Genomic DNA, 41,818 nt, shown 5'->3' with positions numbered 1-41,818 from the left:
TTCGCGTTTCCAACCTTACCAGATCCGTTTCCGTCTCCGGCCCCCCGTTGGAGCGGGGTCGACCTTCCGGCTTTCGCTTTCCGGCCTTTCCGACTTTACCAGATCCGAGCCTCGCCGTTTCCGGTCGAATTTCGGTTCCGAATTCCCGTCGGAGGGGTTTGCCTTTCGGCTGATCCGACCTTAACAGATTGCTTTGGGTCGGAATTCCGCTACTTCTGAGGGAGGGCTCCGTACACGCAAGTGCGCGGTGCTTCCCGTTCAGGCGGAGCCGTAAACCTACTGGAGCGGGGCGCCCGGATGCAAATCCGGGCGCCCCGCTCCGACTTGAGGACCTTCGTACCGCTGTGGGCCTCAGACCTCGACGACCACGGGGAGGATCATCGGGCGGCGCCGGTAGTTGTCCGACACCCACTTACCGACCGAGCGGCGGATCAGCTGCTGGAGCTGGTGGGGCTCGGTGATGCCGTCCTGGGCCGACTTGTTCAGGGCCTCGTCGATCTTGGGGGCAACCCCCGAGAAGGCCGAGTCGTCGATGCCGGAACCACGGGCGTGGAAGTTGGGGCCTCCGACGATCTTGCCGGTGCTGCTGTCCACGACCACGAAGACCGAGATGATGCCTTCGTCGCCGAGGATGCGGCGGTCCTTGAGGTGGGTCTCGGTGACGTCGCCGACCGAGAGGCCGTCGACGTAGACATAGCCCGCCTGGACCTTGCCGACGATCCTTGCGACGCCCTTGACGAGGTCGACGGCCACGCCGTCCTCGGCGATGACGATGCGGTCCTTCGGGACGCCGGTCAGGGCGCCCAGTTCGGCGTTGGCCCGCAGATGGCGCCACTCGCCGTGCACCGGCATCAGGTTCTTCGGCTTGCAGATGTTGTAGAAGTACAGCAGCTCGCCGGCCGAGGCGTGGCCCGAGACATGGACCTTGGCGTTGCCCTTGTGGACGACGTGCGCGCCCCATCGGGTCAGGCCGTTGATCACGCGGTAGACCGCGTTCTCGTTGCCCGGGATGAGGGACGAGGCCAGGATCACGGTGTCGCCGGGGACGATCCGGATCTGATGGTCGCGGTTGGCCATACGGGAGAGCGCCGCCATGGGCTCGCCCTGGGAGCCGGTGCAGACCAGCACGACCTCGTCGTCGGGAAGGTCGTCGAGCGTCTTGACGTCGACGACCAGACCCGCCGGGACCCTGAGATATCCCAGGTCACGGGCGATCCCCATGTTGCGCACCATCGAGCGGCCGACGAAGGCGACCCTGCGGCCGTATTCGTGGGCGGCGTCGAGGATCTGCTGGATGCGGTGCACATGGCTGGCGAAGCTGGCGACGATGATGCGCTTCTGGGCGTTGGCGAACACCTGGCGCAGCACGTTGGAGATGTCGCGCTCGGGCGGGACGAAGCCCGGGACCTCGGCGTTCGTGGAGTCGGAGAGAAGAAGGTCGATGCCTTCCTCGCCGAGCTTGGCGAAGGCCGGGAGGTCCGTGAGGCGGCGGTCCAGCGGGAGCTGGTCCATCTTGAAGTCGCCGGTGTGGACGACCATGCCCGCGGGAGTGCGGATGGCGACTGCCAGGGCATCGGGGATGGAGTGGTTGACGGCCACGAACTGGCAGTCGAAGGGCCCCAGGCGCTCGCGGTCGCCCTCGGAGACCTCCAGCGTGTAGGGACGGATGCGGTGCTCCTGGAGCTTGGCCTCGATCAGGGCGAGGGTCAGCTTGGAGCCGATGAGGGGGATGTCCGGCTTCTCGCGCAGGAGATAGGGGACACCGCCGATGTGGTCTTCGTGGCCGTGCGTGAGCACGATGCCGTCGATGTCGTCGAGGCGGTCCCTGATGGACGAGAAGTCCGGCAGGATCAAGTCGATTCCGGGCTGCTCCTCCTCAGGGAAGAGCACTCCGCAGTCGACGATCAGCAGCCGGCCGCCGTACTCGAAGACGGTCATGTTGCGGCCGATTTCACCCAGGCCACCGAGGGGGGTGACCCGCAGGCCGCCCTTGGGAAGCTTCGGCGGGGCGCCGAGCTCGGGATGCGGATGACTCAAAAGACTCTCCTCACCACACGCGCCACGCTGCCCTCGAGGCACGTGGCGCGCATGACATTCGTGCACTTGCTATGTGGCGGTCGTTGGTCCGTGTTCAGTTGTGAAGTCTGTGTTCAGAGCTGTACCCCGCCGGCGGCAAGATCGCGCGTGAGCTGTTCGGTCTCCTCCGAGGAGAGCTCGACCAGGGGCAGACGCAGCGGGCCGGCGGGGAGGCCCTGGAGACCGAGGGCGGCCTTGGTCGTGATGACGCCCTGGGTGCGGAACATGCCGGTGAAGACGGGCAGCAGCTTCTGGTGGATCTCGGTGGCCTTGGTGACGTCGCCGTTGAGGTGAGCGTCCAGCAGGGCGCGCAGCTCGGGGGTGACGACGTGGCCGACCACGGACACGAAGCCGATGGCGCCGACCGAGAGCAGCGGGAGGTTGAGCATGTCGTCGCCGCTGTACCACGCGAGGTCCGAGCGGGCGATGGCCCAGCTGGCGCGGCCGAGGTCGCCCTTGGCGTCCTTGTTGGCCACGATCCGCGGGTGCTCGGCGAGCCGGACCAGCGTCTCGGTGTTGATCGGGACACCGCTGCGGCCGGGGATGTCGTACAGCATGACGGGGAGCTCGGTGGCGTCCGCGATGGCCGTGAAGTGCCGCAGCAGACCCTCCTGCGGCGGCTTGCTGTAGTACGGCGTCACGGCGAGCAGGCCGTGTGCGCCGGCGTCCTGCGCGGCGCGGGCGAGCTCCAGGCTGTGACGGGTGTCGTTCGTGCCGGCTCCGGCGACGACGAAGGCGCGGTCACCCACCGCATCGACCACGGCGCGTACGAGCTGGGCTTTCTCCGCGTCGCTGGTGGTCGGGGACTCTCCGGTGGTGCCGTTGACGACGAGGCCGTCGTTGCCGGCGTCCACCAGATGGGCGGCGAGCCGCTGCGCGCCATCGAGGTCGAGTGCGCCATCCGTCGTGAATGGCGTGACCATGGCGGTCAGCACCCGCCCGAAGGGGGTCTGCGGTGTGGAAGTCGGAGCCATGGGTCCCACGCTACTCGTAGCGCACCTCGGGATGTGCGTCTGGGGAGCAGGGATGTGGACTCCGGCACTGCCTGCTCGGGGGTTCAAGCAGTGCCGGGTCCGTTTGTTCAGAGTAGATGAACTTCTCAAACCGCCGCAATCCGGACACCTCGCACGTCAGTGCTGCGCGGTGCGGCGCGCGGCCCGTCGCCTGGTGCTTTACGGCGCGATGCGGCCGTTCGCATTGAATGCGCCGTACGTGAGCGGCATGAGCTCGGCCCACCGGGCCTCCATCTGCTCGCCGACCATCTCGATCTCGCGCTGCGGGAAGGAGGGAACCTTCGCCAGCTCGTGCTGGGTCCGCAGGCCGAGGAAGTGCATCAGCGAGCGGGCGTTGCAGGTGGCGTACATCGAGGAGAACAGGCCGACGGGGAGGACGGCGCGGGCCACCTCGCGGGCGACGCCCGCGGCGAGCATCTCCTGATAGGCGCCGTACGCCTGGCGGTAGGTGTCCTCCATGACGCGGGTGGTCACCTCGTGCTGCGCGGGGGTGCCCTCGACGAATTCGTACTTGCCGGGGCGGCCCTGCTGGACCAGCTTGCGGGACTGACCGGGGACGTAGAAGACCGGCTCCAGCTGGCGGTAGCGGCCGGACTCCTCGTTGTACGACCAGCCGACGCGGTGCCGCATGAACTCGCGGAAGACGAAGATCGGCGCACTGATGAAGAAGGTCATCGAGTTGTGCTCGAAGGGGCTGCCGTGCCGGTCCCGCATGAGGTAGTTGATCAGGCCCTTGGAGCGCTCGGGGTCCTTCTGGAGCTCCTCCAGGGACTGCTCACCGGCCGTGGAGACACGGGCGGCCCACAGCACGTCGCTGTCGGACGCGCTGTGCTTGACCAGCTCGACCGTCACCTCGCTCCGGAAGCTGGCGGCTGCACTGTCGGGGCTCTCAGTGCTCTCGGCGGGGGTGTGGGACACCGGCGGTTCCTTCCGTTCGATCCTCGTGCGGCGCCCAGCCTACGGCCCACCACCGACAGCCGAGGAAAGAGGGATGAACCTGACGAAAACTCAAAAAACGCACTCCGATGGGATGCGAGATGTGCAAAACGGGCCCCCGCTGACAAGGAACGCGTCGGCGCTTGATATTTTTCACAGAAGTCACTGAAAACGGGCACCAATCGGACGACAGAGACGTCTAACCCTGTGACAGTGCCCACTTCGAGGTTCCTAGGAGAGCCCGCTCATGTTCCGCCGGCGAGAGCCCGTCCCGTTCGCCTTCGTTGCCGAGGCAGACCGGTTCCGCAGCAATGTCACTCCCCCGCCCCGCCAGCGCGCGTCCCGTACGCAGCTTCTCGGCCAGTCCCTGATCACACTCACCGTCGTGGGCGGCCTGGCCGGCGCCCTGCTGTTCGGCATTCCGTCGCTGCAGCAGGACAGCTCCGGCCCGAGCCGGGTGCACCACTCCGAGGCCGCGCACCGCTGAGCGGACCGGACGGAGTGCGCCACCGAGTGGTTCCGCTCCGCCGGGCCCGATAGCCTCACCGGTCACAGTCTCCGAGTGTGACCATGAGTGAGGTTCAGCCGTGCCCCTGCCCTTCCTGACGGCCGACCGCGATCTCGACGGACCCGGCCGTGCGGCGGATGTGGCCGCACACCCGCACGACGACCCCGAACACTGGCGCCGTCCCTACCGCCCCGGACCGTGGCGAGTGGGGACGGCGGCAGTGTTTTTGCTGCTCGCCTCGTTCGTCCTGCTGTCCGCCATGATCATCGGGCTGGCCGGTTCGCTCGTCGGCGCCGCGGTCTGCGCGGTCGTGGCGGTACTGGTGATCGCCCTGTCCCTGCGCCTGGTGCGGATGGGCGTGTGGGTCAGTTCGAGCGGCCTGCGGCAGGTGGCCCTGCTGCGGACGACGACGGATCCGTGGAGCGGCGTCGGCTCGGTGCGCACGGTGCAGCAGCCGGTGCGCTGGCTGGGCATGCCACGGACGGTGCAGGGCCAGGCCCTGATCGTCCATCCCGTACGGACCGGGCAGCCGCGGATACTGCTGACCGACCGCAACGGCGACTTCCAGTCCCGTCCCGAAGCCTTCGAACGGGCGGCGGACGTGGTGGAGGCGTGGGCGTCGCAGTACCGCCGTTGACCACCGGCCTCAGGGGCACCCGACGGCGCCCCTGAGCCCCCGGGCCCGTGCGGATTCAGATCCGTACGGGCCCGCTGTCGTGGAGGGCGATCGCACGCTGCATGGCCTTGCGGGCGCGCGGGGTGTCCCGGGCGTCGTGATAGGCGACCGCGAGCCGGAACCAGGCACGCCAGTCGCCGGGCGCGTCCTCCGTCTCGGCCTGCCGCCTGGCGAAGACCTCGTCGGCCGAGTCACGGTCGATCCGGCCTCCGGGCGTGCGCCGCAGCTCGTCGACCGGCAGCCCGCCCTCGGCCTCCAGCTCGCGCGCGAGGATCCCGGCCCGGTGGGCGAACCGCGTGGTGTGCCAGAGGAACCAGAGACCGATGAACGGCAGGACCAGGACCGCGACCCCGAAGGCGACGGTGAGCAGGGTGCCCTGCTCGATGAGCAGCACCCCGCGGCTGCCGACCAGCACGAAGTAGACGACGAGGACGGCTGCGAGGACGAAATAGGTGATCTTTGCGCGCATCGGTGGGATCGCCCGTCAGCCCAGGTCGAGGAAGTGTTCCAGGCCCACGGTCAGGCCCGGGGTGGTCACCACCCGGCGCACACCGAGCAGGATGCCCGGCATGAAGCTGGAGTGGTGGAGGGAGTCGTGGCGGATGGTGAGCGTCTCGCCCTCACCGCCGAGCAGCACCTCCTGGTGCGCGAGCAGCCCGCGCAGCCGTACGGAGTGGACGGGGATGCCGTCGACGTCCGCGCCACGGGCGCCGTCCAGGGCCGTGGTCGTGGCGTCCGGCTGGTCGCCGCTGCCCGCCTTCCGGCGGGCGGCGGCGATCAGCTGGGCCGTTCGGGCCGCCGTACCGGACGGGGCGTCCGCCTTGTTCGGATGGTGCAGCTCGATGACCTCGACGGACTCGAAGAAGCGGGCCGCCTGCTGGGCGAACTGCATGGTGAGCACCGCGCCGATCGAGAAGTTCGGCGCGATGAGCACGCCCGCCTCCGGGGCGGCGGCGAGCGAGGTACGCAGCTGCGCGAGGCGCTCGTCGGTCCAGCCGGTCGTGCCGACCACGGCGTGGATGCCGTGGCGCACACAGAAGTCGAGGTTGCCCATCACGGCGCCCGGGTTGGTCAGCTCGACCACCACCTGGGCGCCGGCATCGACCAGCGTCTCCAGCTTGTCGCCCCGGCCGAGGGCCGCGACCAGCTCCATGTCCTCGGCGGCCTCGACGGCCCGTACGGCCTCGGAGCCGATGCGCCCCTTGGCGCCGAGTACGGCCACGCGCAGCTTGCTCATCGTTTCCCGCTCTCTCTAGGTGGTACTGCGGCTAGGCGACGGCGTCGTCCAGGCGGGCCGCCTGCCGGTCGGTCAGCGGGCCTATGACGGACAGCGAGGGCCGGGCGCCCAGGACGTCGTGGGCCACCTCGCGGACCTCGTCGGGGGTGACGGCCGCTATCCGGGCGAGCATCTCGTCGACCGACATCTGGTCTCCCCAGCACAGCTCACTCTTGCCGATGCGGTGCATCAGCGCGCCGGTGTCCTCCAGGCCCAGGACCGTGGAGCCGCGGAGCTGGCCGATCGCGCGGCGGACCTCGTCGTCGGTGAGGCCGTCGGCCGCCACCTGGCCGAGCTGGTCGCGGCAGATCTTGAGCACGTCGGGCACCTGGTTGGGGCGGCAGCCCGCGTAGACGCCGAACAGTCCGCAATCGGCGAAGCCCGAGGTGTAGGAGTACACGCTGTAGGCCAGACCGCGCTTCTCCCGCACCTCCTGGAAGAGGCGGGAGGACATGCCGCCGCCGAGAGCCGTGTTCAGCACGCCCATGGCCCAGCGCCGGTCATCGGTGCGGGCCATGCCGGGCACGCCGAGGATGACGTGTGCCTGCTCGGTCTTGCGGTTGAGGTGCTCGATACGACCGGTCGTGCGGATGGCGCGGGAGCCGTCGCGCGGGGCGACCGGCGTGGCGTCCGTCCGCCCGAGGGCGCCGGCCCGCTCGAAGGCACGGCGCACGAGGCGGACGACCTTGGCGTGGTCGACGTTGCCCGCGGCGGTGACGACGAGGTGCGTGGGGTCGTAGTGCTTCTTGTAGAAGCGGCGGATGCGCTCGGGGGTGAGGGCGTTGACGGTGTCGACGGTGCCCAGGACCGGGCGGCCGAGGGGGGTGTCGCCGAGCATGGTGTGCGCGAACAGGTCGTGCACACAGTCGCCCGGGTCGTCCTCGGTCATCGCGATCTCCTCGAGGATGACGCCGCGCTCGGCGTCCACGTCCTCGGGCTCGATCAGCGATCCGGTGAGCATGTCGCACACCACGTCGATGGCGAGCGGCAGATCGGCGTCCAGCACCCGCGCGTAGTAGCAGGTGTACTCCTTCGCGGTGAAGGCGTTCATCTCGCCGCCGACCGCGTCGATGGCCGACGAGATGTCCAGGGCGCTGCGCCGCTCGGTGCCCTTGAAGAGCAGGTGCTCCAGGTAGTGCGTGGCGCCGTTGAGGGACGGGGTCTCGTCGCGGGAGCCGACGTGTGCCCAGATGCCGAAGGTGACGGAGCGGACCGACGGGAGGGTCTCGGTGACGATGCGCAGGCCGCCCGGGAGGGTGGTCCGGCGGACCGTGCCGGCACCCGCGGTGCCCTTGAGAAGCGTTTGGGTACGGGCGACGGCCCGCCCCTCCGAAGAGGTGCGGGCCGTCGTCGCGTGCGTACGGGACGTCACTTGTCGGCGTCGTCCTTCTTGTCGTCGCCGTCCTCGCCCTCGATCACGGGGATCAGGGAGAGCTTGCCGCGCTGGTCGATCTCGGCGATCTCGACCTGGACCTTGGCGCCCACCGCGACCACGTCTTCGACGTTCTCCACGCGCTTGCCACCGGCGAGCTTGCGGATCTGCGAGATGTGCAGCAGGCCGTCCTTGCCCGGGAGCAGGGAGACGAACGCACCGAAGGTGGTGGTCTTGACGACCGTGCCCAGGTAGCGCTCGCCGACCTCCGGCATGGTCGGGTTGGCGATGCCGTTGATCGTGGCGCGGGCGGCCTCGGCGGCCGGGCCGTCGGCGGCACCGATGTAGATGGTGCCGTCGTCCTCGATCGTGATGTCGGCGCCGGTGTCCTCCTGGATCTGGTTGATCATCTTGCCCTTGGGGCCGATGACCTCACCGATCTTGTCCACCGGGATCTTGACGGTGATGATCCGCGGGGCGTTCGGGGACATCTCGTCCGGGACGTCGATGGCCTCGTTCATCACATCGAGGATGTGGAGGCGGGCGTCGCGGGCCTGCTTCAGCGCGGCGGCCAGGACCGAGGCGGGGATGCCGTCGAGCTTGGTGTCGAGCTGCAGCGCGGTGACGAACTGCTTGGTGCCGGCGACCTTGAAGTCCATGTCGCCGAAGGCGTCCTCCGCACCGAGGATGTCGGTGAGGGCGACGTAGTGCGTCTGACCGTCGATCTCCTGGGAGATCAGGCCCATGGCGATACCGGCGACGGGGGCCTTGAGGGGCACACCGGCGTTCAGCAGCGACATGGTGGAGGCGCAGACCGAGCCCATGGACGTCGAGCCGTTGGAGCCCAGCGCCTCGGAGACCTGGCGGATCGCGTAGGGGAACTCCTCGCGGGTCGGCAGCACCGGCACGATGGCGCGCTCGGCGAGCGCGCCGTGGCCGATCTCGCGGCGCTTGGGCGAGCCCACGCGGCCGGTCTCACCGACGGAGTACGGCGGGAAGTTGTAGTTGTGCATGTAGCGCTTGCGGGTCACCGGGGAGAGGGTGTCCAGCTGCTGCTCCATGCGGAGCATGTTGAGGGTGGTGACGCCCAGGATCTGGGTCTCGCCACGCTCGAACAGGGCGGAGCCGTGCACCCGCGGGATCGCCTCGACCTCGGCGGCGAGCGTACGGATGTCCGTGATGCCGCGGCCGTCGATGCGGACCTTGTCCTTGATGACGCGCTCGCGGACCAGCTTCTTGGTCAGCGCGCGGTAGGCACCGGAGATCTCCTTCTCGCGGCCCTCGAACTGCGGGAGCAGCTTCTCGGCGGCGATCTCCTTGATGCGGTCCAGCTCGGTCTCGCGGTCCTGCTTGCCGGCGATGGTCAGCGCCTGGGACAGCTCGTCCTTGACTGCGGCGGTCAGCGCCTCCAGGACGTCGTCCTGGTAGTCGAGGAAGACCGGGAAGTCGCCGGTCGGCTTCGCGGCCTTGGCGGCGAGGTCCGACTGGGCCTTGCACAGGGCCTTGATGAAGGGCTTGGCGGCCTCCAGGCCGGCGGCGACGACCTCCTCGGTGGGGGCCTCGGCGCCGTCCTTGACCAGCTGGACGGTCTTCTCGGTGGCCTCGGCCTCGACCATCATGATCGCGACGTCGCCGTCCGGGAGGACGCGGCCGGCGACCACCATGTCGAAGACGGCGTCCTCGAGCTCGGTGTGGGTCGGGAACGCCACCCACTGGCCGTTGATCAGTGCGACACGGGTGCCGCCGATCGGGCCGGAGAAGGGCAGGCCGGCCAGCTGCGTGGAGCAGGAGGCGGCGTTGATGGCGACCACGTCGTAGAGGTGGTCGGGGTTGAGCGCCATGATCGTCTCGACGATCTGGATCTCGTTGCGCAGGCCCTTCTTGAAGGAGGGGCGCAGCGGCCGGTCGATCAGGCGGCAGGTGAGGATCGCGTCCTCGGAGGGCCGGCCCTCACGACGGAAGAAGGAGCCGGGGATCTTTCCGGCTGCGTACATCCGCTCCTCGACGTCCACCGTCAGGGGGAAGAAGTCGAGCTGGTCCTTGGGCTTCTTCGAAGCGGTGGTGGCCGACAGCACCATGGTGTCGTCGTCCAGGTACGCCACGGCGGAGCCGGCGGCCTGCTTGGCCAGGCGGCCCGTCTCGAAGCGGATGGTGCGGGTGCCGAAGGAACCGTTGTCGATAACGGCCTCGGCGTAGTGGGTCTCGTTCTCCACCAGGGATATCTCCTCGTCTGCGTCCGCTGCCCGTGTGGCAGCGGACCTTCTGCGGCGGAGCGCCGTACGGGCCGGTCTTCGATCGAAGCTCCCGGAAGTCTCCGGGGGCCACTACCGAGGACCGGCGGCCAGGAGGCGCTCCCCTGCGTTCGCTATTGCGATATGCCACCAGACTACAAACCTTCCGTCCACCGCGGGGTGGCGAAGGCGTCCGGCGCGTACGGCAAAGGGAGCGGCCCCCGGTGGGAACCGCTCCCTCAACACCGACTTACTTGGCGCCCGCCGCGCCACGGCGGATGCCGAGGCGCTCGACCAGCGCGCGGAAGCGCGTGATGTCCTTCTTGGCCAGGTACTGCAGCAGGCGGCGACGCTGGCCGACCAGCAGCAGCAGACCACGGCGGGAGTGGTGGTCGTGCTTGTGGGTCTTGAGGTGCTCGGTCAGGTCCGAGATGCGGCGGGAAAGCATCGCGACCTGGACCTCGGGGGAACCGGTGTCACCTTCCTTGGTGGCGAACTCGGTCATGATCTGCTTCTTCGTTGCGGCGTCGAGCGACACGCGGACTCCTTTTGGGTCTGGCCCTCGAGCGCCCCTGGTTTACGTCACAGGGAATCTTGGATGACTCGATCGGACCGTCACTCAGGGTACCAGCAACGGAACGACCCCCCGACCGGGTGGTCGGGGGGCCGCCGTGAGCCGGTGCAGCGTCGCTAATTCGAGGTGAGGCTGCGTACGGTGGTGTACACGTCCAGGACCGCGAGGCACAGCGGGACCAGGGACAGCAGGACCAGGCCGTCGAAGATGTCGAAGAGCCGGCCCCAGAAGGGGGTGACGCCCTTGCGCGGGACGACCAGGCCGACGCCGACGAGGACGGCGGCGCCCGCCGCGATGCTGGTGGAGAACCAGACGGTACGGATGTTGAGCGGGCCCGAGTCGTTGAACCGCAGCAGGTCGGTGAACAGCTCCTGCGGCGGGTTCAGCGCGATGCCCAGGATGAGCAGGACGATCGTGAGGATGCCGGCGATGGTCAGGCAGGCGACCTGGGCGGTGTAGTCGAAGAGCCGGGCGCGGAGCATGATCGTGATGCCCGCGGCCAGGGCGAGCAGCTGGGCCCACATGTTGTCGGAGAAGCCCAGGACCACACCGGCGGAGCCGACGACGAGGGCGGCGCAGCCGGCGACGAGGCCGAGGAGCAGCTCGTGGCCGCGCTTGGCCTGGTTGCCGATCTTGACGAAGTCGACCGACTCGGTCTCGCCGCGCTCGCCGTCGTAGCCCTTGGCGATCTGGTCGGGCGACTTGTAGCCGATGGGCAGTCGCGCGAAGCGGGCGGACAGGCCCGGGAGCCAGGCGACCATGGCGATCGAGACGACGGCGGTGACGGCGGCTACCTCGCTCGGCCGGGCGTCCGTGAGGATCGCCGCGAAGACGGCCAGGGTGCCGATGGCGGACAGGAACGCGGCGGCCACGAAGGGGGCGTCACCGCGCGGCAGCAGGACCACCAGCAGTACGGAGGCGATCAGTACCGTCACACAGCCGACGAGCATCTGCAGGCGTCCGGGGCCGTCGCCGGCCTGTGGCGGGAAGATGCCGGAGCCGGCGATCAACAGGTGCGGCAGGGCGGAGAGGCCGAGGGCGATGGACGAGCCGTGGTCGTCGTAGACCCGGGCGCGGACGCCGGCCAGGGCGACCAGGACGATGCCGGTGACGCCGGCGATGATGCCGGGCAGCCGGTGCATGTCGCGGTCGAGGGGGTTCGAGAACCAGAGCGCGAACGCCATCATGACGAGCAGCAGGACGCCGGCGGTGAGGCCGACGAAGTTCATGAGGTCGTCGCTCCACCGGCTGCGGTTCTGCTTGACCGCCGAGGCGACCGCGTCGGAGACGTCGTCGAAGACCGGGAGCGGCAGGGACTCGGCGAACGGCTTCAGCAGAAGGAGGTCGCCGTCGAGGATCTGCTGCTGCGCGAGGGACTGCCCGGCGTCGAGCACCGTGCCGTCGCGGCGTACGAGGTGGTAGCCGGTCGGAGCGCCCTCGGCCTGGGACTGCCCGGAGAGCCGCAGGATCTCCGGATAAATGTCGACGAGTGCGACGTCCTCCGGCAGAGCCACGTCGATCCGTGCATCCGGCGCGGCGACTGTGACCCGGCAGAAGCCGGTGCCAGTGCTCGTGCTCACCTGGCGGTTCCCCCTATCCGTTGGGCGTTTTGTCGCGTCACGCGCCCTATATATAAAGCCGTCTTCACGGGGCTGTGGCACGCTCGCGGTGCGCCAGCGTACCGTCCGGTTCAGGCCCTGCCCCACCCGCCCCATGGCTTGATGCTTAACAGTAGGATCAACGCCTGCGTCGGGCCAAGGACTTGGCTCGGGGGACCGTCGAACCAACGGGGGCGGTCCGAGACTGCGAGATGCATGAAGGACTGATGCCTCGGTGAGCGTTGTCATCGTCAAGCGCCCGCCCCGCGCGCTGCCACCTCAAGTACCCGCGGAGGAGGTGACACTGGAGGCGCCTCCCGAGCTTCCCCGTGAGGGCGAGTCGGACAACCTGCTGATGAGTTTCATGCCCATGATGGGCATGGCGTCGTCGGCGGGATTCCTGTTCATGGGCAACCAGCCGTTCATGAAGATCATGGGCGGCTTCATGGTGGCGTCCACCCTGGCCATGGCGATCATGCAGATTGTCAAGTCCCGCCAGGGGCCTTCGGGGCAGATGCTCCAGGAGCGGCAGGACTACCTCAAGTACCTCGCGCAGAAGCGCAAAGAGGTACGCCGCACCGCCCGCAAGCAGCGGGACGCCCAGCTCTACATCCACCCCGACCCGGGCCAGCTGTGGTCGATCGTGGCCGAGGGCAAGCGGGTGTGGGAACGCCGGGCGAACGATGCGGATTTCGCACAGGTACGTCTGGGGCTGGGGCCGCAGCAGCTGGCCACTCCGCTCAAGGCTCCGGAGACCGCTCCGGTCGACGAGCTGGAGCCGCTCACCGCGCATGCGATGAAGGAGTTCCTGGACAAGCACGGACAGCTGGACAACCTCCCGCTGGCGGTCTCGCTGCGTGCCTTCTACCACCTGACCGTCTCGGGTGACCCGGACACGGTCTACGGCGCCTCGCGCGCGATCCTCGCCCAGATGTGCACCCTGCACTCGCCCGAGGACCTGGTGGTGGCGGTCGTCGCCTCGCCCGGTGCGCAGGCGGAGTGGGAGTGGACGAAGTGGCTGCCGCAGGTCCAGCACCGGACCACGGACGGCGCGGGTACCCGCCGGCTGGTCGTCGGCGACCTCGGGGAGATCGAGGAGCTGCTGGCGGACGAGCTGGAGGGCCGCGGGCGGTTCAACCCGCAGGGCAATCCGGTCACCGACGCCCCGCACGTGGTGATCGTCCTGGACGCCGGCGAGGTGCCCATGGACTCGGTGATCGCCGGGGCCGAGGGCCTGCAGGGCGTCACCATCCTGGAGGTCGTGCCGGGTGACCTGGACGAGATCCGGGGCGGTCTGGCCGTCCAGGTCTGGCCGGGCAAGCTGGTGCTGGAGTCGGCGAGCGGCGCGGTCTACCACGGCGTCTGCGACACCCTGTCGATCCCCGAGGCGGAGTCGCTGGCGCGCCAGCTGGCACCGCTGCGGGCGGGTTCCGGTGCGGACGGCGAGGAACCCCTGCTGTCCAACCTGGACTTCACCGACCTGATGAACATGGGTGACGCCGGCTCCTTCGACGTGTCGCGTACCTGGCGGCCGCGCACGCTGCACGAGCGGCTGCGGGTGCCGATCGGTGTCGACAGGGACGGCCAGCCCGTCATGCTCGACATCAAGGAGGCCTCGCAGGAGGGCATGGGCCCGCACGGCCTGTGTGTCGGTGCGACCGGTTCCGGTAAGTCCGAGGTGCTGCGCACCCTGGTGCTCGCCCTCGCCGTCACGCACTCCTCGGAGACGCTGAACTTCATCCTCGCGGACTTCAAGGGTGGCGCCACCTTCACCGGTATGTCGGAGATGCCGCACGTCGCGGCGGTCATCACCAACCTCGGTGAGGACGTCACACTGATCGACCGCATGCGCGACTCGATCACCGGTGAACTCCAGCGCCGCCAGGAACTGCTGCGCTCGGCGGGCAACTACGCCAACATCACCGACTACGAGAAGGCGCGTGCCGCGGGTGCGCCGCTGGAGCCGCTGCCGTCGCTGGTGATGGTGCTCGACGAGTTCTCCGAGCTGCTCACCGCCAAGCCGGACTTCATCGACATGTTCATCCAGATCGGCCGTATCGGCCGATCGATGGGTGTGCACATGCTGCTCGCCTCGCAGCGTCTGGAAGAGGGCAAGCTGCGCGGTCTGGACACGTTCCTTTCCTACCGGCTGGGTCTGCGCACCTTCTCCGCGGCGGAGTCGCGGACCGCGATCGGTGTGCCGGACGCCTACCACCTGCCGAACGTTCCCGGTTCCGGCATCCTGAAGTACGACACCGAGACGATGGTCCAGTTCAAGGCCGCGTACGTCTCCGGTGCCTACCGCGGTCCGGGTGTCGGCGGTGGCCCCGGTGGCAGCCGTACGAACCGGCTGCCGGTGCCGTTCACGGCCGCCCCGGTCATCGAGCAGATCATCGAGGACCCCACTCCCGTCGAGCCGGTCGAGCCGGAGCAGGACGACGCGCTCGCCGACACCGTCCTGGACGTCATCGTCCAGCGGATGCAGGGTCAGGGCCCGCCGGCGCACCAGGTGTGGCTGCCGCCGCTGGAGGAGCCGCCCACGGTCAACCAGCTGCTGCCGACGCTCGCGGTCACTCCCGAGCGGGGCGTGCACGCGCCGGAGTACACCGCGCTGGGCAAGCTCGTGGTGCCGGTCGCGCTGGTGGACAAGCCGTTCGAGCAGCGGCGTGACGTGATGTACCTGGACTTCTCCGCCGGTGCCGGTCACGGCCTGATCGTGGGCGGTCCGCAGTCGGGCAAGTCCACGCTGATCCGGTCCGCCATCGCCGCGTTCGCGCTCACCCACACCCCGGCCGAGGTGCAGTTCTACTGCCTCGACTTCGGTGGCGGCGGCATGCTGTCGATGGAGGGGCTGCCGCACGTCGGCGGTGTCGCCTCCCGTCTGGACGCCGAGAAGGTGCGCCGTACGGTCTCCGAGGTCGTCGGCATCCTCAACGAGCGCGAGGAGTTCTTCCGCTCCAACAACATCGACTCGATCTCGACGTACCGCCAGCGGCGGGCCGCGGGCGCCTTCCCCGACGAGAAGTGGGGCGACGTCTTCCTGATCATCGATGGCTGGGCGACGTTCAAGACCGACTACGAGCAGCTCGACCCGGTGATCCTGGACATCGCCGGCCGGGGTCTCGGTTTCGGCGTCCACCTGATCATCGCCGGTTCGCGCTACACCGAGGTGCGGCCCGCGCTGCGCGACCAGCTCCTCAACCGTGTGGAGCTGCGTCTGGGCGACGCCATGGAGTCGGAGTTCGACCGCAAGCGCGCGGAGAACGTCCCGATGGGCAAGCCCGGTCGTGGTCTGTCGCCCGACAAGCTGGACTTCCTGGCGGCGCTGCCGCGGCTGGACGGCATGAGCGACCCGGAGACGATCAGCGACGGCGTCGCGAACCTGGTCTCGACGATCAGCGAGAACTGGCAGGGCCGGCCCGCTCCGGCGGTGCGGATGCTGCCGACGATGCTGCACGTCAACGAGCTGCCGAAGGGCAGCGACTACCCGGAGCACGGCATCGCGATCGGTGTCGACGAGATGACGCTGTCGCCGGCGTTCATCGACTTCGAGACCGATCCGCTGCTGGTCGTCTACGGCGAGAGCGAGTCGGGCAAGTCGGCGCTGCTGCGTCTGATCGCCAAGCAGGTCTCGGAGCGGTACGCCTCGGACAAGGCGCTCCTGGTGGTCTCCGACTACCGGCGTGCGCACCTCGGGGAGATTCCGGAGAGCCATCTCTACAAGTACTGCGCCGCGGGGCCGCAGCTCCAGGAGGTCATCAGCGGGCTGGCGGGTTCGCTGGGCCGCCGGATGCCGGGCCCGGACGTCACGCCGGAGCAGCTGCGCAACCGCAGCTGGTACGACCTGCCGGACGCGTTCGTGATCGTGGACGACTACGACCTGGTGGCGACCAGCAGCGGCAACCCGCTGCAGCCGCTGCTGGAGTACCTGCCGTTCGCCCGTGACCTGGGCCTGCGCCTGATCATCGCGCGCAGTTCCTCGGGCGCCGGCCGGTCCTCGTTCGAGCCGGTCATGCAGCGCACCAAGGAGCTCGGTGCGCAGGGTCTGATCCTGTCGGCCGACCCGGGCGAGGGCCCGCTGATGGGCAACGTCAAGGGCCAGAAGCTGACGCCCGGACGGGCGACGTTCGTCACGCGCAAGCGTGGTGCGCAGCTGGTCCAGACGGGCTGGCTGCCGGCGAACAGCTAGGAGGCACCACCCACGACGACGGCGGTGGGGCGCCCCTCTCAGGAGGGGCGCCCCACCGCCGTCTGCTGTGACCCGCGTCCGGGCCGGATGGCCCGCGTCAGCCGAAGGCGCCGCCGGCGGACGGCTCGGAGGTGTAGACCTTCCCGGGCTTCTCGTCCCCGGCCTTGGCGTCCGCGCCCTTGGCGTCCTTGGCCGCCCGCTCGGCCGCCGCTGCCGGGTCCGTCCGCACGCCCTTGGCGATGTTCTCGCCGCCTCGCGTCGTCCCGCCGGCGCTCTGCCTCCCGAAGGGGTCGGGTCCGTGCGCCGCCGTGGAGGTCTCCCACTGGTGCGTCGCCGTCGGCCCCTGCCGGCCGCCGCCCCCACCGCCGCGCTTGCGGAAGGCGCCGCCGAGGCCGTTGGCGAGCTGGCCGAGTGCCATGAAGCCGTAGGCGAAGTTGGTGCCGGACTGCTGGCCGCCGGAGGATCCGTGGTTCGCCGGTGCCGGGCTCGGGTCGCCGCCGTGGTCCTCACCGCCCTTGTCGGCGGGCTGCTCGGCGGCGGACTCCAGGGACACGGCGGCCAGTTCGAACGCCGGCAGCGAGTCGTCGACGGAGCTCTTGAGCCGGTGCCACTCCCCGGCGAACGCCTCGCCCGCCGGCCCGTGCCAGTTGTTCGCGGCGACGTCGCCGACGTGCCGGTCCAGGTCGCGTACCAGACCGTCGAGGTGTGTGCCCATGTCCCGCCAGCCGGCCGCCGCTTCGTGCAGTGCCTCGGGGTTGCGTCGCTCGCTCACTTGACGCTCCGCATCATCTCGACCAGCTCTTCCTCGGCCGCCTGCGCGTTCGCCGCGGTCTCCCTGATGCCGCCGCCGACCTCGGCGAGCCGCTCCCGCAGCAGGACGAGGGCGTGCTCGGCCTGCTCGTAGCGTTCGAGGTGCTCCCGGGCCTCCTCGCGACTGCCGAAGCCGTCCCGCAGCGCCTCCGCGTCCGCCCGCCGTCTGAATGCCGCCAGCTGCCGGCCCAGTTCTTCCGCGCGTGCCTCGAAGGTCGCACCGAGCTTGTGCAACTCCTCCGAACTGAGCCGGACTTCGTCGGACATCGATTCTCCCCGTTGTTCCCTGGCAGCCAGCTGCTCCACTCCGTCTCAGGTCTAGCACACCCGCACGAGCCCCGGAGTCCCCTGGGGAACGACCGCCGGCCACACCGTGGAATACATACGGACCAATACCCGGCAATGCCGACAACTTCGTCTTGACGCCCTGTTCACACCCCTCATTACACTCAGCACGCCGGCGCAGCACATGGAGTCGCTGCGCCACCACAGCCAAGGGGGACCCGATGAGCAATGAGCGGCATATCCAGGACGAGGACCTGATGGACGTCGCCGCGGATCCGGAGCAGGCGCACCGGCTGCGCAAGGCCCTCACGACGCTGAGGGACAACCCCAACGTCGGCGGCAAACTCCAGGAGATGGCCAAGGAGGTGCTCTCCGGACGGATCGGCATGAAGGAAGCCATCGAGACGCCGGGCTACATGGATGCGCTGGGCAACCGGATGAACCAGATCCGTCGGGCCGCGGAGAACCAGACCATGGCGGAGCGGGAAGAGTCGCGCGAGCAGTTCACCAAGTGGCAGAAGGAGCAGGAGGAGAAGGAGGCCGAGGAGCGCGCCGAGCGCGACGGCCCCTCCGGCAACATCGTGACCGGTCCGCGGCGCGGCGGCCGGAGCGGCGGACACCGCGGCTGAGCACGGCGTCGCGGCCGCCGAGGTGGTCGCCGCCGTTCCCGTGGCCGTGACGCGGTTCGGGTGACTCGAGCGGAACCGAGTGGAGCCCGGCCGGGTTCAGCATGTCGGGCCGGGGCGATCGTCCGGATCCGCTTCCGTTCCCCATCGGCCCCGGCCTGCATGTTCCGGTTCCGGAACAGCCGGGACCCGGCGGCTCCGCACGGGTGCGCCGGATCATAGGATCGGGCAGATAGACGCAGGATTCCACGGGAGTGGACGCCGGGATCGATGGGGGCCGAAGAAGTCATGAGCGCCGCAGCCGAAGGCAATGCCACCAGGCCCGGATACGAGCCGCATCCGTTCATCGGAGGGCGCAGCGCAGCGCTCCGCGCGCTCGCTGCCTGGCGTATGCGGTGGCCCGGTGCGCCCCGGGTCATCGTGCTCACCGGAAGCCCGGGCAGCGGGCGCTCGAGGCTGCTCACCGGCTTCCTGATGATGTGTGATCCCGAGTTCCGCAAGCAACTGCCGCTGGACGACATGGATCCGGCGACCATCCCCCCGGACCTCCCGCCGCCTGCCGTACCGGCCCCCGCGATGCGGACCGCCGCACAGGTGCAGTGGCTGATCGCGGACCACTTCGGACTGCGGGCGACCCACGCCGAGGACATCTTCGGGGAACTCGCCGCTCTGGAAGAGCCGGTGACGATCGTGGTGCCGGACGTCGATGCGGCCGGTCCGGTACGGGCCGCGAACGAACCGGCTCGCCTCGTACGGGACGTCCTGGCGCCGCTCGCCGCCACGGAGACGGTTCAGCTGCTCGCCGATGCTCCCCGTGAACTGGCCACCGAGCTCGCCGGGTCGCTACCGCGCGGCCAGGTGCAGATCATCGACCTCGACGAGCCCGAGTGGGCCGATCCCGAGGGCCTGGTGCTGCACGCCGAGACCGTGCTCGATCCGGACTTCGGCGCCCCCGAGCTCCCGTACACCACCGATCCGGCCGCGCGCCGGGCGCTCGCCGAGGCAATGGCCCGGCGCGCGGGCGGCAGCCGGCTGACGGTGCAGCTCGCCGTGCAGTCGCTGCTGACGCAGCCCGAGGGCTTCGACCCGGCCGACGAGTCCCAGCTGCCGACCGATGTCGGCGAGGCATTGGACCTGCACGCCCGCCGCCTGGGCGCCGATCCGCAGACGCTGCGGCTGATGCTGGCACCGCTGGCGTTCGCCGAGGGCAGGGGGCTGCCCGTCGAACTGCTGGGCACCCTGGCCGGCGCCGTCGCCGGGCGGGACATGAACCAGGACATCGCGGACGGCATGCTGCTGGCCGCGCCGTTCATCGCGCCCGTCACGGCGCCGGCCGGGGACGGGGACGGGAATGCGGAGCCCGAGGGAAGCGACGGCACCCGCACCCTGCTGCGCCTGATGCACCCCGGTATCGCCGAGGAGATCCGCGCCGGGCTCCCCAGCGTCCGCGAGGCCCAGACCGAGATCGCCATGGCGCTGCTGGAGGCGGTGCCCGAGCAGGACTGGGGCAAGGCCGACCCGTACATCCGCGACCACCTCGCGGCGCACACCCTCGAGGCCGGTCTGCTGCCCCGGCTCCTCACCGACCCGGGTCTGTTCGCGCACGCCGATCCGGTGCCGATGCGGGCCGCCGTGGAGGCCGCGCCGGCCGAGGAGCTGGAGGCGCCCGCCCGCACGTACCTGCGGACCGCTCCCCTGCTCACCCGCTCCCAGGCACCGGCGGACATGCGGGCGGCGCTCCTGGAGACCGCGTTCGTCGAGGACGGGCTGGCCCCGTACGCGGACGCGTTGCACGCCCTCGGCTTCGCGCTGCCGTGGCGCACGTTGTGGAGCGTGCCGCTCGCCGGAGTGGGCGCGGTGACGACCGGCTCCCTGCCGCCGGCGGAGGAGTCCGAGGGGGACGGTGCGCGTCGGGTGGCGGCCTTCCTCGTTCCCGAGGGCACGCCCGGCTCCCGTCCCGCGCAGGGCGACGACAGCGCCGACGGCGGCCCCGCCGTGCTCCTCCACGACCTGATGCGGCCCGGGTACGTCGAAGCCGACCCGGAGCAGGTGCGACGGCCCTCGGACGAGGCACTGGAGGCGGCGCCGTTCGGCTTCAGCCGTGGCGCCGACTATCTGCGGGTGTGGGCCCGGCAGAGCCAGGAGGTGGTGACGGCGCTGATCTCGGACACCCCGTTCACCGGCGCCGACCTGTCTCCGGACGGCGTCCTCGTCGTCGCCACGGAGCGCGGCGTGACCGCCCGGCAGATCATCGTCCCCGCCCCCGCGCCCGCCGACGCGGCAGCCCCCACCGTGCCGGCCCAGCGCACCGGCACCACCGACTCCGACGCATCCGCCGACCCGGATGCTTCCTCCGGCCTCGAAGGAGACCACTCGTGATCACCCAGGCGCAGGCACACGCCACCGCCGCCCGCTGGCTCAACCCCGAAGGGCACCAGGGCCCGGTGCGCGAGGTGGCCATGCAGGAGTTCGACCTCGGCTGGGTGGTGTGGGCCGTTCCGCCGCCCCCGGAGGTCGACCCGCAGACCGGACAGCGTCGCCCGCCCGCCGAGGTCGGCACCGCATGCGGCGTCGTGGACCGCGCCTCCGGCGAGCTGACGGTCTGGCCGTCCGTGCCGGTCGACGAGGTCGTCCGGATGTACCAGCAGAAGCACGGCGCGGGCGCGGGTGCGGCGGCCCAGCAGCCGCCGGTCACCGGCCCCGGAAACACCGCCGTGGCCACGTACGACGACCCGTCCACGGGCGAGGAGACCAGCCTCGCCCGGGTCTCGGCCCCGGGTCTCCCGCCCGCCGAGCACCAGCTCTCCGCGGAACTCCGGCGGCTCGGCGTACGCGGCGAGGACGTCCGCGCGGTGCACACCGACCTGCGCCCCGCGCTGCTGCCCGGCGGCTACCCGGGCGACTTCGTCTTCCGTGCCTTCCCCAACGCCCAGTTCTCCTGCACCGAGGGCTACGGCATGCGTCCCGAGGAGCGTGCCGAGGGCGTCGCCGGGCTGCTGCGGCACGTCGAGATGATGCACCAGATCGCCGGGCAGCAGGCACCGCCGCGGCCGCACCGGCTGCCGGTGCCGGAGCGCGTCGAACCCGCCCCGGCGATGCGCGACGTGGCACTGGGCAAGCACCTCGCGGAGGTCTTCGGCCCCCAGGGCGTCTTCCGCCCCGACGCCGACGACACCGCCGCCACCCAGCTCCCCGAAGCCGCCAGGAAGACCCTGACCTGGGCCGGCCTGCCGATCGAGGTCCCGTACTTCTTCACCGCCGACCGCCCCGATGCCCCGCCCGCCGGCGGCCTGCTCACCGACGTCGCCACGTACCTCCGGCAGACCGGTACGGAGGCCCGCGAGGAAACCCTCGAGACCCTCTCCGGCTACGTCCGGATCGGCACCGACGGTCTCTACACCATGGCCGTGCAGTGCACCGCCCCCGAGCAGAACCAGAGTCTGATCGGCACCGTCTGGGCGGTCCAGCCGACGTCCGGCGGCGGCCGTTTCACCAACCGCACCCTCGCCGCCTACCTGCGCTCGCTCGCCCTCCTGGTGACCACCCGGCAGCAGATGCAGGGCATGGACCCGCGTGCGGCGGGCACGGCGGTGGCCGCCTTCCAGGAACAGCTCGCGGCGATCGACTCGTGGGCGCTGGACGACGAGGGCAACTGGTGGTCGCTGATCATCGAGCAGATGTGGCACGGGTTGTTCTGAGGGGTGGCTTCGGGAGGGGGCACGTCCGCGGAGGCATGGGACGCCCGCCCCGTTACTGCGCGAGCGGGCGGTCCCTGTGGTGAATCTCCGCCGCTTCCCACAGGCCGCCGGCCGCGGGCGCAGGGTTGTGGCGGCCGGTCATGAGCCCCCCTCGCCGGCGGTCGTCTGTCAGCCGTTGAGCAGCCAGTGGCCCCCGAGCGCAAGCAGCCCGAGCACACAGGCACCCACGGCCATGATGGCGAACACATCCCTCTTGCCCCGCTCGACGGACATGAGCTCCTCCTGGGACCTGGCGGTCATCAGGAACGGACTGCCGTCCGACGGGGGGCCGATGACCAGCTCGCCGCGCTCGTCGTCACGGGCCTCGCCGCGTACATAGAACTGCGCGTCTGCCCGGACGACCCACTCCTCCTGCTGGTGGCCGAGGGTGTGTTCGGTCGAGGGGTCGAGGAAGTCGAGTGCCGTCCGGACACCGCTCGGGTTGTGGTGACCAGGCTGCTGGTCGGCCCGGTGGGCCTGGTAGGCCTCGAAGTGGTCCATCGTCTTGGGCGCGTGGTCGACGATGTGCTGCGCGGGGAGTACGACGACGGAGCCGGATGCGTCCTCGACGAGGAAGGGAGTGGCGCTGATGGCATCGGAGACCACCTCGCTCTTGCGAGTGACGCGGTCGCCGCCGTATTCGGCCGAGCTCGAAGCCTTTCTCCGGATCTCGTACTGGCGCGTGATCCTGGTACGGAACCACACGCACTCCGTCCGGCCCAGCTGGGATGTCAACGAACCGCTGGGGTGGGGACGGGCAGTTCCTGCCACATCGACATGACGCCGGAACGCATCGGCGCCGGCCGTACTCAGCGCCGACTGATGCAGCTCGCGCAGTTCGCGCGACGACACCGACTCGGTGGTCACCATGGCGTTGATGCGCTGCCTCGCGCGCAGAACCTGGAAGACGCACACCACACTCAGAACCAGGAAGAACAACCCCAGGAACGCAAGCATATGACTCATACCCTTCTGTCGATGTCGTACGTCAGCGGAAGAGCTCGCGGAACCTGCGGAAGAGCTCGTCGAAATCCCTGGACAACTGGCGCCCCTCGTCGCTGACGGGCACGACCACCCCGCACCAGGAAAGACCTCCAGCGGCACCGCGTTGGCCCGTTCCTCACGAGAAGAGGACGACCAGCTGAGCGGAGATGCCACCCACGATGCTCACTGCCAGCAGCCCGATGACGACGCCGCGGGTTCCCGGGCCCACCGAGTGCCGCCAGGCTTGGCCGAGCGAGGGACCTTTGCTCCGGGGCCAGTTCGCGGCCAACAAGAAGATCCCGAGGCCGAGCAGGGCAAACCCAAAGAACGCCATCCAGGACGAGAGGCTGGCCTTGTGGGGATTGGCCGGTGTATATCCGCTGCCGAATACGGAGCCGGGGCCACGGTGCTGCACCGAGACCTTGCTGCCCGGAGCGTCACCTCCGAGAAGGTGGGAGAGGAATGCGTCGCCGTTCTCCGCAACATCATCGGCGGTGAAGGAGACGTATACGCCGTGATCCACAATCTTGCCGTCGTCGGAACGGAACGTGCCGTGGCAACCGGCCTTCCTCGTCTCGTCGGTTTTGTCGCCACGGGAGCCGTATTGGGTGGTGTCCCGGACGACCTCCTTACAGCTCCGTACCGTGAAAACGCCATGATCACCGATGAAGCCGCCCGCGTTCACCGCCTGGAAAGCGAACCAGGGAGTGAGCCCAAGGAAACCGATGATGAAGAGAAGGCCCAGTCCGCTGCGTTCACGGAACGGAGTTTCGGGCGTCGGCGTCGACAGGTGAGAGGGAGATGTCTGCGGGGACTGAGGCGGGTGGGACACAGTGGAGGACGCCTTTCGCGGCAGCGTTGCAGGCATGCGGCCGAGGTGCGGAACGGGTGCCGTGTGCCGGGCGGAAGCCGGGCTGTGGAGACTGTGTGTCGCCTGCTCCCCAGCGCGGCGGCGACCACCGTACACCGGTAGGCTTATCGGACCTACGTGACGTGCGGCCGGCAACAGGGGGACTCCATGGCAGGTTCTGGGTACAACGTCGATGCGGACGCGCTCAAGCAACAAGGTAAAAGTTTCGTCGGCATCTCCTCCGAATTCGGTACTGACACCAAGCAGTCCACGGACAAGATCGCCGCGTGCGAAGCGGCCTGGGGAACCGATGAGGTCAAACTCATCAAGCCACTCATCACGGGCTACACCGAGGTGAGTAGGGACATCCGGCTGCTTCTGCCCGTCCTCCAGAAGAAGCTCGGCGAGCTCGGAAGCAATCTCAACAAGATCGCCAACGAGTACCAGGCCACTGAGCAGGAGCAGATCTCCACCCTCAAGCGGGCTGCGCCCGAGGGCCACGCCTGACCCTCCCGGCCCCTCTCCGGCTCATTTCGCCGCCCGTCTACCAACCCACCACACCTGTGCTTCTAGGGGGAGTTCGTCTTGTCCATCGTGTTGCCCGTCGAGCTCGACTGGCTCTTGGACCTCCTGGGCTTCGACTGGCCCAATATCGACGAGGACAAGATGAAGGAGGCGGCGGACGCCTGGCGCAGCTTCGGTAAGGCCTGCGATCAGTGCAAGAGCGATGGAGCGGCCACCGCCAACAAGGTGCGCAGTTCCAACTCCGGTGAGGCCATCGACGCTTTCGGGGAAGCTTGGGGCAAATTCGCGGATGACGGGCTCCTCGCCATCGGCTACTTGGATGCCCTGTCGGGTGCGGCCGAGGTGCTGGCATTCCTGCTCGATTTCTGCGCCATGGTCATCCTGGCGATAAAGCTCGCCATCATCGCTCAGCTCATCGAGCTGGCCATCGAGTTCGCGATCGCGCAGGCGACGGCCGTGGTCAGCCTCGGCGCCTCCGAGGCCACTCTGGCCGGCCGGATCGTTCTGGTCAGGACGATCATCCGGCGGATCCTCACCGAAGGGGCGGAGAGGATATCCGCCAAGGTCGTGGAGGCCCTGGAGCAGAGGGTGGTCAAGAGAGCCGGGGAGATCCTCGGCGATCTCACGGAAAAAACCATTAAGTCGGTCAGAAAAGAAGCCGAAAAGCAGCTGATCAAGAATGTCACAGGCCAACAGGACGGCGTCGACTTCACCGCCCTTGGAGTGTCGGCGGTCAACCCGACGCTGAAGCCGGTCGCGGGCGAATTCAAGGCGGGCAAGGACGGCGGGTACGACTTCAAGGCAAGTGGTGCAGGCAGGGTCGCCGTCGGCGCCTATCACGAGGGCCAAGGACTCGGGATGATGGCGGGAGGCGACTTTTCCGGCGGCGCCAAAAAGGTGTGGGAAGGGCACGAGGAATCGGTCAAGGGCCTCAGGGAAGCATACGAATTCGGCACGAAGAAGAGGCCGGAGCCGGACGAGGAAGAGCCGACGGCACCAAACCCGACTCCCACCCCGCCCACGCCTGCCCCCGCTCCGACCCCGCCTCCGCCCCCCACTACTCGCAGCGGCCGGGACGAGGCCGACCGGGCCCGTAACGCCTTCGGCTGACAGGAACCCCACGATGCGCAACAGCAACAGCAATTCCGACGCTCTCGGTGAGCGCGACTACCCCATCGAGGAGAAGGACCTCACCGAGGAGCAGAACGAGCACCTCACCAAGTCCCTCCGCGCGGTCCGCGACAACGCCAAGGCACCCGAGGCGTTGAAGGAGTTGGCGCGGAAGATGCTCAGCGGACGGCTTGAGCTCAAGGACGCCCTGGACGACCCGGCCGGGAACCAAGCGCTGGGTGCGGGGCTGGCCCCGCTCAGGGATGAGTGGCGGTCGATGTCCCCGCAGGAGCGTCAGGCCGTCCGGGAGCGGGATCCTGATGAGGACGCCCCGCGCGATGGCCACGACGCCCGCCGCGCCTCCAGGTACTGATCTGCGTCACCGAGTCCGGCCCAAGGCAACGCTGCAACGGCCTTCGCGGTGACTGGGGTTGCCCTACCGAAGGGCCCGCATCCCGACGTTCGGATGCGGGCCCTTCAGTTGGGTCCGGCCGACGCAGGGCACGGGACCTCGTTCTTCATCAAGCATGCCCACGGCCATGACAGGCCCCCGGCACCTACGAGCCAGGACAGCGCCGCCGAAAGAGACCGTCCCCGGCGCCCCATGGGACGTCCCGTCTCTGCGGGCGAAGTCGACTCGGACACTGGGGCCGAACGGCCACGTTGGAGGCCGGCCCTGACGGGTGACCGCGGGAAGAGGGCCAGACCCATGCCCCCACTCCCATGACGAACGCCGAGGCCGCATGCGCAGATGTGGTTGCAGTGCCAGGACCGGCCGTGCACTGAAGCGATGAAACGGCCTCTTCCAGCATGAAGGGGAACAGCGCGGCGCCCCCTTGCCGCCTACGGGACGCCCCACCTCCCGCCAACCGGCCGGTTGCGAGCCTTCAGGGCAACAACAACCAGTCCGCGGCCAGAGCCGCCACCAGACCGATGACCAACAACCAAGTACCCAACCGGGTACGGCCGTTGCGGCTCAGCTCGATCACCACGCCGCAGAGCACCAGCGCGGCCCCGTAGACCCCGACCACCAGCACCGAATGCCGGGACGCCAGGCGGATCGCGAGCACCAGCGCCACCGCCCCCATCAGGACCGAGGCCAGGATGATGCGTATTCGGCGTGCCTGGCGTGGCGTCATGCCTGCGGGAATCTCGGAAAGCGGCTGCTCATTGCCGGTTGCGTCCATGAGCGGGATGCTACGGGACCGGTGATCGGCCGCGCGCCCGGATCCGGGGCACACGCCCCGACCCGTTCCCCCTTCTGACTGACCCCTCGCGCCCCGCCCCCGCAACACAGGCCCCCCGCGACGCACACGCCGGCGACCGGTCCGGGCGCCGTACCCCCACGACCGTCCACGGCCGCTCCGCATCGCGCCTCGACCGTCGACCGTCAACCACGCTCGATCAGCCCTCGTTCCCCACCGCCAACCACAGGCAATGGCAACGGATTCATACTTCCACCGGTCTACCGGAAACTCTTCACCATTCCACCATCATCTGCCAACAACAGCCCCAATCCGTCGTCTTGACACACCATCATCCAGATCGCCTAATGTAGGACCTTTCAAGAAGCATCATGAGTAGTGCGGCACAGCAGAAAATCGGGGGAGACGGTGGCAGGCAAGGCATTTGATGTCGATCCAGACGTACTGAAGACCCAAGGCAATGCCTTCGTCCACGTCGGCAGCGATTTCTCCAAGGCAGCGAAGAAACTGCAGGACGACCTCAAAGGCGTCGAAGACCCCTTCAAGGACTGCGACTTCGGCGAAATCTTCCTGACGATCTACGAGCCCATCCGGGACGGGATGTTCACGTCGATGGACTCCCTCGGCGAGCGCCTTGAGGAAATCGGCGACAAGCTCGACGCCATGGCCCAGAAGTACGCCGAATCCGACGAGCAGGGCATCCACACCATCAGCGCCGTGGCCCGCCCGAACATCTGACACATGCCGTGCCCCAGGTGAGGTCGGCGCGCTTCGAGCCCGCCCCTCACTGGCACCGCACTCTCCTTCTCCGCCCGCCGTACCGGGCAATCGCACACCACTTCACGGGGGACGATCACTGTGTCACTGACACTGCCGGAAAGTGTCACCTGGGTCATGGAACTCCTCGGCTACGACTGGCCGGGAGCCGACGAGGACAAACTCTTCGAGTGCGCCTCGATCTGGCGCACCTTCGCCGAACAGGCCAACCAGGCACTCTCCGCCGGCACTTCGGCCTCCAATGAGGTTCTCGGCGCCAACTCGGGCGAGGCGATCGAGGGCTTCTCGAAGGAGTGGGGAGCCTTCGCCGGCACCGGCGACAGTGGTGACCACTACCTCCGTGACGCCGCCGCGGCGGCCGAGACGATCGCCCTCGCTTTCGACGCGGCCGCCATCGCGGTGATCGCCGGCAAGGTGGCGGTCATTGCCCAACTCATCGTGCTGGCAGTCGAGATCATCGCGGCGCAGGCCTCCGCGCCCTTCACCCTCGGCCTGTCGGAAATCGCCGGTGCGGGCGCAACCCAGGCGACCCGGCTGATCGTCCGCGAAATCCTCGACAAGATCAAGCGCGAGGTGATGCAGGCGGCGACCAAGGCGATGGAACACGCCACCATGGACGCGATCAAGGCCATGGCCAAGAAGGCGATGTCCAAGGAAGCCCGCAAACTGGCCATGGACGCGGCCAAGAACTACGTCAAGACGACGGTCAAGGAAGAGGTCAAGGAAAAGGTCGTCACGGCCGCCAAGGATTCCGCCAAGGAATTCGTCACGGAGACCGTGGTCAACGGGGCCAAGGACAAGGCGAGGGAAGCCGGCGAAGAGATGGCCGGCAACCTCGTCGGACAGGGCATCGAGAACCACTTCGGCGCACGCGACGGAATCGACTGGGGCGAAACCGCCGACATCGCCAAGGAAAAGGCCGGCGAATACGTCGAGGACGTCAAGAAAGACGCCACCGACCGCGTCAACGAGTACAAGGACGGCGTCACCAGCCTCGCCGATCCCCAACACTGGGCGGACCGCGTACAGAGCGACGCGGAGAACAAGCGGGACCAAGTCGTCGACCACCACACCAACCGCGGTCTCGACTACGCCCAGAGCCGCGTCGACCACCACACCGGCGGCGCCGCCACCCGCCACCAGGACGTCACCGACGAGGCCCGCAACGGCGTATCGGAACACGTCCGGTCGGTCTTCGGCTGAGCAGCGCTGGCATTCTTTGTTGCCGCGATGCCTTCAGCCCCTCTGCGGGATGGTCCGCAGAGGGGCTGAAGGCATCGCGCCTGCCCATCTATCCACCTACACTGCCCCACAACACAAATGGGCCCGCAGCCCGAAGGCTGCGGACCCCAACACCATCTTCCGCTACGGCAAGGCGTTACTGGCCCGGCGGCTGCGTGGGCGGCGCCGGCGGGTACGATCCGGGCGCCGCACTGGGCTGCTGCTGGTGAGGACCGGACGGCTGCGGCACAAAGCCACCGGGGGCACCAGGCCCACCGGGACCGCCATAGCCACCCGGGCCACCCGGAGGCGGGCCATTACGCCGGTTCTTCTTCTTGACCACCAGTACTACGACTAGGACGACGACGAGGAGACCGACCACGCCACCGACGATGCCGATGATGGCGCCGGTGCTCAGGCCGTTGTCGTGAAACTTGGGGTCCGGCTCAGCGCCGTTGGCCTTGCCGGGCGCCTTGGGCGAGCTGGACGACGAGTCACCGCTGAGCGCCGGCAGAGGGCCGTTCTTCGACCCCGCGGGAACATCCGCGGTCAGTGCCTTCCACGGCTTGATGAAGCCGTAGCCGTAGTGGGGGTTGGGAAGTTTCTTCCCCTTCATGTCGTCCGGCAGACCGGCGGTCTTCACCAGACGGTTGGCGATCTGGCCGGCGGTCAAGTCCGGGAACTTGGAGCGGAGGAGGGCCGCGGCGGCGGACACGTACGCAGTAGCGTCTGACGTGCCGTTGGCCAAACGATAAGGGGTCTCAACTCCCGCCGACCGGATGTGAAGCCCTGGGGCCAGCAGTTTGACATGAGAACCGTAGTTGGAGTATTTCCAGACCTTGAGGTCGATGTCCACCGCTCCCACGGCCAGAACCCCACGCGCTACTGCCGGATTACGCGGGCTGCTGACGCCTTCATTTCCCGATGACGCAACGAGCAGCACATCGTGCTTCCGGGCATAGTCAACGGCTGCCTGTTCAGCATCTGAAGGTTTCGTGAAGGCAGTGTCGAACGACATGCTCACCACGCTCGCGCCGTGGTCTACGGCATACCTCAGCGGCTCGGCGTAGGACATCGGCTCTTTGCCGGAGTCGGAGCCGGGCTTGGGGATCGGAGCGTCCGAATCTCCAAGGTCAACTCCAAGAGGAAGGATCTTGGCATCAGGCGCCAGCCCTTTCACGCCTTCGGACCCACCAGGCCCATGCCCATGCCCAGCGATGAGCGAAGCCATGGCGGTGCCATGTTCCTTCTCCCCATCCGGATGGTCTGCCGTTCCTCCTCCCCCGGTGTAGAAGCTCTTCCCGGGAAGCACGTTTCCCTTGAGATCAGGATGATTACCATCCACCGGCTGGTCGATGACAGCTACCGTGACGCCCTTGCCTGTTGACAGCTTCCAAATATCGTCAGCGCCGAAGGCCGTCAATGGCCATTGGTCTTTCCTGATCTGATCTGCCGAAGCAACCGGCGCGGTGCCGAAGAGCAGTGCTCCCGCCACCACCGCGCCACCCACCGCACGCAGCGTCCGCGTGAAGCTCATGCCGTAAAACACCTTCCTCACAGAGTTGGGGCCCGCAACCCGAGGGGCTGCGGGCCCCAAGCACGTTGTCGATTGCTTGTTTCCCGGTCGTTCCTACTCGATGACCCGAGGAGCCACATTACGCTGCGGCGTCCACGTCTCTTCCTCTTCCACGAGGTAGTCGGGACGACCCGAGTCGCTCCGACTCCCCTCGCCCCTGGCGCCTGGCGCACCATGCGCCCCGCCCATCATGCCTGCCGGGCGACGGCCACCCGAATTGGAGCCGGCTTCAGTTCCCCCTCGGCTACGGTGCAGACCAGACCCGCCCTGGCCTCCGCCACTGGCTTTGCCACCGGGCGACCCGACCATTCCGCCCTTCTGCCGCGCTTGAGGACCACCGGAGCCGGCACCCCCGTGCCCACCGCCCGCGCTCTTTCCTCCTCCAGCACCATGCATGCCACCCATACCGGGCATACCAGTGCGTCCAGAGCTGGCGCTGTGTCCGCCGGGGCCAGTGCTGGGCGTACCGCCCTTGAGCCCGGAAGCACCGCCCTTGAGCCCGGAAGTACCACCCTTGAGCCCGGAAGTACCACCCTTGAGCCCGGAAGTACCACCCTTGAGCCCGGAAGTACCACCGGGCATACCAGGCACAGGCATGTGGCCCCCGCCGCTGGGACCGCTGGGCACATGAACTCCCCCGCCGTGAGGGCCTCCAGTACCCGGGCCACTGGGGACTTTCGGGCCGCCAGGTCCACTGTGGAGGCCGTCGAGACCAGTCCCCACGTCGGGCCCCTTGGGCTTCAGTTCACCCAGACCGCCGCTGATGCCCGGCTGATTGACGCTCGGAGAATCGGGCATCTTCAGGCTGCTACCGGACTCCGTCCCTCGCTTCGGGATCTTGAGGCCACCGGCGCCCCCCTTCGGTCCACCTGTCGGCATCATGGGGGTGTTAATTCCGTTGAGACCGTTGTCCTTTGGGTCGTGCTCCGGAATTTTGTCGTCTTTCACCGACCCTGGCTGCGGCGCCTTCAGCGACTTAGCCAGCTGCATGTACGACGTGCCCAAGTGCTCCATGGCCACAGCAGCCGTGAGTCGGCTCTTTTGGTGGTCGCTCAGGTCTTCCTCGTTCGCCTCTCTGACAGCCGCAGTGTCCGCCCCCGACTTGAGGAGCTTATCCAGATCCTCATCGTCAATCTCCCACCACGAGTTGATCTCATTGAAGTCATCGTCGATCGAATTGATCTTATTGATGGCCTTTTGGAGACTATCGGCCGCCTTGCCAATTTGATGAGCCGTCCAGCTGGCCCAAGGCGCCCCGGCCTTGAAGTTCGCGATGATCTGATCGGCACTCTCTTGGAAGCGCTCAGAGGAGTCGCCCTCCCAGTGCTCCCTGACCTTTTTCACGGCCTTTTCGAACTTATGCTGCAGATCTACCAGGTCGTCGTGAACCTTCTGCCAGTGTTCAGCAACACGCTCGACCGTATTGACGTCGGCATCCTCCACCATGCTCTTCAGAGCGTCGAAGTAGTGCTGGTTGAACGGGGTGTGGAACTTAACCGGACGCTCGTAGCTACCTTTGGGTGCAGTGCTGTTGTCTTTACTCACCTGTCGGCCCCCTTCTCCTTCAGCTGACAATCAACCGATGCACTGTCAATGTTGCATTTTGTTCGCGTGCTCGGCGTCGTCGTAGTGTTCCTTCACCTTCTTGGTTTTTTTGCCAAATTTATCGATCATCTTCTCGAGCCTGTCGAGAATGTCTTGCTCGATAAACTTTTTCATGGCTTCATGCTCTTTATTAAGTTCCTCGCGCTCGTTAAAGTGCGCCCCCAGAGCACTAACCGGCAGGAATGTCCCACTACCGGCCTTGCCCTTCGTTCCATTCATGTCCTTCAGGACATCATTGAGCTCCCTGACAACCTGGTCGAGAGCGTCAAGATTGACCTTGTATTCCTTAGCCATGACTGGCCTCCCCGTTAGTGCCAATACTGTTCTTACGTCGCCAGTCACGCATCGCGACGGCGGAGCCAACCACCACGCCGACTGCCAGGATTCCGCCGCCGACGATGTAGACGGCGATGCGGGCGCTCCGCTCCTCCTCGCTTTCACCCAAAGTGATCGCGACGGGGCGGATGTTGAGGCCGGCGGCCGAGTTCTTGTTCTTGTCCGGCGTGGGTGACGCGGTGGGCCGCTCGGTGTCGTTGAGGGCCGCTACCGGGTCGACGACGCCCCAGCCGGTGAAGTCGTCACGCTTCGCCTTTACGCGCGCTGCCGTCTTCTCCAGGTGCCAGATGACTTCCTGGGGGCTCCACTTTCCGCCGGGCTTGTCGTGCTTGTGCTGCGCGATGAGGAGGGCCGCGGCTCCCGCGGCGTACGGCGAGGCGAAGCTGGTGCCCTGGTCGACGCAGTTACCGCCGTCGGGGACGGTGGAGACCATATTGACGCCAGGGGCGGCGATATTGACGTACGTGCCGGACTGGGAGAAGGGCGCGCGCTCGTTGTTGCGGTCGGAGGCGGCCACCGCCAGGACGTTGGAATGGTCCCTGGAGTAGGCGGCCGGGTACATGTCCTTCTCGCGGCCGTCGGCACCGTCATTGCCCGCCGACGCGACTATCAGGATGCCGTGCCGTTCGGCCACGTCGACCGCGGTTTGGAGGTCGGTCAGGTCGGACTTTCTGGCGCCGGTCCCCTGGGAGATGTTGATGACGTCGACGTCTGCGGCGACCGCCTTGCGAATGGCGGTGGCCAGGTCGGAGGCCTTACTGCCTTTTTCCGAGTTGGTCGTCTTGAACGGGATGACCTTCGCCCCGGGTGCGATACCGAAGAAGCCGGAGCCGGCGATCTTCTGGGCGGCGATGATGCCCGCGACCTTGGTGCCGTGACCGACCACGTCCTGGTCGGCCTTGCCACCACCGGCAACCGTCACACCCCTGGAGCCGAGGGCGGGCCTGATCTGCCCGTTGTCGCGGTCGACACCCGTGTCGATGACGGCGACCTTGACGCCCTGGCCCTTCGTCTTCGCCCACATCTGATCGATCAGGAGGCGCTGGAGGGACCAGGGAGTCTCTTTGATGTTGTCGGTGCCGAACTTGCACTCGCCACTGTTGAGCGGCACGTTCTCGTCCGCGATTGCCGGCGTGGCGGTGGCGCAGGACAGGCCGGCGACGCAGGCCACAGTGACCAGTGCGCCCGCCGCTCGTCGGCGGTGCCCGGCTCGGTGACCAATGGCGCGAGATCCCACGGGTTTTCTGCTCTCCATCTGTGGCGGATCGGTCGGGAGCGAGGAGTAAGGGGGGAGGGAAGGGGGAGAAGTGCGGAGGAATTGGGGCAGAGGCCACAGAGCGCAAGTGGGACGGCAGAAGGGCGAGCGCACTTGTGCAGCGCGCCCGCCCTCATTGGCCACTGTGCGAGCCGTCAGGGCTGCTCAGCCGTATGCCATCCGTACCTGCTGACGTGGGTCAGCCGCCCCAGATGCCGGCGTTCTTGTGCTCGGTGCTCTGGTAGTTCTGAGCGGCCTGGTCCAGCGCCTTGGCGATGGCCTCGAGCGTCGAGTGCAGAGAAGCGGCACGCTGGTCCCACTCGCGCTGGCGGGCCTGGTAGCCCTCCTGGGCCGCACCTTCCCAGCTCGCGGCGATCTTCTTGACGCCGGCCTCGAGGTCGTCGAGCTGCTGGCGGATGTTGTTGGCCGTGCCACGCACGTCCTGGCTTGCCTGCTGGATCGTCGCAAAATTAACGAGGATCTGGCCTGACATGGTGTCTCCTCAGGAGTTGATGATGCCTGGTCGATTCACAAACCGCAGCGCGGCGGCCGGTTGGCCGGCGCCGCCGCGGTGAAGCCGATGCGCCGCGGGCGACGGCGCGGCTTCATCATCCGAACGGTGAAGACGATGCGGAGATGTGCGTGATCGACTGCGCCTGCTCCTCTTCGGAGGCGGAGTAGTTCTTCGTGGTCTCGTCGATCGCTTCCTTGATCTCGGCAAGAAGCTGGTTGATCCGCTTGCCGTCCTCGTTAACCTGCGACTGCAGCTGGTTGTACGAGGAGGCCGCAGCACCCTTCCACCCGGACGTGATGGTGTCGACGACCGTGTTCAGGCGCGTGATCTCGCCCTGGATCGACTGGTTGACAGAGGCGATCTTGCCGCTGAACGCGACCATCTCCTCTTCAGTGGTTGTGTACTGCTGACCAGCCATAGTCAACGTCCCCCATGAGACTCGTACGTTGACCGCGCCCACCGGCGACGGCGCTGCGCGGTTGGCAACTCCTGTTGGTGCCTCCCGCAACATTACCCACTCCATACGCCTGTTCCCAACAGGGGGTGGGTACTTGTGACGGGATCACAACATTGTCAACTACCCGTCGCCGGCACACCATTCAGTGGAATGGGGCAGAGCGGGAATTTTCGGGCGGGGCGGTACGGCGAGAGGCCGCGCCGACGCCCGCTGGCGGGCGGGACGGCGCGGCCTCCGAGGGCCTTCTCCCGGCGTCAGGAAGCCTGCGGCTGCTTCGCATCCTGCATGGTCAGCGACGGGCCCGAGGAGAGCAGCCTGGACCATGCCTCCAGAACCGACGGAACACGCGCTCCCGCATACCCGAGGTGGGCCTGGTTCAGCCCCACCTCGTCGTCGCCCTTGCCGGCCTTCACACCGTCGTTGTTGTTCGGCACCGAGTAGCGCAGGCCGGTGTCGGTGACGAGGAACATGGAGCCGGAGCCGGGCTTCTCCTTGGGGGTCTTCACCTCGCGGTACAGCAGGCCGTCGCCGGGGGTGACGTACGAGGTGGCGCCGGACGGGATCTTGGCGGGGTAGTCCGTACCCACCCAGGCGCCCATCGTGGGCACACCGTACGGGTACTGCTGCGCGGTGCCCGGGATCTTCCGGCTGGTGCCCTCGTAGAAATTGCAGGTCACACCGTCGTCGGTGCCGGCGGGCAGGCCACTGGTCTGCGAGCCGTCCTTGAAGGAGTTCGCCATCTCGACGTCTTCCTTCGGCCACGGGTTGTCGGGCTTCTGGCCGCCGATCTCGAAGTCGAGCTGGCCCATGAACTCCTTGTTGTGGCCGGAGTGGGCCTCGTCCGGCGCCGCAGTGATCGCCGCGCTGGCCAGCGGTGGCACGTCCATTGCCCTGCCGTTGCCACCGGGGTTCACCACCGCGGCGTTCGGCCCCTTCGTCAGCAGGTTGGCGATGAAGTCCGAGACCTCTTCGACGTCGTCCTGCGTGACGACGTACTTCTGGCCCGACGCGCTGTCCTGGACCACCGTGCCGATCTTGCTGTACTTGTCCGGGACGTCGCCCTTGGCGGAGGTCTTCCTGCCCCCTCCCGCTCCCGGCACCGTCGGCATGTAGAGGGGAATCGGGCTGGTGATGAGCGTCTTCATCCACTCGTCGGTGACCTGCTGCGGCGCCTTGCCCTGGAAGACCACGGTGCGCAGGACCTGGTTCGCCCTGTCGGCGGCAGCCTGGGACATCGGCACATGGCCGCCCATCGTGACGTCGAACTTGAACGCGACGCCGTTGTTGTCGACCAGGTAGTAGTCCCCCTTGGGATCCTGGACGAACAGCGCCTGGTGCAGGTCGAGCTTGCCCTGGCTCCGGGCGAACTTCTCCTTCTCCTTGCCCCCCAGGACGAACACGGCCTGCTGGGGCTTGTTGCCGCGGACGCTGCTCGGACGGTTGCACACCGCCCAGGTCTTCGGCTTGTCGACGTCCTCCGTGCCGGGCATCCGGTCGGGGGCGAACGGGATGCCGAGGGCCGGGCCGTGCGCGATCTTTCCGTCCAGCTGGTCCTCGTCGACCTGCACGACCTGGAACTTCTGCGGGTCGACGAGCAGCTTGGCCGATGCCAGGTTCAGGACGGGATGGAGAATCTTCTCCTTGGAGCCCTTGGGGTTCAACACGACATAGCGCGTGGTGGACTTCGACCCGACGAGCACATTGCCGCCGACGTCGTTCCACCCCTGCGGGGCGATGGGCTTGAGAATGCCGCACGCTCCGAATCCCACGAGAACCAGCACGCTCATCACGATCCCGGGCACCACCGCCTTCAGTGGCTTCGGTGCACTCTCGATCGAGCCATTGGGCAGCGGCTTCAGAAATGCCGCATTCGTGCGCTTCCGCGCAAACGAATACGCATTCAGCTCGTCCCGACGTGATGCCATTGTTGCTTTCTCTCCCCGCCTGTCGGATCTTCCAGCGACCGCCCCCGGCACTCACGCCGTAGCGCCCTCTACTATGCCGTGTGTCGATCCACCCGTACGGTACGGGTGCCACCTTCCAACACACCAGTCTCAGCGGCGGCCCACACGCCCAGAGGCCACACCACCAGTAGAGGAGCAGGCCGGGGGATGTCCAGCGCCACCAGGGCTCGACGCCGCAACGGGCGGCAACCGCAGCAACAGCCTTCCGCTGCACCGCAATACGCGGGAAACGCTGGCCAAAACGGCACAGCTCGGGGCAACAGAGGAAATCGCGGCCGGAGTTCGGAGCCTGGCCCGTCCGGCCCGGTATCGCCGCGTTTGCGTCAGCAGGCCGGAAATATCGGTGGTGTGCGCGTACAGCAGCTGGCCATCATCGAAATCGCCGCGGCGCTGGTATTGGTGGGCCTGTCGATCCACCACCCGGTCGCGCTGATCGTATCGATCGTGCTGGCGGCCGTGCTGGTCGTCTTCGCGCTGGGCCGGCGCCGCAAGGTCCCCCTCCCGGAGTGGATCACGACCGTCCGCGCCATGAAGCGCCGCGGCAAGGAGAGCAGTTCCGCGCTCTCCGCCACGCAGGGCGTCGACCCCGCGTTCGCCCCGGTCGTGGAGTGCGATCCGGCGCTGCGGACCTACGAGTACATGACGGACTCGGATCAGCGGGCCATCGGATTCGTCGGCGACGGCACGTTCCTGACGGTCATGGTCCAGGTCGACGCGCGCGACGAGCCACTGCGTCCGCAGCGCGGCAGCCACATGCTCCCGCTCGACCTCCTGCACACCGCCCTCGACGTGGAGGACATCCACCTGGAGTCGGTGCAGTTCGTGCAGTACACCCAGCCGGCGCCGGCGCCGCATCTGCCCGAACAGGCCGTCGCGGCCCGTTCGTACGCGCCGCTGCAGGCTCAGTCCCAGACGCCCTCCCTGCAGCTGACGTGGATCGCCCTCAAGCTCGACCCGGAGCTGTGCGCCGAGGCCATCGAGGCCCGCGGCGGGGGGCTGGAAGGCGCCCAGCGCTCGTTGCTGCGCGCCGCCGACCAGCTCGTCAGCCGGGTCACCGCGCACGGCGTACGGGCCAAGGTGCTCGCCGAGCGCGAGGTCGTGGCCGCGATCGGCACCGCGGTGTGCGTCAGCCCGCGTGCCGCCAACGGCGCGATGGGGCGGGACGGCCGGGCCGCCCGCCGCACCCAGGAGACGACCCGCGCGATGCGCTGTGACGACCGTTGGCACTCCACCTACTGGATCGGCCGATGGCCCCAACTGGGCCAGGGCGGCGCCCCACTGGCGGCGATCACCCAACTGCTGACCAGCACCAGGGCGATGGCCAGCACCTTCGCGCTGACCGCCACGCACGGCGGCGGCCGGGCCCCGGCCATCTCGGGCTACGTCCGGCTGTCGACCCGCAGCGAGAACGAACTCTCCTCCGCGCAGAACGAGTTGGAGCGCCGTTCCGGCTCCGTGAAGGTCGGTCTCGTACGGCTCGACCGCGAGCAGCTGCCCGGCCTGCTGGCCACGCTCCCCCTCGGAGGTACCCGCTGATGGCCACTCCCACCTATCAGCCCCGTGCCAACGTCAGCGGCAACGGCTGGCGCAACCCCCCGATCGGGGGCGCCGACGGCGCCCGCCGGCTCAACCACCAGCCCCGGCCGGATGAGGACGACTCGGGCCCGAGCGGTCCGAAGCCCAGGCCCGGGTTCGGGCTGCGGGGTCCGCGCCGCAACCCGCACGTCCTGACGGCCGAATCGCTCGGCTCGCTGACCCTGCCGGTCGGCGACGACGGCGTGATCATCGGTATCGATCCGCAGAACCAGCCCGCCGTGCTGAGCGTGCTGCGGCCGGCGCCGGTGGAAATCGCGCTGGTCGGCAGCATGTGGATGGCCCAGGTGCTGGCGCTGCGTACGGTCGCCACCGGGGCCCGGGTCGCTGTCGAGACCGCCCGGCCGCAGGCCTGGGGCCAGATGGCGCAGGCCGCGGGTGGCGGGCAGCAGTGTGTGTCGATCCATGAGGTGCGCCAGATCGCGCCACAGGGACCCTCGGTTTCCAGCCCCGTGCTGGTCGTCCGCGACATGGGTGCGCGCCCGCCGCGCAATCAGCTCGCGCCCAGCCCCTGGCAGTCGACGCTGACCGTGCTGCCGTTCATGGGACCGCGCTCGCCGCAGATGCTCGCCCGCGCCGATCTGGTCGGCCTGCAGCGACTGTCACCCGAAGAGGCGGAAGTGGTGACGCGCATCATGCGACTGCCCGAGCAGGTCGGTGCGGTGCTGCCGACGCTCAGCGACAATGCCATGCTCTGGTGCTCGCGCGATGGCCATCAGTTCGTCATGACCCAGCCGACGGAGGCCGAGACCAACCTGCTCGGCGGGCCGCGCCGGATGGACTGACCACATCTCTGTGGGCCGGTGGCGCGCGGCGCGTGGACGACCGGTCATGGGCACGACCTGCGGGCGCATCCACGGATGCGCCCGCAGGTGTGCCGCGGGGCTTGAAGACGACATGGCACCGACTGCCGTTATGGGCCGACTCTTGATTAGGCTGTGTGGGGAGCGCAGAAGCACATCACGACGGCAGTTCACGACGGCAGTCGATACGGGGATGGAGAGCGAGCAGTGTTGGCGCAGCCCCGGACGATGTGTTCCGACTTCCGTTACATCCGATCGATCCGCCTGTATCCGGTCCTGCCGTTCAGGTGCGTTGCAGTAGACCAGGAGGCACAGTGAACGAGCAGGAGGCTTTCCGTCCGGACGGAAACGATCCTGACGATGACCAGTCCGAGTTCGATCTGACCGGCGAGTTCAAGATCGATTTTGCCGCTCCGGCCTGGTACGCGAGCAGTGACACCAGCGGAGGCGGTGCGAGTGCCGCCCCCGCACCGCCTCCTGCGCCTGCTCCCGCAACTCCTCCCAACGGGCCGCCGCCCACCGGGCAGCCGCTGACGGGGCCCGCGCAGGGGGCTCCGCCGGGCGCCCCCGGGGTGGGTCAGCAGGGTGCTCCGGCGCCGATGACTCCGCCCGCGGAGGCCGCGCCGCCCGGGTTCCCGATGCTGCGCCCCAACGACACGGGCGGCGACGCACCGGCCCCGCAGGCTCCCCCGGCAGTGCCGGTGACGCCCGCAGAGACTGCGCAGCCCGCACCGGCTGCGGAGTCCGACGAGGGCAGGGTTCGTGCGGGCACCGGCGGCGATCCCTCGGCCGGGCTCTGGGACGACGACGATGACGATGACGGCCCCGAGCTGACGGCTGAGGCCGCCGCGGCCGAGTCCCCCGCCCCGAGCGCCGCGGCGGCCCCCGAGCCGACCGCTCCCGCGCCGGAGGCGCCCGAGCAGCAGCCCGCACCGGCCGCCGAGCAGACGGCGGCGCCGGCGCAGAGCCAGCAGCCGCAGCCGCAGCCGCAGCCGCAGCCGCAGCCGCAGCAGGGCGTCCCCGCGCAGCAGCAGCCGCAGGCCACCCAGGGCTCCGTTCCTCAGCAGGCGGCGCCCCAGGGCGCTCCGCAGCAGGGCGCTCCCTGGGGTGCCGCTCCGGAGGGACAGCAGCAGGGTGTGCCACAGCAGGGCGGACTGCCGCCGCTGCCGCCGGAGTTCCAGCCCGCGGACCCGCGCACGGCCCAGGGGCAGCAGCAGCCGCAGCCCCAACCTCAGCAGGCCCAGCAGCCGCAGCAGGCACAGCAACAGTCCCCGGCCGGCTACCCGCAGCAGGCGCAGCAGCAGCCCCACCCGCAACAGCAGGGCCGGCCCGCACAGCAGCAGCCGCAGCCCGCCTACGGCTATCCCCAGCCTGCCTACGGCTACCCCCAGCAGCAGCCCCAACAGCCGCAGCAGAACCCCCACCAGGCCGCGCAGCAGCCCGCTTACGGCTACCCGCAACAGGGCGTCCAGGGCTACCCGCAACAGGGCCAGCAGCAGCCCCAGCAGGCCGCGCCCGGTTACGACCAGCAGCAGGCCCAGGCCCAGGCCCAGCAGGCCGCCCAGGCACAGCAGCAGGCACAGGCACAGGCACAGCAGCAGGCACAGCAGGCGGCCCAGGCCCAGTACGCCGCCCAGGCCCAGCAGCAGGCGCAACAGCAGCAGCCGCAGCCGTTCCCCGGTCAGCAGGCCGGCGACCCCAACGCCGCGGCGAACTACGCGCAGTACTCGCAGCCCGGCCAGCAGCAGCCGCAACAGCGGGCCGCTCCGGGCGCACCGCTCGGTTACAGCGCCGCCGTCGAGCTGTCCTCCGACCGACTGCTGCGCAACCAGCCCAAGAAGCGCAAGCCGGGCGCCAACGCCCAGCCGTCGAAGTTCAAGCTGGGCGCGAAGAAGGAGGAGGCGGAGCGCCAGCAGAAGCTGGCCCTGATCCGTACGCCGGTGATGTCCTGCTACCGGATCGCGGTGATCAGCCTCAAGGGCGGCGTCGGCAAGACGACGACCACCACGGCGCTGGGCTCCACCCTCGCGTCCGAGCGACAGGACAAGATCCTGGCGATCGACGCCAACCCGGACGCCGGCACGCTCGGCCGACGGGTGCGCCGCGAGACCGGTGCGACCATCCGTGACCTGGTGCGCGAGATCCCGAATCTGCACAGCTACATGGACATCCGCCGGTTCACCTCGCAGTCCCCCTCGGGCCTGGAGATCCTCGCCAACGACGTCGACCCGGCCGTCTCGACGACCTTCAACGACCAGGACTACCGGCGGGCGATCGACGTCCTGGGCAGGCAGTACCCGATCATCCTCACCGACTCGGGTACGGGTCTGCTCTACAGCGCGATGCGCGGAGTCCTCGATCTCGCCGACCAGTTGATCATTATCTCCACCCCGTCCGTGGACGGTGCGTCCAGCGCCAGCACGACCCTGGACTGGCTGTCCGCACACGGCTACGCCGACCTGGTGCAGCGCGGTATCACGGTCATCTCCGGTGTCCGTGAGACCGGGAAGATGATCAAGATCGACGACATCGTGTCGCACTTCGAGACCCGGTGCCGCGGCGTGGTCGTCGTCCCCTTCGACGAGCATCTCGCCGCCGGTGCCGAGGTGGACCTCGACATGATGCGGCCCAAGACCCGCGAGGCGTACTTCAACCTCTCCGCCATGGTGGCCGAGGACTTCGCGCGGCTGCAGCAGGGTCAGGGGATGTATCCGCAGCAGCAGATGGCCGGCGACCCCTACGCGCAGCAGCAGTACCCGCAGCAACAGCAGTACCCGCAGCAGGGCCAGCAGCCGCAGCAGCAGGGCCAGCCCGCACAGCAGCCCCCGGCCGGCTACCCGCCGCAGCAGGGCGGCTGGACCCAGCAGCCGGGCCAGCAGCAGCCGGGCCAGCAGCAGCCCGGCCAGTGGCAGCAGCAACAGCCGGCTCCGGACGCGCCGCTGCCGGACGGTGGCGGGTGGACGCAGCAGCCGCCTCCGCAGTGAGCGGGTAACGCAGTAACGCAGTAACGCAGTACGGGCGGGGGCCCCCCCGAGGGTGGGGCCCCCCCGGATTTCTCCCGCCGTCTACCGCGCGGTCGGGCGCCGCCCGGCTGGGGCCGCCCGGCCCCCCAGTGACCAAAGGGCGGCGGGGCCGG

The 41,818-nt window shown here is 68.6% G+C and carries 35 protein-coding genes; 14 read left to right on the top strand and 21 right to left on the bottom strand.

Features of this window, described 5'->3' with window-relative positions:
- Positions 1 to 351: 351 nt before the first annotated feature.
- The 3 genes from ACGFML_RS37755 to thyX form a co-directional block, all read right to left on the bottom strand.
- The gene (locus ACGFML_RS37755) at positions 352 to 2,037 is read right to left on the bottom strand and encodes a ribonuclease J (protein ID WP_393550431.1); all 1,686 of its coding nucleotides are present in this window, start codon (positions 2,035 to 2,037) and stop codon (positions 352 to 354) included.
- Positions 2,038 to 2,150: 113 nt separating this feature from the next.
- A complete protein-coding gene (gene dapA, locus ACGFML_RS37750) occupies positions 2,151 to 3,050 on the bottom strand; it encodes a 4-hydroxy-tetrahydrodipicolinate synthase (RefSeq protein WP_393550429.1) in 900 nt (299 codons plus the stop codon).
- Between the two features lie 198 nt (positions 3,051 to 3,248).
- Positions 3,249 to 4,007, bottom strand: coding sequence for an FAD-dependent thymidylate synthase (gene thyX, locus ACGFML_RS37745; protein WP_393550427.1), 759 nt, complete (start codon positions 4,005 to 4,007; stop codon positions 3,249 to 3,251).
- Positions 4,008 to 4,272: 265 nt separating this feature from the next.
- Here thyX and ACGFML_RS37740 point away from each other — a divergent pair, with 265 nt between their 5' ends.
- Both ACGFML_RS37740 and ACGFML_RS37735 read left to right on the top strand, forming a co-directional pair.
- Complete coding sequence (locus ACGFML_RS37740) at positions 4,273 to 4,512, top strand: hypothetical protein (protein ID WP_393550425.1); 240 nt, start codon at positions 4,273 to 4,275, stop codon at positions 4,510 to 4,512.
- A 100-nt stretch (positions 4,513 to 4,612) separates the two neighbouring features.
- Positions 4,613 to 5,170: a hypothetical protein gene (locus ACGFML_RS37735; RefSeq protein ID WP_393550423.1), complete on the top strand. Its 558-nt coding sequence runs from the start codon at positions 4,613 to 4,615 to the stop codon at positions 5,168 to 5,170.
- A 55-nt stretch (positions 5,171 to 5,225) separates the two neighbouring features.
- On the opposite strand, the gene ACGFML_RS37730 is transcribed toward ACGFML_RS37735, so the two are convergent.
- The 6 genes from ACGFML_RS37730 to eccD form a co-directional block, all read right to left on the bottom strand.
- Positions 5,226 to 5,678, bottom strand: a complete 453-nt coding sequence (locus tag ACGFML_RS37730) for a hypothetical protein (protein ID WP_393550421.1) — start codon at positions 5,676 to 5,678, stop codon at positions 5,226 to 5,228.
- Positions 5,679 to 5,693: 15 nt separating this feature from the next.
- Complete coding sequence (dapB, locus tag ACGFML_RS37725; RefSeq protein ID WP_393550420.1) at positions 5,694 to 6,446, bottom strand: 4-hydroxy-tetrahydrodipicolinate reductase; 753 nt, start codon at positions 6,444 to 6,446, stop codon at positions 5,694 to 5,696.
- A 31-nt stretch (positions 6,447 to 6,477) separates the two neighbouring features.
- Complete coding sequence (locus ACGFML_RS37720; RefSeq protein ID WP_393550418.1) at positions 6,478 to 7,857, bottom strand: M16 family metallopeptidase; 1,380 nt, start codon at positions 7,855 to 7,857, stop codon at positions 6,478 to 6,480.
- Entirely contained in the window at positions 7,854 to 10,070 is a 2,217-nt protein-coding gene (locus tag ACGFML_RS37715) for a polyribonucleotide nucleotidyltransferase (protein WP_393550416.1), read from the bottom strand. The genes ACGFML_RS37720 and ACGFML_RS37715 overlap by 4 nt, the downstream gene beginning before the upstream one ends.
- Before the next feature lie 268 nt (positions 10,071 to 10,338).
- Positions 10,339 to 10,626, bottom strand: a complete 288-nt coding sequence (gene rpsO, locus ACGFML_RS37710; protein WP_030991941.1) for a 30S ribosomal protein S15 — start codon at positions 10,624 to 10,626, stop codon at positions 10,339 to 10,341.
- Between the two features lie 152 nt (positions 10,627 to 10,778).
- Positions 10,779 to 12,242 (bottom strand): type VII secretion integral membrane protein EccD, encoded by a 1,464-nt coding sequence (gene eccD / locus ACGFML_RS37705; protein ID WP_393550414.1) that lies wholly within the window; start codon positions 12,240 to 12,242, stop codon positions 10,779 to 10,781.
- A 253-nt stretch (positions 12,243 to 12,495) separates the two neighbouring features.
- Here eccD and eccCa point away from each other — a divergent pair, with 253 nt between their 5' ends.
- Positions 12,496 to 16,449, top strand: coding sequence for a type VII secretion protein EccCa (gene eccCa, locus ACGFML_RS37700; RefSeq protein ID WP_393550412.1), 3,954 nt, complete (start codon positions 12,496 to 12,498; stop codon positions 16,447 to 16,449).
- A gap of 97 nt (positions 16,450 to 16,546) precedes the next feature.
- Here eccCa and ACGFML_RS37695 read toward each other — a convergent pair whose 3' ends face one another.
- Both ACGFML_RS37695 and ACGFML_RS37690 read right to left on the bottom strand, forming a co-directional pair.
- Positions 16,547 to 17,221, bottom strand: a complete 675-nt coding sequence (locus ACGFML_RS37695) for a WXG100 family type VII secretion target (RefSeq protein ID WP_393550410.1) — start codon at positions 17,219 to 17,221, stop codon at positions 16,547 to 16,549.
- The gene (locus tag ACGFML_RS37690) at positions 17,218 to 17,526 is read right to left on the bottom strand and encodes a hypothetical protein (protein WP_393550408.1); all 309 of its coding nucleotides are present in this window, start codon (positions 17,524 to 17,526) and stop codon (positions 17,218 to 17,220) included. The genes ACGFML_RS37695 and ACGFML_RS37690 overlap by 4 nt, the downstream gene beginning before the upstream one ends.
- Positions 17,527 to 17,765: 239 nt before the next feature.
- On the opposite strand from ACGFML_RS37690, the gene ACGFML_RS37685 reads away from it, so the two are divergent.
- The 3 genes from ACGFML_RS37685 to ACGFML_RS37675 all read left to right on the top strand — a co-directional run bounded on the left by ACGFML_RS37685 (position 17,766) and on the right by ACGFML_RS37675 (position 21,868).
- Positions 17,766 to 18,173 carry a hypothetical protein gene (locus ACGFML_RS37685; protein WP_393550406.1) on the top strand — a complete coding sequence of 136 codons (408 nt, stop codon included), beginning with the start codon at positions 17,766 to 17,768 and terminating at the stop codon, positions 18,171 to 18,173.
- 285 nt (positions 18,174 to 18,458) lie between these two features.
- Positions 18,459 to 20,549 carry an ATP-binding protein gene (locus tag ACGFML_RS37680; RefSeq protein ID WP_393550404.1) on the top strand — a complete coding sequence of 697 codons (2,091 nt, stop codon included), beginning with the start codon at positions 18,459 to 18,461 and terminating at the stop codon, positions 20,547 to 20,549.
- Positions 20,546 to 21,868: an SUKH-4 family immunity protein gene (locus ACGFML_RS37675; RefSeq protein WP_393550402.1), complete on the top strand. Its 1,323-nt coding sequence runs from the start codon at positions 20,546 to 20,548 to the stop codon at positions 21,866 to 21,868. Before ACGFML_RS37680 ends, ACGFML_RS37675 begins: the two co-directional genes overlap by 4 nt.
- Before the next feature lie 168 nt (positions 21,869 to 22,036).
- On the opposite strand, the gene ACGFML_RS37670 is transcribed toward ACGFML_RS37675, so the two are convergent.
- Positions 22,037 to 22,873, bottom strand: a complete 837-nt coding sequence (locus ACGFML_RS37670; protein WP_393550400.1) for a GIDE domain-containing protein — start codon at positions 22,871 to 22,873, stop codon at positions 22,037 to 22,039.
- A 154-nt stretch (positions 22,874 to 23,027) separates the two neighbouring features.
- Positions 23,028 to 23,759, bottom strand: a complete 732-nt coding sequence (locus ACGFML_RS37665) for a hypothetical protein (RefSeq protein ID WP_393550398.1) — start codon at positions 23,757 to 23,759, stop codon at positions 23,028 to 23,030.
- A 150-nt stretch (positions 23,760 to 23,909) separates the two neighbouring features.
- On the opposite strand from ACGFML_RS37665, the gene ACGFML_RS37660 reads away from it, so the two are divergent.
- The 3 genes from ACGFML_RS37660 (at position 23,910) to ACGFML_RS37650 (ending at position 25,749) form a co-directional block, all read left to right on the top strand.
- The gene (locus tag ACGFML_RS37660; RefSeq protein WP_393550397.1) at positions 23,910 to 24,248 is read left to right on the top strand and encodes a hypothetical protein; all 339 of its coding nucleotides are present in this window, start codon (positions 23,910 to 23,912) and stop codon (positions 24,246 to 24,248) included.
- Positions 24,249 to 24,326: 78 nt separating this feature from the next.
- The gene (locus ACGFML_RS37655; protein ID WP_393550395.1) at positions 24,327 to 25,376 is read left to right on the top strand and encodes a hypothetical protein; all 1,050 of its coding nucleotides are present in this window, start codon (positions 24,327 to 24,329) and stop codon (positions 25,374 to 25,376) included.
- A gap of 13 nt (positions 25,377 to 25,389) precedes the next feature.
- Entirely contained in the window at positions 25,390 to 25,749 is a 360-nt protein-coding gene (locus ACGFML_RS37650; RefSeq protein ID WP_393550393.1) for a hypothetical protein, read from the top strand.
- A gap of 514 nt (positions 25,750 to 26,263) precedes the next feature.
- On the opposite strand, the gene ACGFML_RS37645 is transcribed toward ACGFML_RS37650, so the two are convergent.
- Positions 26,264 to 26,563, bottom strand: coding sequence for a hypothetical protein (locus ACGFML_RS37645; RefSeq protein ID WP_393550391.1), 300 nt, complete (start codon positions 26,561 to 26,563; stop codon positions 26,264 to 26,266).
- Between the two features lie 426 nt (positions 26,564 to 26,989).
- On the opposite strand from ACGFML_RS37645, the gene ACGFML_RS37640 reads away from it, so the two are divergent.
- Together ACGFML_RS37640 and ACGFML_RS37635 are read left to right on the top strand one after the other, a co-directional pair.
- A complete protein-coding gene (locus ACGFML_RS37640; RefSeq protein WP_393550390.1) occupies positions 26,990 to 27,319 on the top strand; it encodes a hypothetical protein in 330 nt (109 codons plus the stop codon).
- 120 nt (positions 27,320 to 27,439) lie between these two features.
- Positions 27,440 to 28,561 carry a PE-PGRS family protein gene (locus ACGFML_RS37635; protein WP_393550388.1) on the top strand — a complete coding sequence of 374 codons (1,122 nt, stop codon included), beginning with the start codon at positions 27,440 to 27,442 and terminating at the stop codon, positions 28,559 to 28,561.
- Positions 28,562 to 28,736: 175 nt separating this feature from the next.
- Here ACGFML_RS37635 and ACGFML_RS37630 read toward each other — a convergent pair whose 3' ends face one another.
- The 7 genes from ACGFML_RS37630 to ACGFML_RS37600 form a co-directional block, all read right to left on the bottom strand.
- Positions 28,737 to 30,116, bottom strand: a complete 1,380-nt coding sequence (locus ACGFML_RS37630) for a S8 family serine peptidase (protein ID WP_393550386.1) — start codon at positions 30,114 to 30,116, stop codon at positions 28,737 to 28,739.
- Positions 30,117 to 30,209: 93 nt separating this feature from the next.
- Complete coding sequence (locus ACGFML_RS37625; RefSeq protein ID WP_393550384.1) at positions 30,210 to 31,700, bottom strand: WXG100 family type VII secretion target; 1,491 nt, start codon at positions 31,698 to 31,700, stop codon at positions 30,210 to 30,212.
- Positions 31,701 to 31,745: 45 nt separating this feature from the next.
- Positions 31,746 to 32,054 (bottom strand): hypothetical protein, encoded by a 309-nt coding sequence (locus ACGFML_RS37620; protein ID WP_393550383.1) that lies wholly within the window; start codon positions 32,052 to 32,054, stop codon positions 31,746 to 31,748.
- A complete protein-coding gene (locus ACGFML_RS37615) occupies positions 32,047 to 33,333 on the bottom strand; it encodes a S8 family serine peptidase (RefSeq protein ID WP_393550381.1) in 1,287 nt (428 codons plus the stop codon). The genes ACGFML_RS37620 and ACGFML_RS37615 overlap by 8 nt, the downstream gene beginning before the upstream one ends.
- Before the next feature lie 217 nt (positions 33,334 to 33,550).
- Positions 33,551 to 33,844 carry a WXG100 family type VII secretion target gene (locus ACGFML_RS37610; protein WP_393550379.1) on the bottom strand — a complete coding sequence of 98 codons (294 nt, stop codon included), beginning with the start codon at positions 33,842 to 33,844 and terminating at the stop codon, positions 33,551 to 33,553.
- Between the two features lie 115 nt (positions 33,845 to 33,959).
- Positions 33,960 to 34,283: a WXG100 family type VII secretion target gene (locus tag ACGFML_RS37605; protein ID WP_393550377.1), complete on the bottom strand. Its 324-nt coding sequence runs from the start codon at positions 34,281 to 34,283 to the stop codon at positions 33,960 to 33,962.
- A gap of 293 nt (positions 34,284 to 34,576) precedes the next feature.
- Positions 34,577 to 36,247, bottom strand: coding sequence for a type VII secretion protein EccB (locus ACGFML_RS37600; RefSeq protein WP_393550375.1), 1,671 nt, complete (start codon positions 36,245 to 36,247; stop codon positions 34,577 to 34,579).
- Between the two features lie 387 nt (positions 36,248 to 36,634).
- Here ACGFML_RS37600 and eccE point away from each other — a divergent pair, with 387 nt between their 5' ends.
- From eccE to ACGFML_RS37585, 3 genes are all read left to right on the top strand, one after another.
- Complete coding sequence (gene eccE / locus ACGFML_RS37595) at positions 36,635 to 37,822, top strand: type VII secretion protein EccE (protein ID WP_393550373.1); 1,188 nt, start codon at positions 36,635 to 36,637, stop codon at positions 37,820 to 37,822.
- Positions 37,822 to 38,664 (top strand): hypothetical protein, encoded by an 843-nt coding sequence (locus ACGFML_RS37590; protein WP_393550371.1) that lies wholly within the window; start codon positions 37,822 to 37,824, stop codon positions 38,662 to 38,664. Before eccE ends, ACGFML_RS37590 begins: the two co-directional genes overlap by 1 nt.
- A 332-nt stretch (positions 38,665 to 38,996) precedes the next feature.
- Positions 38,997 to 41,666 (top strand): SCO5717 family growth-regulating ATPase, encoded by a 2,670-nt coding sequence (locus ACGFML_RS37585; RefSeq protein WP_393550369.1) that lies wholly within the window; start codon positions 38,997 to 38,999, stop codon positions 41,664 to 41,666.
- The last annotated feature ends 152 nt before the right edge of the window (positions 41,667 to 41,818 follow it).

It is taken from the genome of Streptomyces sp. NPDC048650, assembly GCF_043199095.1.
Taxonomy (GTDB): Bacteria; Actinomycetota; Actinomycetes; order Streptomycetales; family Streptomycetaceae; genus Streptomyces.
Note: the sequence above shows the minus strand (reverse complement) of the source record. Positions and strands in the feature narration are given on the sequence as shown.

Bases quoted from the DNA above. Each gene is read 5' to 3' on its own strand.
- dapA (WP_393550429.1), bottom strand. From the start codon at position 3,050: ATGGCTCCGACTTCCACACCGCAGACCCCCTTCGGGCGGGTGCTGACC.
- ACGFML_RS37740 (WP_393550425.1), top strand. From the start codon at position 4,273: ATGTTCCGCCGGCGAGAGCCCGTCCCGTTCGCCTTCGTTGCCGAGGCA.
- ACGFML_RS37730 (WP_393550421.1), bottom strand. From the start codon at position 5,678: ATGCGCGCAAAGATCACCTATTTCGTCCTCGCAGCCGTCCTCGTCGTC.
- dapB (WP_393550420.1), bottom strand. From the start codon at position 6,446: ATGAGCAAGCTGCGCGTGGCCGTACTCGGCGCCAAGGGGCGCATCGGC.
- ACGFML_RS37690 (WP_393550408.1), bottom strand. From the start codon at position 17,526: ATGTCCGACGAAGTCCGGCTCAGTTCGGAGGAGTTGCACAAGCTCGGT.
- ACGFML_RS37685 (WP_393550406.1), top strand. From the start codon at position 17,766: ATGAGCAATGAGCGGCATATCCAGGACGAGGACCTGATGGACGTCGCC.
- ACGFML_RS37680 (WP_393550404.1), top strand. From the start codon at position 18,459: ATGAGCGCCGCAGCCGAAGGCAATGCCACCAGGCCCGGATACGAGCCG.
- ACGFML_RS37670 (WP_393550400.1), bottom strand. From the start codon at position 22,873: ATGAGTCATATGCTTGCGTTCCTGGGGTTGTTCTTCCTGGTTCTGAGT.
- ACGFML_RS37665 (WP_393550398.1), bottom strand. From the start codon at position 23,759: ATGCCTGCAACGCTGCCGCGAAAGGCGTCCTCCACTGTGTCCCACCCG.
- ACGFML_RS37660 (WP_393550397.1), top strand. From the start codon at position 23,910: ATGGCAGGTTCTGGGTACAACGTCGATGCGGACGCGCTCAAGCAACAA.
- ACGFML_RS37650 (WP_393550393.1), top strand. From the start codon at position 25,390: ATGCGCAACAGCAACAGCAATTCCGACGCTCTCGGTGAGCGCGACTAC.
- ACGFML_RS37645 (WP_393550391.1), bottom strand. From the start codon at position 26,563: ATGGACGCAACCGGCAATGAGCAGCCGCTTTCCGAGATTCCCGCAGGC.
- ACGFML_RS37630 (WP_393550386.1), bottom strand. From the start codon at position 30,116: ATGAGCTTCACGCGGACGCTGCGTGCGGTGGGTGGCGCGGTGGTGGCG.
- ACGFML_RS37620 (WP_393550383.1), bottom strand. From the start codon at position 32,054: ATGGCTAAGGAATACAAGGTCAATCTTGACGCTCTCGACCAGGTTGTC.
- ACGFML_RS37610 (WP_393550379.1), bottom strand. From the start codon at position 33,844: ATGTCAGGCCAGATCCTCGTTAATTTTGCGACGATCCAGCAGGCAAGC.
- ACGFML_RS37605 (WP_393550377.1), bottom strand. From the start codon at position 34,283: ATGGCTGGTCAGCAGTACACAACCACTGAAGAGGAGATGGTCGCGTTC.
- ACGFML_RS37600 (WP_393550375.1), bottom strand. From the start codon at position 36,247: ATGGCATCACGTCGGGACGAGCTGAATGCGTATTCGTTTGCGCGGAAG.
- ACGFML_RS37590 (WP_393550371.1), top strand. From the start codon at position 37,822: ATGGCCACTCCCACCTATCAGCCCCGTGCCAACGTCAGCGGCAACGGC.